At 69.2% G+C, this 54,386-nt stretch carries 60 protein-coding genes (2 of these 60 running past the window's edge); 13 read left to right on the top strand and 47 right to left on the bottom strand.

Going from position 1 to position 54,386, the window contains the following annotated elements; all coding sequences use genetic code 11:
• From rnr to purC, 9 genes are all read right to left on the bottom strand, one after another.
• Positions 1-1,446 carry the 5' portion of a ribonuclease R gene (gene rnr / locus BLT64_RS02065; RefSeq protein ID WP_011749128.1) on the bottom strand. The gene continues 819 nt to the left of window position 1, outside the view, so the window shows 1,446 of its 2,265 coding nt (coding positions 1-1,446); it begins with the start codon at positions 1,444-1,446; its stop codon lies beyond the left edge, outside the window.
• A gap of 44 nt (positions 1,447-1,490) precedes the next feature.
• Complete coding sequence (locus BLT64_RS02070) at positions 1,491-1,712, bottom strand: formate dehydrogenase subunit delta (protein WP_011749129.1); 222 nt, start codon at positions 1,710-1,712, stop codon at positions 1,491-1,493.
• Between the two features lie 6 nt (positions 1,713-1,718).
• Positions 1,719-2,540, bottom strand: coding sequence for a formate dehydrogenase accessory sulfurtransferase FdhD (gene fdhD, locus BLT64_RS02075; RefSeq protein WP_011749130.1), 822 nt, complete (start codon positions 2,538-2,540; stop codon positions 1,719-1,721).
• 4 nt (positions 2,541-2,544) lie between these two features.
• Positions 2,545-5,424: a formate dehydrogenase subunit alpha gene (fdhF, locus tag BLT64_RS02080; protein WP_011749131.1), complete on the bottom strand. Its 2,880-nt coding sequence runs from the start codon at positions 5,422-5,424 to the stop codon at positions 2,545-2,547.
• The gene (locus BLT64_RS02085; RefSeq protein WP_011749132.1) at positions 5,421-6,962 is read right to left on the bottom strand and encodes a formate dehydrogenase beta subunit; all 1,542 of its coding nucleotides are present in this window, start codon (positions 6,960-6,962) and stop codon (positions 5,421-5,423) included. The genes fdhF and BLT64_RS02085 overlap by 4 nt, the downstream gene beginning before the upstream one ends.
• Complete coding sequence (locus BLT64_RS02090; RefSeq protein ID WP_011749133.1) at positions 6,959-7,438, bottom strand: formate dehydrogenase subunit gamma; 480 nt, start codon at positions 7,436-7,438, stop codon at positions 6,959-6,961. Before BLT64_RS02090 ends, BLT64_RS02085 begins: the two co-directional genes overlap by 4 nt.
• 75 nt (positions 7,439-7,513) lie before the next feature.
• Positions 7,514-8,386 carry a LysR family transcriptional regulator gene (locus tag BLT64_RS02095; protein ID WP_011749134.1) on the bottom strand — a complete coding sequence of 291 codons (873 nt, stop codon included), beginning with the start codon at positions 8,384-8,386 and terminating at the stop codon, positions 7,514-7,516.
• 88 nt (positions 8,387-8,474) lie between these two features.
• Complete coding sequence (gene purS / locus BLT64_RS02100; protein WP_011749135.1) at positions 8,475-8,714, bottom strand: phosphoribosylformylglycinamidine synthase subunit PurS; 240 nt, start codon at positions 8,712-8,714, stop codon at positions 8,475-8,477.
• Positions 8,715-8,725: 11 nt separating this feature from the next.
• Positions 8,726-9,490: a phosphoribosylaminoimidazolesuccinocarboxamide synthase gene (purC, locus tag BLT64_RS02105; protein ID WP_011749136.1), complete on the bottom strand. Its 765-nt coding sequence runs from the start codon at positions 9,488-9,490 to the stop codon at positions 8,726-8,728.
• Between the two features lie 147 nt (positions 9,491-9,637).
• Here purC and BLT64_RS02110 point away from each other — a divergent pair, with 147 nt between their 5' ends.
• On the top strand, positions 9,638-9,952 hold the full coding sequence (locus BLT64_RS02110; RefSeq protein WP_011749137.1) for a DUF1476 domain-containing protein: 315 nt from the start codon (positions 9,638-9,640) through the stop codon (positions 9,950-9,952).
• 46 nt (positions 9,953-9,998) lie between these two features.
• Here the strand turns inward: BLT64_RS02110 and BLT64_RS02115 are convergent, their stop codons facing one another.
• Genes BLT64_RS02115 through BLT64_RS02125 form a run of 3 tightly spaced genes read right to left on the bottom strand, consistent with a single transcriptional unit; the run spans position 9,999 to position 12,277 of the window.
• A complete protein-coding gene (locus BLT64_RS02115) occupies positions 9,999-11,336 on the bottom strand; it encodes an MATE family efflux transporter (RefSeq protein ID WP_011749138.1) in 1,338 nt (445 codons plus the stop codon).
• Positions 11,329-11,832, bottom strand: coding sequence for a PaaI family thioesterase (locus BLT64_RS02120; protein ID WP_011749139.1), 504 nt, complete (start codon positions 11,830-11,832; stop codon positions 11,329-11,331). Before BLT64_RS02120 ends, BLT64_RS02115 begins: the two co-directional genes overlap by 8 nt.
• Before the next feature lies 1 nt (position 11,833).
• A complete protein-coding gene (locus BLT64_RS02125; RefSeq protein ID WP_049792374.1) occupies positions 11,834-12,277 on the bottom strand; it encodes a PaaI family thioesterase in 444 nt (147 codons plus the stop codon).
• Positions 12,278-12,414: 137 nt separating this feature from the next.
• On the opposite strand from BLT64_RS02125, the gene BLT64_RS02130 reads away from it, so the two are divergent.
• From BLT64_RS02130 to BLT64_RS02155, 6 genes are all read left to right on the top strand, one after another.
• Positions 12,415-12,831: a MerR family transcriptional regulator gene (locus BLT64_RS02130; protein ID WP_011749141.1), complete on the top strand. Its 417-nt coding sequence runs from the start codon at positions 12,415-12,417 to the stop codon at positions 12,829-12,831.
• Positions 12,832-12,922: 91 nt separating this feature from the next.
• Positions 12,923-13,312: a MerR family transcriptional regulator gene (locus BLT64_RS02135; protein ID WP_041530317.1), complete on the top strand. Its 390-nt coding sequence runs from the start codon at positions 12,923-12,925 to the stop codon at positions 13,310-13,312.
• Positions 13,313-13,336: 24 nt separating this feature from the next.
• Positions 13,337-15,115: an acyl-CoA dehydrogenase C-terminal domain-containing protein gene (locus BLT64_RS02140; RefSeq protein ID WP_011749143.1), complete on the top strand. Its 1,779-nt coding sequence runs from the start codon at positions 13,337-13,339 to the stop codon at positions 15,113-15,115.
• A 276-nt stretch (positions 15,116-15,391) separates the two neighbouring features.
• Positions 15,392-16,033, top strand: a complete 642-nt coding sequence (locus BLT64_RS02145) for a glutathione S-transferase family protein (protein ID WP_011749144.1) — start codon at positions 15,392-15,394, stop codon at positions 16,031-16,033.
• Positions 16,030-17,241, top strand: coding sequence for an acetyl-CoA C-acetyltransferase (locus BLT64_RS02150; protein WP_011749145.1), 1,212 nt, complete (start codon positions 16,030-16,032; stop codon positions 17,239-17,241). The genes BLT64_RS02145 and BLT64_RS02150 overlap by 4 nt, the downstream gene beginning before the upstream one ends.
• 11 nt (positions 17,242-17,252) lie before the next feature.
• Positions 17,253-19,436, top strand: a complete 2,184-nt coding sequence (locus tag BLT64_RS02155) for a 3-hydroxyacyl-CoA dehydrogenase NAD-binding domain-containing protein (RefSeq protein ID WP_011749146.1) — start codon at positions 17,253-17,255, stop codon at positions 19,434-19,436.
• A gap of 139 nt (positions 19,437-19,575) precedes the next feature.
• On the opposite strand, the gene BLT64_RS02160 is transcribed toward BLT64_RS02155, so the two are convergent.
• Positions 19,576-20,583, bottom strand: a complete 1,008-nt coding sequence (locus BLT64_RS02160) for an adenosine kinase (RefSeq protein WP_011749147.1) — start codon at positions 20,581-20,583, stop codon at positions 19,576-19,578.
• On the bottom strand, positions 20,580-21,248 hold the full coding sequence (gene nth / locus BLT64_RS02165) for an endonuclease III (RefSeq protein WP_011749148.1): 669 nt from the start codon (positions 21,246-21,248) through the stop codon (positions 20,580-20,582). Before nth ends, BLT64_RS02160 begins: the two co-directional genes overlap by 4 nt.
• A 100-nt stretch (positions 21,249-21,348) precedes the next feature.
• On the opposite strand from nth, the gene BLT64_RS02170 reads away from it, so the two are divergent.
• A complete protein-coding gene (locus BLT64_RS02170; RefSeq protein WP_011749149.1) occupies positions 21,349-21,945 on the top strand; it encodes a methylated-DNA--[protein]-cysteine S-methyltransferase in 597 nt (198 codons plus the stop codon).
• A gap of 161 nt (positions 21,946-22,106) precedes the next feature.
• On the top strand, positions 22,107-22,754 hold the full coding sequence (locus BLT64_RS02175; protein ID WP_011749150.1) for a YiaD family glycine zipper/OmpA-like lipoprotein: 648 nt from the start codon (positions 22,107-22,109) through the stop codon (positions 22,752-22,754).
• A gap of 169 nt (positions 22,755-22,923) precedes the next feature.
• Here BLT64_RS02175 and BLT64_RS02180 read toward each other — a convergent pair whose 3' ends face one another.
• From BLT64_RS02180 to BLT64_RS02200, 5 genes are all read right to left on the bottom strand, one after another.
• Positions 22,924-23,478 carry a F0F1 ATP synthase subunit B gene (locus BLT64_RS02180; RefSeq protein ID WP_011749151.1) on the bottom strand — a complete coding sequence of 185 codons (555 nt, stop codon included), beginning with the start codon at positions 23,476-23,478 and terminating at the stop codon, positions 22,924-22,926.
• Positions 23,475-24,122 carry a F0F1 ATP synthase subunit B' gene (locus tag BLT64_RS02185; protein ID WP_011749152.1) on the bottom strand — a complete coding sequence of 216 codons (648 nt, stop codon included), beginning with the start codon at positions 24,120-24,122 and terminating at the stop codon, positions 23,475-23,477. The genes BLT64_RS02180 and BLT64_RS02185 overlap by 4 nt, the downstream gene beginning before the upstream one ends.
• 79 nt (positions 24,123-24,201) lie before the next feature.
• Positions 24,202-24,435: a F0F1 ATP synthase subunit C gene (locus tag BLT64_RS02190; protein ID WP_010394077.1), complete on the bottom strand. Its 234-nt coding sequence runs from the start codon at positions 24,433-24,435 to the stop codon at positions 24,202-24,204.
• A 59-nt stretch (positions 24,436-24,494) separates the two neighbouring features.
• Complete coding sequence (locus tag BLT64_RS02195) at positions 24,495-25,241, bottom strand: F0F1 ATP synthase subunit A (RefSeq protein ID WP_011749153.1); 747 nt, start codon at positions 25,239-25,241, stop codon at positions 24,495-24,497.
• 2 nt (positions 25,242-25,243) lie between these two features.
• Positions 25,244-25,585 carry an AtpZ/AtpI family protein gene (locus tag BLT64_RS02200; RefSeq protein ID WP_011749154.1) on the bottom strand — a complete coding sequence of 114 codons (342 nt, stop codon included), beginning with the start codon at positions 25,583-25,585 and terminating at the stop codon, positions 25,244-25,246.
• 186 nt (positions 25,586-25,771) lie between these two features.
• Between BLT64_RS02200 and BLT64_RS02205 the strand changes: the two genes are divergently transcribed.
• Positions 25,772-26,128, top strand: coding sequence for an ArsR/SmtB family transcription factor (locus tag BLT64_RS02205; RefSeq protein WP_011749155.1), 357 nt, complete (start codon positions 25,772-25,774; stop codon positions 26,126-26,128).
• 65 nt (positions 26,129-26,193) lie between these two features.
• Here BLT64_RS02205 and BLT64_RS02210 read toward each other — a convergent pair whose 3' ends face one another.
• A complete protein-coding gene (locus BLT64_RS02210) occupies positions 26,194-27,795 on the bottom strand; it encodes a bifunctional metallophosphatase/5'-nucleotidase (RefSeq protein WP_011749156.1) in 1,602 nt (533 codons plus the stop codon).
• A gap of 133 nt (positions 27,796-27,928) precedes the next feature.
• Here BLT64_RS02210 and BLT64_RS02215 point away from each other — a divergent pair, with 133 nt between their 5' ends.
• Together BLT64_RS02215 and BLT64_RS02220 are read left to right on the top strand one after the other, a co-directional pair.
• Positions 27,929-28,261: a DUF952 domain-containing protein gene (locus tag BLT64_RS02215; protein ID WP_041530494.1), complete on the top strand. Its 333-nt coding sequence runs from the start codon at positions 27,929-27,931 to the stop codon at positions 28,259-28,261.
• The gene (locus tag BLT64_RS02220; protein ID WP_011749158.1) at positions 28,258-29,316 is read left to right on the top strand and encodes a quinone-dependent dihydroorotate dehydrogenase; all 1,059 of its coding nucleotides are present in this window, start codon (positions 28,258-28,260) and stop codon (positions 29,314-29,316) included. Before BLT64_RS02215 ends, BLT64_RS02220 begins: the two co-directional genes overlap by 4 nt.
• Here the strand turns inward: BLT64_RS02220 and cysE are convergent.
• The 26 genes from cysE to BLT64_RS02350 all read right to left on the bottom strand — a co-directional run bounded on the left by cysE (position 29,313) and on the right by BLT64_RS02350 (position 53,193).
• The gene (gene cysE, locus BLT64_RS02225; RefSeq protein WP_011749159.1) at positions 29,313-30,152 is read right to left on the bottom strand and encodes a serine O-acetyltransferase; all 840 of its coding nucleotides are present in this window, start codon (positions 30,150-30,152) and stop codon (positions 29,313-29,315) included. The two genes, BLT64_RS02220 and cysE, sit on opposite strands and share 4 nt — an antisense overlap.
• Before the next feature lie 64 nt (positions 30,153-30,216).
• Positions 30,217-30,939, bottom strand: a complete 723-nt coding sequence (locus BLT64_RS02230; protein ID WP_011749160.1) for a DUF2793 domain-containing protein — start codon at positions 30,937-30,939, stop codon at positions 30,217-30,219.
• The gene (locus tag BLT64_RS02235) at positions 30,932-34,822 is read right to left on the bottom strand and encodes a baseplate multidomain protein megatron (protein ID WP_011749161.1); all 3,891 of its coding nucleotides are present in this window, start codon (positions 34,820-34,822) and stop codon (positions 30,932-30,934) included. Before BLT64_RS02235 ends, BLT64_RS02230 begins: the two co-directional genes overlap by 8 nt.
• A gap of 18 nt (positions 34,823-34,840) precedes the next feature.
• Complete coding sequence (locus BLT64_RS02240; protein ID WP_011749162.1) at positions 34,841-35,266, bottom strand: NlpC/P60 family protein; 426 nt, start codon at positions 35,264-35,266, stop codon at positions 34,841-34,843.
• Entirely contained in the window at positions 35,263-36,081 is an 819-nt protein-coding gene (locus tag BLT64_RS02245; protein WP_011749163.1) for a phage/gene transfer agent baseplate hub protein, read from the bottom strand. Before BLT64_RS02245 ends, BLT64_RS02240 begins: the two co-directional genes overlap by 4 nt.
• A complete protein-coding gene (locus BLT64_RS02250) occupies positions 36,078-36,710 on the bottom strand; it encodes a DUF2460 domain-containing protein (protein WP_041530318.1) in 633 nt (210 codons plus the stop codon). The genes BLT64_RS02245 and BLT64_RS02250 overlap by 4 nt, the downstream gene beginning before the upstream one ends.
• 1 nt (position 36,711) lies before the next feature.
• Positions 36,712-37,383, bottom strand: a complete 672-nt coding sequence (locus BLT64_RS02255) for an RcGTA-type gene transfer agent tail tape measure protein (protein ID WP_011749165.1) — start codon at positions 37,381-37,383, stop codon at positions 36,712-36,714.
• Between the two features lie 24 nt (positions 37,384-37,407).
• On the bottom strand, positions 37,408-37,620 hold the full coding sequence (locus tag BLT64_RS02260; RefSeq protein ID WP_011749166.1) for a phage tail assembly chaperone: 213 nt from the start codon (positions 37,618-37,620) through the stop codon (positions 37,408-37,410).
• A complete protein-coding gene (locus tag BLT64_RS02265) occupies positions 37,617-37,934 on the bottom strand; it encodes a gene transfer agent family protein (RefSeq protein WP_011749167.1) in 318 nt (105 codons plus the stop codon). The genes BLT64_RS02260 and BLT64_RS02265 overlap by 4 nt, the downstream gene beginning before the upstream one ends.
• Position 37,935: 1 nt before the next feature.
• Positions 37,936-38,349: a phage major tail protein, TP901-1 family gene (locus tag BLT64_RS02270; protein ID WP_011749168.1), complete on the bottom strand. Its 414-nt coding sequence runs from the start codon at positions 38,347-38,349 to the stop codon at positions 37,936-37,938.
• Positions 38,350-38,361: 12 nt separating this feature from the next.
• Positions 38,362-38,781 carry a DUF3168 domain-containing protein gene (locus BLT64_RS02275; RefSeq protein WP_011749169.1) on the bottom strand — a complete coding sequence of 140 codons (420 nt, stop codon included), beginning with the start codon at positions 38,779-38,781 and terminating at the stop codon, positions 38,362-38,364.
• Positions 38,778-39,128 (bottom strand): head-tail adaptor protein, encoded by a 351-nt coding sequence (locus tag BLT64_RS02280; protein WP_011749170.1) that lies wholly within the window; start codon positions 39,126-39,128, stop codon positions 38,778-38,780. Before BLT64_RS02280 ends, BLT64_RS02275 begins: the two co-directional genes overlap by 4 nt.
• Positions 39,125-39,742 carry a head-tail connector protein gene (locus BLT64_RS02285; protein ID WP_011749171.1) on the bottom strand — a complete coding sequence of 206 codons (618 nt, stop codon included), beginning with the start codon at positions 39,740-39,742 and terminating at the stop codon, positions 39,125-39,127. Before BLT64_RS02285 ends, BLT64_RS02280 begins: the two co-directional genes overlap by 4 nt.
• 128 nt (positions 39,743-39,870) lie before the next feature.
• A complete protein-coding gene (locus BLT64_RS02290) occupies positions 39,871-41,037 on the bottom strand; it encodes a phage major capsid protein (protein WP_011749172.1) in 1,167 nt (388 codons plus the stop codon).
• Positions 41,038-41,060: 23 nt separating this feature from the next.
• Positions 41,061-41,618, bottom strand: coding sequence for an HK97 family phage prohead protease (locus BLT64_RS02295; protein WP_011749173.1), 558 nt, complete (start codon positions 41,616-41,618; stop codon positions 41,061-41,063).
• Entirely contained in the window at positions 41,599-41,832 is a 234-nt protein-coding gene (locus BLT64_RS02300) for a GTA head formation protein, RCAP_rcc01685 family (protein ID WP_011749174.1), read from the bottom strand. The genes BLT64_RS02295 and BLT64_RS02300 overlap by 20 nt, the downstream gene beginning before the upstream one ends.
• A gap of 1 nt (position 41,833) precedes the next feature.
• Positions 41,834-43,036, bottom strand: a complete 1,203-nt coding sequence (locus BLT64_RS02305) for a phage portal protein (protein WP_011749175.1) — start codon at positions 43,034-43,036, stop codon at positions 41,834-41,836.
• Between the two features lie 148 nt (positions 43,037-43,184).
• Complete coding sequence (locus tag BLT64_RS02310; protein ID WP_011749176.1) at positions 43,185-44,576, bottom strand: DNA-packaging protein; 1,392 nt, start codon at positions 44,574-44,576, stop codon at positions 43,185-43,187.
• Complete coding sequence (locus BLT64_RS02315; RefSeq protein WP_049792375.1) at positions 44,476-44,838, bottom strand: hypothetical protein; 363 nt, start codon at positions 44,836-44,838, stop codon at positions 44,476-44,478. The genes BLT64_RS02310 and BLT64_RS02315 overlap by 101 nt, the downstream gene beginning before the upstream one ends.
• A gap of 259 nt (positions 44,839-45,097) precedes the next feature.
• A complete protein-coding gene (mltG, locus tag BLT64_RS02320) occupies positions 45,098-46,276 on the bottom strand; it encodes an endolytic transglycosylase MltG (RefSeq protein WP_011749177.1) in 1,179 nt (392 codons plus the stop codon).
• Positions 46,273-47,535 (bottom strand): beta-ketoacyl-ACP synthase II, encoded by a 1,263-nt coding sequence (gene fabF / locus BLT64_RS02325; protein WP_011749178.1) that lies wholly within the window; start codon positions 47,533-47,535, stop codon positions 46,273-46,275. Before fabF ends, mltG begins: the two co-directional genes overlap by 4 nt.
• A 120-nt stretch (positions 47,536-47,655) precedes the next feature.
• The gene (locus BLT64_RS02330; protein WP_011749179.1) at positions 47,656-48,426 is read right to left on the bottom strand and encodes an enoyl-CoA hydratase-related protein; all 771 of its coding nucleotides are present in this window, start codon (positions 48,424-48,426) and stop codon (positions 47,656-47,658) included.
• A 9-nt stretch (positions 48,427-48,435) separates the two neighbouring features.
• Positions 48,436-49,563 (bottom strand): acyl-CoA dehydrogenase family protein, encoded by a 1,128-nt coding sequence (locus BLT64_RS02335; RefSeq protein WP_011749180.1) that lies wholly within the window; start codon positions 49,561-49,563, stop codon positions 48,436-48,438.
• The gene (locus BLT64_RS02340) at positions 49,560-50,741 is read right to left on the bottom strand and encodes an acetyl-CoA C-acyltransferase (RefSeq protein ID WP_011749181.1); all 1,182 of its coding nucleotides are present in this window, start codon (positions 50,739-50,741) and stop codon (positions 49,560-49,562) included. Before BLT64_RS02340 ends, BLT64_RS02335 begins: the two co-directional genes overlap by 4 nt.
• Positions 50,742-50,753: 12 nt before the next feature.
• On the bottom strand, positions 50,754-51,521 hold the full coding sequence (locus BLT64_RS02345) for an SDR family NAD(P)-dependent oxidoreductase (RefSeq protein WP_011749182.1): 768 nt from the start codon (positions 51,519-51,521) through the stop codon (positions 50,754-50,756).
• A 7-nt stretch (positions 51,522-51,528) separates the two neighbouring features.
• Positions 51,529-53,193 carry an acyl-CoA synthetase gene (locus BLT64_RS02350; RefSeq protein WP_041530319.1) on the bottom strand — a complete coding sequence of 555 codons (1,665 nt, stop codon included), beginning with the start codon at positions 53,191-53,193 and terminating at the stop codon, positions 51,529-51,531.
• A 129-nt stretch (positions 53,194-53,322) separates the two neighbouring features.
• Between BLT64_RS02350 and BLT64_RS02355 the strand changes: the two genes are divergently transcribed.
• On the top strand, positions 53,323-54,345 hold the full coding sequence (locus tag BLT64_RS02355; RefSeq protein WP_011749184.1) for an AraC family transcriptional regulator: 1,023 nt from the start codon (positions 53,323-53,325) through the stop codon (positions 54,343-54,345).
• On the opposite strand, the gene BLT64_RS02360 is transcribed toward BLT64_RS02355, so the two are convergent.
• Positions 54,302-54,386: the 3' portion of a hypothetical protein gene (locus BLT64_RS02360; RefSeq protein ID WP_011749185.1), read on the bottom strand. 899 nt of this gene lie beyond the right edge of the window; only the last 85 of its 984 coding nucleotides appear in the window; its start codon lies off the right edge, out of view; the stop codon is at positions 54,302-54,304. The genes BLT64_RS02355 and BLT64_RS02360 overlap by 44 nt on opposite strands.

Here is a 54,386-nt window from a genome sequence, read left to right on the forward strand (position 1 = left end):
CGTCGGTTCCTCGTGCACGCGATAGAGCAGCGGCCGGCGCAGTCGCTCCAGTTCCTCGGCGGCGGCGACATTGGCCAGCACCATGAATTCCTCGATCAGCCGGTGCGCGTCGTAGCGTTCGCGGAAATTGACCGATTTCACCCTTCCGTCGGCGGTCAGCACGATCCTGCGCTCGGGCAGGTCCAGTTCCAGCGGCTGGCGGCGCTGGCGCGCGGCCCTGAGCAGGCCGTAGGCGTGCCAGAGCGGCCGGATCGCCGGCTCGACCAGCGGTTCGGTCTGTTCGTCGGGATTGCCGTCCGCCGCCGCCTGCGCCTGTTCATAGGCCAGGCTCGCGGCCGAGCGGATCATCCCGCGATGAAAGCTGTGGCCGGTCTTGTCGCCCTGCGCGTCCAGCCGCATGCGCACGGCGATCACCGGCCGGTCCACGCCCTGGTGCAGTGAGCACAGGTCGCTCGACAGGATATCGGGCAGCATCGGCACCACCCGGTCGGGGAAATAGGTGGAATTGCCGCGATTGCGCGCCTCGCGATCCAGCGCCGATCCGGGGCGAACGTAATGCGCCACATCGGCGATGGCGACCCAGATCGTGGCGCCGCCGTCCTCGTGCATCTCTGCGGCGACGGCATCGTCGCGGTCGCGCGCATCCGAGGGATCGATGGTGACGAAGGGCAGGTGGCGCAGGTCCTCGCGCCCCTTCATCGTGGCGGGGCGGGCGGCATCGGCCTCGGCGATCACCTCGTCGGGGAAATCGTCGGGAATGCCGTGCTGGTGGATGGCGATCAGGCTGACGGCCCTGGGTGCCGAGGGATCGCCCAGCCGCTCGACGATCCGCGCCAGGGGCAGGCCCAGGCGACCGCGCGGGCCGACCTGTTCGGCCTCGACCAGCTCGCCGCTTTTCGCGCCATGGACATCGCCGGGGCGCACCTGCCATTCCTTGTCCTGGCCCTTGTCGATGGGCAGGATGCGGCCCCCCGCCTCGGCCCCGCCGGTCGCGGCGCGAAAGATGCCGACGATGCGGTGCTGCACCGTGCCGATGCGGCGGATCAGCCGGGCCTGATAGTCGTGATCCTCGCCCCGGGTCTCGATCAGCCGGGCCAGGATGCGCTCGCCCGGCGCGACGGCCGGGTCGGATTTCAGCGCCGCGTAAAGGATGCGCGGCATCGGCCCCTCGCCCTGCCATTCCAAAGGCTTGGCAAAGATGTCGCCGTCTCGGTCGGGCGGCAGCAATTGCAGCACCGTGACCGGCGGCAGGCGCTCTGCGTCGTGGTAATGGCGGCGGCGGCGCTCCAGCAGCCCCTCGGCCTCCAGCTCCTTCAGAAGCCGCTTCAACTCGATCCGTTCGGCACCCTTGATGCCGAAGGCTTTCGCGATGTCGCGTTTCGCGGTGGCGTCCGGGTGGGCGGACACCCAGTCGAGAATCTCTTGCCGGGAGGGTAGCTGTGCCATGCCGCCACGCTAGCACGCCGCCCGACGGGGCGGCAGGGGCAAAATCAGGCGGCGGGCAGGCGGACGAACGCGGCAGCCTCGCGCACGATGGGATCGGCCTCGGCCCCGGCCCGGATCTGGTCCACGAAGTCCTGCCGCATTCGCGGCGACCAGGATTCGTTGATATGCGCGGCGACCGCCTCGGGCGCCGGCCGGTCGGGCTGGCTGGTAAAGAACTGCGCCATCTGCGTGGCCATGCGGATCAGTTTCGAATGGTCGTGGGACATGTCGCCTCAGCTTCCGGCAATGCGCCGGGGGTGGGTGTAAAGATCGAAGCCATCGCCCCGGGCACGGGCGATCACGGTGATGCCGGCACGCTCGGCCCATTCCAGCGCCAGCGCCGTGGGCGCGCTGGCGCCGATCAGGATCGGGGCGCCGATGCGCGCGGCCTTCTGCACCAGATCGACCGACAGGCGCGAGGACATGACGATGGCGCCCTGCCCCGCCACCAGCCCGGCCTGCGCCAGGGCACCGGCCAGCTTGTCCAGCGCATTGTGGCGGCCGACATCCTCGCGCGTGATGGCATGGTCGCCGTCCCAGAAGGCGGCGCCGTGGATCGCCGGGGTTTCGCGCCGCAGGACCTGGCCCTGGGTCAGCGCGGCCATGGCGCGGGCCACGTCCCCGGGCGGCATGGACCAGCCCAAGGCGACCGGCACGATCTGCGGCAGCGCCGCCTCGATGCTGTCCACCCCGCAAAGCCCGCAGCCCACAGGGCCGATCATGCTGCGCCGCCGCTCGGCCAGCCGGGCGGCAAGGCCGGGGCGCAACCATAGCCGCGCCTCGCGCGCGGGAAAGCCGCCGGCGGAAACCTCGGCTTCCTCGAAGCCCTCGACATCGCCGGGCGAGGCGATCAGCCCCTCGGTCAGCGCGAATCCCAGCGCAAAGTCGCGCAAATCATGCGGCGTCGCCATCAGCACCGCCTGGCTCATGCCGTCGATGACGATGGCCACCGGGCATTCCTGCGGCGCAGGGGGCGGCTCGACCGGGTGCCAGCCGCCCGGTCGTCCATCCCCGCCGCCGTCCCAGCGCAGCACGCCGGCCTTCACGTCGCGCATGCCGTCACTCGGCAGCGGTGGGCAGGATGCGGCGGGCGAGGTCGGAATGATGGCGATACTCCTCTTGCCAATCCGACGGGCCGTTCGAGGGACTGACCTGCACGGCCGTCACCTTGAACTCGGGGCAGTTGGTGGCCCAGTCGGAATTGTCCGTCGTCACCACATTGGCCTGAGTCGTCGGGTGATGGAAGGTGGTATAGACCACGCCCGGCGCCACCCGCTCGGTGATATGCGCCCTCAGCGTAGTGTCGCCCGAACGCGAGGCCAGCCGCACCCAGTCGCCCTCGCGCACGCCGCGATTCTCGGCATCCGAGGGGTGGATCTCCAGGATGTCCTCGGGGTGCCAGACCACGTTTTCCGTCCGCCGGGTCTGCGCGCCGACATTGTATTGCGACAGGATCCGCCCGGTGGTCAGCAACAGCGGGAAGCGTGCCCCGGTGCGCTCCTCGGTCGCGACATATTCGGTATGGACGAACTTGCCCCGGCCGCGCACGAAGCCGTCGATATGCATGAGCGGCGTGCCCAGCGGCGCCTTGTCGTTGCAGGGCCACTGCACCGAGCCCTCGCGCTCCAGAAGATCGTAGCTGACGCCCGAGAAACTGGGCGTGGTCAGCGCGATCTCGGCCATGATCTCGCGCGGGTGGACATAGGTCCAGGCGGCCCCCATGCGGTTCGCCAGCAACTGCGTGACTTCCCAGTCCTCGTAGCCGTTCTTGGGCGTCATGGCGCGGCGGACCATGTTGATGCGCCGCTCGGCATTGGTGAAGGTGCCGTTCTTTTCCAGGAAACTCGATCCCGGCAGGAAGACATGCGCATAGTTCGCGGTCTCGTTCAGGAACAGGTCCTGCACGATGACGATGTCCATCGCCGACAGCGCCGAGGTCACATGCCGCGTGTCGGGGTCGGATTGCACGATGTCCTCGCCCTGGCAGTAAAGCCCACGGAAGCGTCCGGCCAGCGCCTCGTCGAACATGTTGGGGATGCGCAGGCCCGGCTCGGGCGACAGCTCGACGCCCCAGATCCGTTCGTAGATCGCGCGCGTCTCGGGGTCCGAGACATGGCGATAGCCCGGATATTCATGCGGGAAGCTGCCCATGTCGCAGGAGCCCTGCACGTTGTTCTGGCCGCGCAGCGGGTTCACGCCGGTGCCGGGCCTGCCGATATTGCCGGTCATCATCGCCAGGTTGGCGATCGCCATCACCGTGGTCGAGCCCTGCGAATGCTCGGTCACGCCCAGCCCGTAATAGATGCTGGCACGCGGCGCGGCCGCATAGGCGCGGGCGGCCTTGCGGATCAGCTCGGCCGGTACGCGGGCCAGTTTCTCGACCTCCTCGGGCGCATGGCGAGGGTCCATCAGGAACTCGGCATAGGCCAGGAACTCGTCCCAGTCGCAGCGCTCGCGGATGAAGGCCTCGTCATAGAGCTTCTCGGCCACGATCACCTGCGCCATGGCCGTCAGCATGGCGACGTTGGTGCCGGGACGCAGGGGCAGGTGCAGCCCTTCGCCCATATGCGGGGACTTGAGCAGGTCGATCTCGCGCGGGTCGAGAACGATCAGCCCGGCACCCTCGCGCAGCCGCTTGCGCAGGCGCGAGGCAAAGACCGGGTGGCCGTCGGTCGGGTTGGCGCCGATGACCAGCGCCAGGTCGGTATCATCGACCGAATCGAAGTCATGCGTGCCGGCCGAGGTGCCGAAGGTGGTCTTGAGCCCGTAGCCGGTGGGCGAATGGCAGACCCGGGCGCAGGTGTCGGTGTTGTTGTTGTGAAAGACCGCGCGGGCGAGCTTCTGCACCAGATAGGTTTCCTCGTTGGTGCAGCGCGACGAGGTTATGACGCCGATGGAATCGCGCCCGAAATCCGCCTGCGCCTGCCGCAGCCGGGTGGCAGCGAAATCCAGCGCCTCGTCCCAGCTGACCACGCGCCAGGGATCGGTGATCCGCTCGCGCACCATCGGCTGGGTCTGCCGCTCGCGATGCGTGGCATAGCCCCAGGCGAAGCGGCCCTTGACGCAGCTGTGGCCGTGGTTCGCCTTGCCGTCCTTGCTGGGCACCATGCGCACCACCTCCTCGCCGCGCATATGCGCATCGAAGGAGCAGCCGACGCCGCAATAGGCGCAGGTCGTCTTGACGATATGCTCGGGTGTGCCGATCTGGATCACACTGTTCTCGATCAGCGTGGCGGTCGGACAGACCTGCACGCAGGCACCGCAGCTGACGCAATCCGACGACAGGAAATCGTCCGACGCCAGCCCGGCCGAGACGCGGCTGTCGAAGCCCCGCCCCTCGATGGTCAGCGCAAAGGTGCCCTGCACCTCCTCGCAGGCCCGCACGCAGCGCGAGCAGACGATGCATTTCGCCGGATCGAAGGTGAAATAGGGGTTCGACTGGTCCTTGGGCCGGTATTCCGGGTTCGGCCCCTCGGCGTCGCGGCGGGCGAAATGGTTCTTGCCCGGCTCATAGCGCACCTCGCGCAGCCCGACGGCGCCGGCCATGTCCTGCAATTCGCAATCGCCGTTGGCGGCGCAGGTCAGGCAATCCAGCGGGTGATCCGAGATGTAAAGCTCCATCACCCCCTTGCGGACCTGGGCGACCTCGTCGGTCTGGGTGTGGACCACCATGCCCTCGGCCACCGGCGTCGTGCAGGATGCCGGCAGGCCCCGCATGCCGTCGATCTGCACCACGCAAAGCCGGCAGGAGCCGAAGGCGCTGACATGGTCGGTGGCGCAGAGCTTGGGCACCGAGATCCCGGCCACGGCGGCGGCGCGCATGACGCTGGTGCCTGCAGGGACCGAGACCGGAATCCCGTCCACCAGCAGGTTCACGGTGACGTCGGACTTGACCGCCGGGGTGCCCATGTCGCGGTCGGGAATGATGAAATCCTTCATTCTGCGGCCTCCCGGCTCCTGATTATGGCGCGCGGCTCCCGCCGCCCGCTGAAATCGTCGGGGAAATGGGTCAGCGCCGACATGACCGGGAAGGGCGCAAAGCCCCCCAGCGCGCAAAGCGAGCCCCATTTCATCGTGTTGCAAAGGTCGGTGAGGATCGCGATCCCCGTTTCGTCGCCCTGGGCGATGCGGTCGATGGTCTCGACACCCCGGATCGAGCCGATGCGGCAGGGCGTGCATTTGCCGCAGCTTTCTACGGCGCAGAACTCCATGGCAAAGCGCGCGAGCTTCAGCATGTCGGCCGTGTCGTCGAAGACGGTGATGCCGGCATGGCCCAGCAGCCCCTCTTTCCCGGCCAGTTCCTCATAGCCGAAGGGCACGTCGAAATTCCAATGCGGGATGTAGGAGCCCAGGGGGCCCCCCACCTGCGCCGCCTTGACCGGCCGCCCCGAGGCGGTCCCGCCGCCGACCTCGTTGATGATCTGGCCCAGCGACATGCCGAATGCGGCCTCGAACAGCCCGCCGTATTTCACGTTGCCGGCGATCTGGATCGGGATCGTGCCCTTGGAGCGCCCGATGCCCAGTTTCGCGTATTCCGCCCCGCCATGGCTCAGGATCCAAGGCACCGAAGCCAGCGAGATCACGTTGTTGACCACCGTCGGCCGGCCCAGGAAACCCTCCAGCGCCGGGATCGGCGGCTTGGCGCGGACCACGCCGCGCTTGCCTTCCAGGCTGTTGAGCAGGCTCGTTTCCTCGCCGCAGACATAGGCGCCGGCGCCGACCCGCACCTCCATGTCATAGGCATGGGCCGAGCCCAGCACCGACTGGCCCAGGATGCCCGCCTGCCGCGCCTTGCCGATGGCGGCCTCCATCAGCCGGATCGCGTCGGGGTATTCGCTGCGGATATAGACATAGCCCTGCACCGCGCCCGTGGCGATGCCGGCGATGGCCATGCCCTCGATCAGGACCAGCGGATCGCCCTCCATCAGCATCCGGTCTGCGAAGCTGCCCGAATCGCCCTCGTCGGCATTGCAGACGATGTATTTCCGCGCGGCCTTGGCGCCGGCCACGGTCTTCCACTTGATCCCCGTCGGGAAACCGGCGCCGCCCCGTCCGCGCAGACCGGATTCGGTGACCTCCTCGACGATCCGCTCCGGCCCGATCTCGATGGCGCGGCTCAGCCCGACCAGCCCGCCATGCGCCTCGTATTCGGACACCGACAGCGGGTCGATCACGCCCACGCGGGCGAATGTCAGCCGGGTCTGCGCCTTCATCCACGGCAGTTCCTCGACCGGCCCCAGCGCCAGCGGATGCTCGCCGCCCGAACGGATCGCCTCGGCGACCGAGGCCGCGTCCTCGGGCGCCACCGGCCCATAGCCGTAGCGCACGCCGTCGCGCTCGACCTCGACCAACGGCTCCAGCCAGATCATGCCGCGCGTGCCGTTGCGGGTGATGGTGAACTCGCGCCCCAGCGCCTCGGCCACCTCGTCGGCACCCAAGGCCCTTGCGGCGGCATCCAGGGGAACCCAGACCCTCATGCGCCCGCCTCCGCCACCAGCTTCTGCACCTTGGCAAGGCTCGCCCGGCCGATCAGCCTTTCGCCCATCTGCGCCGAGGGCGCACAGGCGCACAGCCCCAGGCAGAACACCGGCTCCAGCGTCAGCCGCCCGTCCGGCGTGGTCTCGTGCCAGTCGATTCCCAGCGCGGCGCGCACCTCGTCGGCCAGCGCCTCGGCCCCCATCGACTGGCAGGCCTCGGCGCGGCACAGCCGCAGCACATGCCGGCCGTGGGGATGGTCGCGGAAATCGTGATAGAAGCTCACGACGCCATGCACCTCGGCACGCGTCATGCCCAGCGCCTCGGCCAGCACCGGCTGCGCCTCCTCGGGGACATAGCCCCATTCGGCCTGGAGATCGTGCAGGATGGGCAAAAGCGGCCCCTCGCGGCCCTTGTGGGCGGCGATGATTTCGTCAAGGCGCAAAAGGAAATCAGCGTCGGTCGCTGGTGAAGTCATGGCTAGGTGGTCCGGGCTCTGCTGTTTTGTCCAGACTAGAGCCCAGCGATAGACGAAACAATCGTGATATACCGTCTATTGATTGAAAGTATCAATCGAAGACACGATGCGGAGCAGCGCCTCGACCAGCGGCGGATGCGGCTCGCGCCGGGCGACGACCAGCCCGACCATATGCCCGTTCCCGGTCAGGTCGCGCGCCCGAACCCCTTCGGGCAGGGGCAGGCCGCGCGCCAGCGCCCGCGGCAGGATCGCGGCCCAGTCGCCGGTCGCGACATGCGACAGGATCGCCAGCATCGAGGTCGATTCAACCCGCGGCGCCGCATCCGCCCCGGCCTCGACCAGATGGCGGGTGACGATGCGGCGGTTCTGCATGTCGGGGGTCAGCAGGCATAGCGGCCGCGTAGCGGTCTCGGCCCAATCCGCCGGCCCGTCCATCTCGCTGCGGTCGATCAGGCAATAGGTCTCGCGGTAAAGCGGCAGGCTCTGCACCCGGCCCAGCGGCTCGCTGTCCAGATAGGTCACCCCGGCATCCAGCTCCAGCGCCTCGATCTGGTCGCGAATCTCGTCCGAACTGCGCGACAGGATCGAAACCCCGGCATTGGGATGGCGGCGCAGGAAAGGCCCCGTCAACTCGGCGATGCGCGGCATGGCGGTCGGGATCACGCCGATGCGCAACAGGCCCGAGACGCCCTTGCGGCTCGCCTGCATCTCGGCCTGCATGGCGCGGGCATCGGCGACGATGCGCCGCGCCCAGCCCAGCACGCGCTCGCCCTCGGGCGTCAGCCCCTGGAAACGCGAACCGCGCCGGACCAGCTGCACGCCCAGCTGCTCTTCCAGCGCCCGGATGGCCGAGGAAAGCGTCGGCTGGGTGATGCCCAGTGATTCGGCAGCGCGGCCGAAATGCTTCTCGCGCGCCAGGGCCATGAACATGGAGAGCTTGTCGATCACCGAACCGCCCTCCCCGCCCGGCCGGCTTTCTCCGTTTTCCAAATACTCCGCGGGGGTCCGGGGGCGCGAAGCCCCCGGTCCGAACGGATCAGACGATCTCGACCGCGTATTTCTCGATCACGGTATTGGCCAGCAGGCCCTCGCACATGCGCGCGACCTCGGCCTTCGCCGCATCGGCATCGGTTGCCGCCAGGTCCAGCTCGATCACCTTGCCCTGGCGCACGCCCGAGACGCCGGCAAAGCCGAGCCCGCCAAGCGCGTGCCGGATCGCCTCGCCCTGGGGATCCAGAACGCCGTCCTTCAGCATGATGGTGACACGGGCTTTCATCGGCGAGCCTTTCAGTTGATGAGCGTCGGTTTGGTCAGCGAGGTGGTGTTGGCGGGCATCAGGCCCAGCCGGCGCGCCACCTCGGTATAGGCGTCGGTCAGGTTGCCCAGGTCGCGGCGGAACACGTCCTTGTCAAGCTTCTGCCCGGTCTTCACGTCCCAGAGCCGGCAGCTGTCCGGGCTGATCTCGTCCGCGACCACCAGCCGCATGAAATCGCCGTCCCAGATGCGGCCGACCTCGATCTTGAAGTCGATCAGCTTGATGCCGACGCCGAAGAACACGCCCGACAGGAAGTCGTTCACCCGCAGCGCCAGCGACACGATGTCGTCCAGGTCCTGCTGCGCGGCCCAGCCGAAGGCGATGATGTATTCCTCGGAAACGAAGGGGTCGCCCAGCTCGTCGTTCTTGAAGCTGTATTCGACGATGGGGCGGGGCAGCGGCGTGCCCTCCTCCATGCCCAGGCGCTTCGAGATCGAGCCCGCGGCGAAATTACGCACGATCACTTCCAGCGGAATGATCTCGACCTGGCGCACCAGTTGCTCGCGCATGTTGATGCGGCGAATGAAGTGGTTCGGCACGCCGATATTGGTCAGCCCGGTCATGAAGAACTCGGACAGGCGGTTGTTCAGGACGCCCTTGCCCTCGATCGTGGCCTTCTTCTGCGCGTTGAAGGCGGTGGCGTCATCCTTGAAATACTGGATGAGCGTGCCGGGCTCGGTGCCTTCGTAAAGGATCTTCGCCTTGCCTTCGTAGATTTTCTTGCGCCTTGGTGCCATGCTGCGCGTCTCCCGTCCGCAAGGTGACAATCTTTATGCGGCTATAGGCCAGAAACGGGGTCATGGGCAATACGGGCTTGCGATGGCGCGCCCGCATGGGCATATCCTGCGCAATATCCACGGGATAATCCCAAGCCGGAGGCCGCCATGACCACATTTGACGACCGCGAGCGCGCGCATGAGGCGAAATTCGCCCATGATGCGGAACTGAACTTCAAGGCCGAGGCGCGGCGCAATCGCCTGCTGGGCGAATGGGCGGCCGGCCTGCTGGGCAAGACGGGCGACGATGCCCGCGCCTATGCGCTGACCGTGGTCACCTCGGATTTCGACGAGCCGGGCGACGAGGACGTGTTCCGCAAGCTGGCGGCCGACCTGGAAGGCAAGGCCGACGAGGAAACCATCCGCGCCAAGATGGTCGAGCTGCGCGCCACCGCGCGCGAACAGATCATCAGCGAGATCTGAGCTTTCGCAAGACGGCGACGCCCCGGAATCCGGGGCGTTTCGCATCTCAGGCCGCCGCAGCCTCGACCCGGTGATACAGCCGCCACATGGTCAGGCCGCGCAGCGCGTTCAGCCCCATCAGCGCGGCCCAAAGCCCGTGATTGCCAAAGACCGGCGGCAGCACCACCACCAGAACGGCATAGATCCCGACCGTGACCAGCATGGCATTGCGCATCTCGCGCGTGCGGGTGGCGCCGATGAAGATGCCGTCCAGCATCCACGAGGCGATGCCGACCAGCGGCGCGGCGACCAGCCAGGGCAGGAACTCCCGCGCCTCGGCCCGCACCTCGGGCGCGGTGGTCAGCAGGTCGATGATCGCCGGCCCGCCCAGCAGGAAGGCGGCCGATAGCAGCGCGGCCCCCGCGACACCCCAGGCCGAGCTGAGCGCGGCCGCACGCCGCAGCCGGTCGGGCCGGCGCGCGCCCACCGCCTGCCCGACCAGCGATTCGGCGGCAAAGGCAAAGCCGTCCAGCCCATAGGCGACGATGGACAGGAATTGCAGCAGCACCTGATTGGCGGCCAGCGTCACGTCGCCCTGCCCCGCAGCCATGAACATGAAGGTGGTGAACGAGCCTTGCAGCAGCACGGAACGGATCATGATGTCGCCGTTGACCCGCGCCAGTTCCTGGATCCGCTCGCGGGCCAGCAGCCCGGCGCGCTGAATCGCCGCATGCAGGGCATGGCGCGCGAACCACAACCCCAGAGCCAGGCCGGACCATTCCGCGATCAGCGTCGCCCCGGCGACGCCGCGCACGCCCCAGCCCAACCCCAGCACGAACCACAGGTCCAGGAGGATGTTCAGCCCGTTCATCAGCAGTTGCAGCACCAGCACCCGGCGCGTCCGCTCGATGGCGATCAGCCAGCCGGTGATAGCGTATAGCGAGATGGCCGCGGGCGCCCCCCAGATGCGCAGCGCCAGATATTGCCGGGCCAGCGCCTCGACCTCGGCCGAGGCCGGGGCCAGCCGGAAGGCCGCGGCGAAAAGCGACCCCTGCAGCAGGATGAAGACAAGCCCCGCCGCCAGCCCGATCCCCAGCGCCCGCAGCAGATGCGCACCGGATTCGCCCTCGTCCCCGGCGCCATGGGCCTGCGCCACCAGCCCCGAAGTGCCCATGCGCAGGAAGCCGAAGATCCAGTAGATCGAGGCCAGGATCACCGCGCCCAGCCCCACCGCGCCGATCGGCGCGGCCTCGCCCAACTGGCCGATGACGCCGGTATCGACCGCGCCCAGGATCGGGATCGTCGCGTTCGACAGCACCACCGGCAGCGCGATGGCCAGCACGCGCCGGTTCGAGATTTCGGCCTTCGCGCGTCTCCCGGACTGGCCGGGCAGCGCCTCAACCATCCTGCGGCATCAGGAAATGCCCGGTCGCCTGGGCGAAAAGCTTCTGGCGCTGGTCCTGCCATGCCTCGACATGCACGCTGGCATAGCGCCGCCCGGACCGGACCACCCGCGCGCGGGCATAGGCGTCGCGCGGCAGGCCCGAGCGCAGGTAATCCACGGTGAAGTCGATGGTCTTGGGCAGGCGCGGCAGGCTTTCGGGCACGGCGGCGTCGGGGGCGATGCGGCCCTGCTCCATGTCCTCCCAGATCGCAGTCCAGGTCAGCTCGACGATGGCGGTCACCTCCAGGAAAGCCGCCGTCACCCCGCCATGGATCGCCGGCAGCATCGGATTGCCGATCAGCTTCTCGTCGAAGGGCAGCACCGCGGTCAGCTCGTCGCCGCGGCGGTCGAAGCCGATGCCCAGCCAGCGGATATAGGGCACGCTGGAAACCAGCGCGTTCAGCGTGTTGTTGCGCCGCGTCTTGATGGCGTCCAGGGATTCGTTGCGTCTGGCCATGTCAGCGCTCGACCGTAAAGGCCCCGGTGGCCGAGGCCACGGGGCGGGATTCGTCGTCATCCATCGCCCAGGCGCGCACGAAGGCGACCGAGCGGGTGATGTGATAGCAATTCGCCCGGGCGCGGATGGTCTGGCCGGGCGTCGCCGCGCGCATGTAGTCGATGCGCAGGTCGATGGTCGCGGTCGAACGCGCGCCGGCCGGATGCGCCATCACCGCCGCGCCGCTGCATGTGTCCATCAAGGCCGAGATCACCCCGCCGTGGATCACCCCGCTGCGCGGATCGCCGACCAGGTCCTCGCGCCAGGGCAACGAGATCTCGGCCCCCTCGGGCGACAGCTGGTCCAGCCGCATGCCAAGCGCCCGGGCATGGGGGATCACCTCGATGAACTGGCGCGCGATGCGCCGGCGTTGTTCCAGCTCGTCCTCCGGCAACGGTTCGCTCATGCCCCTGGCCTCCTGCTTGGCGTGCAGGCGGAATGGTAGCAGTCCGAAACCGGCAGGCAAGCCCGCCCCGGCCAATGGTTGAGTTTGATGCGGCCCCGCGCTAGGCTGCGCCGCATCTGCAGCATAGAGTTCATCCGATGTCCGATAGCGAATACATTGGTTTCAAGGAAATGTGCGCGCGGTTCGACGTGACTCCGCGAACGCTGCGCTATTACGAATACATCGAGCTGCTCAGCCCCCGCAAGGAAGGCCGCTCGCGCTTCTACGGCCCGCGAGAGATCGCCCGGATGAAGCTGATCCTGCGCGGCCGCCGCTTCGGCTTCTCGCTGGAGGACATCCGGCAATGGCTGCTGATCTATGGCGAAAAGGGCACGCGCGAACAGTATCGGGTCTGGATCGAACTGGCCGACCGCCAGCTCGAGGTGCTGCGCCAGCAGCGCGACGAACTCGAAGCCTCGATGACCGAATTGCTGGCGCTGCGCAACGAAACGGTCTCGCTGCTCGACGGCATGGGGCCGACCGAGGATGCCGGCGAGGCCGGGAAAGCGGGCTGAGCCCGGCGCTGACGCCACGTTCCCCCTTACGCGAACGTCAACTCGCCCTATATTCCGGCTGGTGAATGAGCCAGACGGGAGGGGATCGGCCATGAGCGACGATCTGTTGACCATCCGCCAGATGTGCGACGCCTTCGAGGTCACGCCGCGCACGCTGCGTTTCTACGAGGCGCGCGAATTGCTGTTTCCGCAGCGGCGCGGCCAGCATCGGCTTTACGGGCGCTCGGACCGCGCCCGGCTGACCCTTATCCTGCGCGGCAAGCGTTTCGGCTTTTCGCTGGAGCAGATCCGCCAATTGCTGGAGCTTTACGATCCGGCCGAACGCAACATTACCCAGACCGAAGCCACGCTCGCCACCGCCCGCGACCGGCTTGCCGACATGGAGCGGCAGCACCGCGAACTGGGCGAGGCCATCGCCGAACTGCGCCAGCAGATCGCCGAGGGCGAAGCTTCGCTGCAAAACCTGAAATCCGACGCCTGAGGGCGAACTGTCCTGGGAGGACCGATGACCATTTATTCCGCCCCCATCCGCGACATGCAATTCGTGCTGCATGACGTGCTCGACATCTCGAACCAGGATCTTCCGGGCTATGGCGATCTTGACCGCGACTTCACGCAGGCCGTGCTGGAGGCGTCCGGCAAGCTCGCCTCCGAAGTGCTGGCGCCGCTGAATGCCGTCGGCGACCGCGAGGGCTGCAGGCTGGAAAACGGCGTGGTGCATACGCCCAAGGGCTTTCTCGAAGCCTTCGAGCAGATGCGCGAGGGCGGCTGGACCGCGCTCGACTGCGACCCGGAATACGGCGGCCAAGGCATGCCCTATGTGATCGGCCTTGCGGCGGGCGAGATGTTCTCGGCCTCGAACATGGCCTTCACCATGTATCAGGGCCTGACCCATGGCGCCTATTCCGCCATCCACGCCCACGGCACGGACCAGCAGAAGGCCACCTACCTGCCCAGGATGGTCAGCTGCGAATGGACCGGCACCATGAACCTGACCGAGCCGCATGCCGGCACCGACCTGGGCCTGCTGCGCACCAAGGCCGAGCCGCAGGAGGATGGCAGCTACCTGATCACCGGGCAGAAGATCTTCATCTCGGCCGGCGACCACGACATGGCGCAGAACGTGATCCACCTGGTGCTGGCCAAGGCGCCGGGCGGCGGCGAGGGCACCAGGGGCATCTCGCTTTTCATCGTGCCGAAGTTCCTGGTGAACGAGGACGGCTCCCCGGGCGAACGCAACGCACTCTCGGTCGGCAACCTCGAGGAAAAGATGGGCATTCACGGCAATGCCACCTGCGTGATGAACTATGACGGCGCGAAAGGCTGGCTCTTGGGCGAGCTGCACAAGGGCATGCGCGCCATGTTCACCATGATGAACGAAGCGCGGATCGGCGTCGGCCTGCAAGGCTATTCCGTGGCCGAGGCCGCCTATCAGAACGCGGTGGCCTATGCCCGCGACCGGCTGCAGGGCCGCGCGGTGACGGGCGATGCCAACCCCTCGGGCCCGGCCGATCCGCTGATCGTGCATCCCGACATCCGCCGCAACCTGATGGACCAGAAAAGCTTTCTGGAAGGCGCGCGCGCGCTGGCCTTCTGGGGGGCGCACCTGATCGACCGCGCCGTGCTGGCCGATGACAAGGAGGCCCACGACCTCGTCTCGCTGCTGACGCCGGTGATCAAGGGCTTCCTGACCGACAAGGGTTTCGAGACGGCGGTGCAGGCCCAGCAGGTCTTCGGCGGCCACGGCTATATCGAGGAACAGGGCATGTCGCAATTCGTCCGCGACGCCCGCATCACCATGATCTACGAAGGCGCGAACGGCGTGCAGGCGCTGGACCTCGTGGGCCGCAAGCTGGCGGCCGAGGGCGGCAAGCCGATCATGGCCTTCTTCGAGCTGATCAGGTCCGAGATCAAGGCGCACGAGGGCGACGAGGCGCTGAAGGCCGATTTCCTCGATCCGCTGAAGGCGGCCTCGAAGGACCTGCAATCGGCAGCGATGTTCTTCATGGAGCAGGGCATGAAGGACCCGAACGCAGCGCTGGCCGGCTCCTACGACTTCATGCACCTGTTCGGCCATGCGGCGCTGGGGCTGATGTGGACGCGCATGGCGGTCGCGGCCAGGGCCGCTCTGGCGGCCGGCACCGAGGACCCCGCCTTCCACGAGGCCAAGCTGGCGACCGGCCGCTATTACATGGCGCGGCAGCTGCCGATGACCGCGGCGCATCTGGCGCGCATCCGCTCGGGCGCCGAGCCGGTGATGGCGCTGGCGGCGGATCGGTTCTGAAACGGGAAAGGGAGGGTCTGGCGGCAAGGTCGCACGGGTATTTGGAAAACGGAAAAGACCGGAATGCGGCGCCCCGGAACACCGGGTCCGGCCGAGGTTCGGCAAGACCGGATGACCGGGGCGCTCTTTCCGTTTGCGGTCATCGGCTCCCCAGCCTGTACCGCGCGATCAGGGATAAAGGACGAAGGTTAAGAACTCCCTAACGATCTTTCCGTTTTAAAATACCCAAATGCAACGCCGACGACCGGCGCTGCCGGCGCAGAAAGGGAAAGCCACATGACAGCCCAGCTTCATTGCTTCGGAGAATCCGGCCATTCCTACAAGGTGGCGCTGATGATGCAGCTGACCGGCCATCCCTGGCAGCCGGTCTTCGTGGATTTCTTCGGCGGCGCCACCCGCGGCGCCGAGTATCGCCAGCTCAACGAGATGGGCGAGGCGCCGGTCTTCGTCGAGGACGGCCTGACCCTGACCCAGTCCGGCGTGATCCTGCTGCATCTGGCCGAACAGACCGGGCGCTTCATGGATGGCGACCAGGGCGAGATCCTGCGCTGGCTGTTCTGGGACAACCACAAGGGCTCGTCGCAATTCGGCGCGTTGCGTTTCCTGATGAACTTCCTGCCGCCCGAGAAACGCCCCGCCGAGGTCATCGCCTGGCTGCAGGGGCGGTGCAAGGCGGCGCTGAAGACGCTGGATGGGCACCTGGCGGCCCGCGGCTGGCTGGCGGGCGACCAGGCGACCATCGCCGACCTGTCCTGCTGCAGCTATCTCTATTACCCCGAGCCCTTCGGCTTCGACCGCGCCGAATGGCCCCATATCGATGCCTGGCTGAGCCGCATTCAGGCGCTGCCCGGCTGGAAACACCCCTATGACCTGATGCCCGGCAATCCCGCGGACCGGGCCGCGAAGGAGGACGCATGACCGAAGCCTATATCTATGACGCCGCCCGCACCCCGCGCGGCAAGGGCCGCCCCGACGGCAGCCTGCACGAAGTCACCTCGGTTGCGCTTTCGGCCCGGCTGCTGAACGCCGTCAAGGAGCGCAACGGGCTCACAGGCCATGCCGTCGAGGACGTGATCTGGGGCAATGTCACCCAGGTCAAGGAACAGGGCGGCTGCCTCGCCCGCTCGGCAGTGCTGGAATCCGACCTGGACGAAAGCATCCCCGGCCTCGCCATCAACCGCTTCTGCGCCAGCGGCATGGAGGCGGTGAACCTGGCCGCGAACCAGGTCAGGGGCGGCGCCGGCCAGGCCTATATCGCCGGCGGCGTCGAGATGATGGGCCGCGTCGCCATGGGCAGCGACGGCGCCGCCATCGCCGTGGACCCCAGCCTGACCTTCAAGACCTATTTCGTGCCGCAGGGCATCAGCGCCGACATCATCGCCACCGAATACGGCTTTTCGCGCGAGGATGCCGACAGCCTGGCCGTCGAGAGCCAGCGCCGCGCCGCCATCGCCTGGGATGAGGACCGCTTCGCCAGGTCCATCGTGCCGGTCAGGGACCAGAACGGCCTGACCATCCTCGACCGCGACGAATACATGCGCCCCGGCACCACGCTGGAGGATCTGGCCAAGCTGAAGGCCAGCTTCAAGGAGATGGGCGAGACCATGCCCGGCTTCGACAAGGTGGCGATGCTGAAATACCCGCATCTCGGCCGCATCGAGCACATCCACCATGCCGGCAACAGCTCGGGCATCGTGGACGGCGCCGCCGCCGTGCTGATCGGCAATGCGGAATTCGGCAAGGCTTACGGGCTGAAACCCCGCGCCCGCATCCGCGCCACCGCCAAGATCGGCACCGATCCGACCATCATGCTGACCGGTCCGGTGCCGGTGACCGAAAAGATCCTGAAGGACAGCGGCATGGCGATCTCCGACATCGACCTCTTCGAGGTGAACGAGGCCTTCGCCTCGGTCGTGTTGCGCTTCATGCAGGCCTTCCAGGTCGACCCCGGCGTGGTCAACGTCAATGGCGGCGCCATCGCGCTGGGTCACCCGCTGGGCGCGACCGGCGCCATCATCATCGGCACGCTGCTCGACGAGCTGGAGCGCCAGGACAAGACCGTGGGCCTCGCCACGCTCTGCATCGCGTCCGGCATGGGCGCGGCCACCATCATCGAGCGCGTCTGAGGGAGGGGAACATGACCGATTTCACCATGCAGAAAGACGCCGACGGCGTCGCGATCGTCACCTGGGACGTGCCGGGCAAGTCGATGAACGTGCTGTCGCTGGACGGCGCCGCCGAGTTGAACGCACTGATCGACGACGCCCTGGCCGACGAGGCCGTGAAGGGCATCGTCATCACCAGCGGCAAGAAGGATTTCGCCGCCGGCATGGACCTGAACGTCATCGCCGGCATGAGGCAGGGCGGCGCGCAGGCGGTCTTCGACGGCGTGATGACGCTGCATCATCTGCTGCGCAAGATCGAGCTGGCCGGGATGGACCCCAAGACCAAGAAGGGCGGCAAGCCCATCGCGGCCGCCCTGCCCGGCACCGCACTGGGAATCGGGCTGGAACTGCCGCTGGCCACGCATCGCATCTTTGCCGCCGAGAACCCCAAGGCCAAGATCGGCCTGCCCGAGATCATGGTCGGCATCTTTCCCGGCGCCGGCGGCACCACCCGCCTGGTGCGCAAGCTGGGCGCCATGGGCGCCGCCCCCTTCCTGCTGGAGGGCAAGCTCAGCGACCCGGCCAGGGCCAAGAGCGCCGGCCTGATCGACGAGGTGGTGGCCGATCCGGTCGCCGCGGCCCGCGAATGGGTGTTGAAGGCCGCCGATGCCGACCTGGTCAAGCCTTGGGACGCCAAGGGCTACAAGATGCCGGGCGGCGAGCCCTATCACCCGGCCGGCTTCATGACCTTCGTCGGCGCCAGCGCCATGGTGCATGGCAAGACGCTGGGCGTCTATCCGGCGGCGAAGGCGCTGCTGAGCGCCGTCTATGAAGGTGCCATGGTGCCCTTCGACACGGCGCTGAAGATCGAAGCGCGCTGGTTCACCCATGTGCTGATGAACCCCTCCTCGACCGCGATGATCCGCAGCCTCTTCATCAACAAGGAGGCGCTGGAGAAGGGCGCGAACCGTCCCGAGGCTCCCGATCAGAGCGTGAGGAAGGTCGGCATCCTCGGCGCCGGCATGATGGGCGCCGGCATCGCGTATGTCTCGGCCATGGCCGGGATCAAGGTGGTGCTGATCGATTCGACGCAAGAAGCGGCCGAGCGCGGCAAGTCCTACTCCACCGGCCTGCTGGACAAGGCGATCAGTCGCCGCAAATCCACCGAGGAGAAGAAGGCCGAGGTGCTTTCCCGCATCACCGCGACGACCGATTACGCCGCACTGGCCGGCTGCGACCTGATCGTGGAAGCCGTGTTCGAGGATCCGAAGGTCAAGGCCGAGGTCACGAAACGGGCCGAGGCGGTGATCCCGCAGGACGCGATCTTCGCCACCAACACCTCGACCCTGCCGATCAGCGAACTGGCCAAGGCCAGCGCCCGCCCCGACCAGTTCATCGGCATCCACTTCTTCAGCCCCGTGGACAAGATGCTGTTGGTCGAAATCATCAAGGGCCGCGAGACCGGCCCGCGCGCGGTGGCCAAGGCGCTCGACTTCGTGCGCCAGATCCGCAAGACGCCCATCGTGGTCAACGACGCACGCTTCTTCTACGCCAACCGCTGCATCATCCCCTATATCAACGAAGGCATCCGCATGGTGGCCGAAGGGGTCAGCCCCACGCTGATCGAAAACGCCGCCAAGATGATGGGCATGCCGCTGGGACCGCTGCAACTGGTGGACGAGACCTCGATCGACCTCGGCGTCAAGATCGCCAAGGCCACCAAGGCGGCGATGGGCGACGCCTACCCGGACGGCGCAGTGGATGCGGTGATCTTCAAGCTTGCCGACCAGGGCCGGCTCGGCCGCAAGACCAAGGCCGGCTTCTACGACTATGACGATGCCGGCAAGCGCCAGGGCTTCTGGTCCGGCCTCGCATCCGAATGGCCCGAGGCCGACACCCAGCCCGACCTGACCGAGATCCAGCACCGGCTGATGTTCGCGCAATCGCTGGAAGCGGTCCGGGCGCTGGAAGAAGGCGTGCTCGAGGACATCCGCGAAGGCGATGTCGGCGCCATCCTCGGCTGGGGCTTCGCGCCCTGGTCCGGCGGCCCCTTCGGCTGGCTCGACATGCTGGGCGCCCCCCGCGCCGCCGGAATCGCCGACAGCCTGGCGGAAAAATTCGGCCCCCGCTTCGCCGCGCCGCAACTCCTCAGGGACATGGCTGCGAAAGGCGAAAGCTTCTACGGCCGCTTCGGCGCCGGCAAACAGGCCGCCTGAAAACGACCAGGGGGCAAGGCCACTCCGCCCTGCCCCTCACCGTTTCCCAAATACTCAAGAAAGACGAAGCGCCGAGGGCCCGTCCCTTCGGCGCTTCTCTGTTCCCCAAATACTCAAGGGACCGCGCGCCAGGGCGCGATCAGACCAGCCCCTCGGCCCGGAACGCCGCGCGCAGGTCGCTCTCGGGCCGGGCGCCGACATGGCTGATCACCTCGGCTGCCGCGATGCAGCCCATGCGCCCCGCCGCCGCCAGATCGGCGCCGATGGCCAGCCCATAGATCAGCCCGGCAGCGAACTGGTCGCCCGCCCCGGTCGCGTCCACCGGCACCACGCGATGCACCGGCGCCGTCACCCGCTCGTCCCCGCGGATCAGGATCGCATCCTCGCCCGAGCGGGTGCAGATCACCGTACCGCAATCGGCGCTGGCCAGCCGCAGGGCCTCTTCCAGATCCTCGACCTGATAAAGCGACTGCCATTCATGGATATTGCCGATGACGTAATCCATCGGCCCGGCCACCAGCCGCCGGAAATCCGCCCGGTGGCGGTCGACGCAGAACGGGTCGGACAGCGCGATCCCCGCCTGGCCGCCCGCCTTGTGACAGGCATCGGCCGCCTTGAGGAACGCCGCCTTGCCGGCATCCTTGTCGAACAGATAACCCTCCAGGAACAGCCAGTCCGCACCGCTGAAGGTCGCGGGGTTCACGTCCTCGGCCCCCAGCTCGGCCGAAATGCCCAGATAGGTGTTCATCGACCGCTCGCCATCCGGGGTCACGAAGATGATCGAACGCGAGGTCGGCAGCACCTCGCCCGCCACCGGCGGATTGACGAAGACCGTTCCCTGCTGCTCGGTCTGCTCGGCATAGCTCAGCCCCAGCGGATCGCCCGCCACGCGGCCGATGAAGGCGGTGCGCAGCCCCAGCATCCCCAGCCCCGCCAGCGTGTTCGCCACCGAACCGCCCGGCACCAGCCGCGCCTTGGCCGCATCCGCATCGGCCGATTGCGCCGCCATCAGGAATTCCGAGCGTTCGCGGTCGATCAGCTGCATGATCCCCTTTTCGATGCGCAGCCGGTCCAGGCTCGCATCCGAGGTCGGCGCGATCACGTCCATGACGGCATTGCCGATCCCGATCACATAGGGGGTGGTCATTCGGTCTTCTCCTCATAAGGGCAGAGATCTTCGATGGGGCAGATCCGGCAGCGCGGCCGCCGGGCCTGGCAGATATAGCGGCCGTGCAGGATCAGCCAGTGATGGGCGTTCTGCTGGAACGGCACCGGGACGTTGTCCTCGATGGCGCGCTCGACCTCCTCGACGTCGCGGCCCGGAGCGATGCGGGTGCGGTTGCCGACGCGAAAGATATGCGTGTCCACCGCCTGCGCCGGAAAGTCGAACACGCTGTTCAGCACCACATTCGCGGTCTTGCGCCCGACACCGGGCAGGGTCATCAGCGCGGCGCGCGATTGCGGCACCTCGCCGCCATATTCCTCGACCAGCCGGCGCGACAGCGCGATGACGTTCTTTGCCTTCTGGCGGTACAGCCCGATGGTCTTGATCTGCTCGGTCAGCGCCTCGACGCCCAGCTCCAGCATCTCTTGCGGCGTGCTCACGCGCTGGAACAGCGATTTCGTCGCCTTGTTCACGCCGACATCGGTCGCCTGCGCCGACAGCGCCACCGCCACCAGCAGGGTAAAGGCGTTGGTGTATTCCAGCTCGGTCACCGGATGCGGATTGGCTTCGCGGAAACGCGAAAAGATCGCGACCTGGGTCGCATAGGGCAAGGCGGGCGGAAGACGGGAAAAGGTGCTGCGTGCCATGGGCTCCAGATGCCCTGCCCCGCTGCCATGCGCAAGCTTTCGTGCATGGATTTGGCCGGCCGCTGCGCTACTCTGCCACGGCAACAGTCGCGAGGCCGGGATGACACAGACGTTCTTTACCTTTGCCCAGCCCCAACCCGGGCTGCGGGTCTCGATCACCACGCAGCCGGCGCAGGATCTGGGCGCGGTGCTTTGTCGCGGCAGGTTTGCCACGCCGCTCGGCACGGTGGTCGCCATGGGTGCGGGCGGGGCGCTCTGGGGCCTGGGCTTCGCCGGCGCGATGTCCGAGGACCAGGTCGAGGCCGATCTGGCCGCGCGCTGGCCCCGCGCCCGCCTGGTCGAGGCGTCCGAGGCGCTGGCCCCCTCCATCCAGGCATTGCTGGCCGGTGAGGGCGTCATCACGGTTCACCTGACCGGCACCGAGTTCCAGTTGCAGGTCTGGCGTGCCCTGGTCACGGTGCCGCCGGGCCAGGTCATCAGCTATGCCACGCTGGCCGAACGCATCGGGCGCCCGAACGCCCTGCGCGCGGTGGGCACCGCGGTCGGGCAGAACCCGGTCTCGTGGGCGATCCCCTGCCATCGCGTAACCCGCACCGGCGGACGCATCGGCGGCTATCATTGGGGCGAGGCCGTGAAGCGCGCCTTGCTGGTGCGCGAAGGCGCCAGCATCGCGCCCCGCACCATCGCCGCTTTGTGAGCCGCCCCGGGGCGATTTCCCGTCTATTCCTGTGGAGTTGGCCCGGAACCCATGCCAATGTGACCGCGTTTGGGCATCAGCCGCCGGCCCCGGAAGCAAGCAGGCCGGCCGCGTCGCAAGGACAGGCGGCGTAGGATCGCCCTGAAAAGAAAGGTAAAAGAATGAAGACCCGTATTTCGCTGCTTCTCGCCTCTGCCGGCTTGATCGCCATCAGCGCCTGCACGCCGGCCGATCCCTACGGCCAGCCCCAGCAGACCAGCCGCACCCAGCAGGGCGCCATCGCCGGCGCGGTCGTCGGCGGCCTGATCGGCGCAGGCGAAAGCCGCTCGAATGCCGTCAAGGGCGCGATCATCGGCGCGACGGCGGGCGCCGTCGGCGGCTCGATCCTCGACCAGCAGCAGCGTTCGTTGCAGCAGTCGCTGAACAACCCCAACATCCAGATCGTGAACCACGGCACCCATCTGTCGGTCGTCATGCCGGAATCCACGCTGTTCGCCACCGATTCGGCCGCCGTGGGCGCTCAGGGGCAAAACGACCTCTACACCATCGCGCGCAACCTCACCCAGTATCCCAACAGCCGCATCCAGATCGTCGGCCATACCGACAGCACCGGCTCGGCCGCCTATAACCAGGACCTGTCCGAACGCCGCGCGCGCTCGGTCGCCGGCATCCTGACCGCCGGCGGCGTGGCGCAATCGCGCGTCACCACCCTGGGCCGCGGCGCCACCCAGCCGGTCGCCTCGAACGACACGGCCGCGGGCCGCGCCCAGAACCGCCGCGTGGAAATCCTGATTACCCCGACCCGCTGATCGCGGCAGGACATGCAGGACGCGGGGGCCGGCAGCCGAAAGGTTGCCGGCCCTTTCCGTTTCCGCCTTGGTCGGACGAATAAGGAAAACCCCCGAAGCGTCTCCGCCCCGGGGGTCCAGTCACTGTCCCATGAGGATGCTCACGGCACCCTTCTCATTCAAGCCCGCGTCAGTTCAGCCGCTGGGCCACTTCGTCGATGGCCTTGTCGATACCGGCGCTGCGCTCGGCCGGGCTGGCCTGCTTGCCCAGGATCTCGGTCGCGGCGGCGATCGCGGTCTGGATGGCGCGGTCGCGCACCGCGCGCACCGCCTCGGCCTCGGCACCGGCGATCTGCTCCTCGGCGGCCTTCAGGCGCCGCTCGATCGACAGTTGCAGCGCCTTCTTGGCCTTCTCGGCTTCCGCGACCGCCTCGCGCTTGGCATTGGCGACGATGTCGTCGGCCTGCGACTTCACCTCGCGCTGGCGGCGCTCATAGCTCGCATAGATCTCCTGCGCTTCCTCGCGCAGGCGGCGGGCCTCGGCCAGATCGTTGCGGATGCCCTCGGCCCGCTTGTCCAGCAGGCCGCCGACGATCTGCGGCACGCGGAAATAGACCAGGATGCCGACGAACAGCAGGAAGGCCAGCGTGACGATGAAGTCGGTATTGCGCAGCGAGAAGAACGGACCTGAAGCCGCGAGCGCCGGGCTCGCCACCAGGGCAAAGAGAACGCTCAGACGTTTCATTGCAGCGCCCCCTTCAGTCGCTGATCGACCGCCGCATCGACCAGGGATTGGTCGAGCTTGCCGCCGAAATTCTCGACCAGCGCGGCGGTCACATCGCGGGCGACGCTGCGCGCATCCTCGACGGCCGAGGCGCGGATCTCGCCGATGCGCGTCTCGGATTCGGCCGCACGGGCGGCGATTTCCGCATCGGCATGGGCGATGGCGGCGTCGAGCTCCTTCTGGATCTCGGCCTTGTTGGCTGCCACGATCTTGCCGGCTTCGGCGCGGGCGTCGGCCAGCGCCTTGTCATAGGCGGCCTCGGCTTCCTTGGCCTTCTGCTTGAATTCCTCGGCAGCCATCAGGTCGCCGGTGATGGCGCCCTGGCGATCCGAGATGACGCCGCCGATGCGCGGCAGCGCGATCCGCGACAGAACCCAGTAGATCACCGCCAGGATGACCAGCAGCCAGAAGATCTGGTTGCCGAAGGTGGTGAAATCCAGCTGCGGCATGCCGGGGGCGCTTGCCCCATGGGCTGCATCCGCCGCGCCGGCCACGGCATGGGCCGCATCGGCGCCATGACCCGCCGCTTCGGCGGATTCGGTGATGATCACCGTTTCAGATTCTTCGACCACGACGGGCGCGGTCTGTTGCAACAGGCTGAACATATCCTACCCCATGCCGGTCGTTTCACAATCGGGTGGGCGCCCGGACAGCCCCCACCCAACCGCAAGGATGGCAAAAGGATCAGACTGCGAACAGCAGCAGCAGCGCGACCAGGAACGAGAAGATGCCCAGGGCTTCCGCGAAGGCCATGCCGATGAACAGCGTGGCGGTCTGCGAGGCAGCGGCCGACGGGTTGCGCAGGGCGCCCGCCAGGTAGTTGCCGGCGACGTTGCCCACACCCATGGCGGCGCCCGCCATGCCGACGCAAGCCAGACCGGCGCCGAGATACTGTCCCAGTTGACCCAGATTTTCCATGTTCATGCTCCTTGAGGCTTTTGGAAAGGGTTTTCGTTTTCAGACCTTGCGAACCGGGCTCAGTGCGCCGGATGCAGCGCGTCCTTCAGATAGACGCAGGTCAGGATGGTGAAGACATAGGCCTGGATGAGGCACACCAGCACCTCCAGCCCATACATGGCAGTGATGGCGACGACCGAGACCGGCGCGATGGCGGCAACGGCGGCGAAGGCGGCAAAGACCTTGATCACCGCGTGGCCGGCCATGATGTTGCCCGCAAGTCGGATGGAGTGGCTGACCGGACGCACGAAATACGAGATCAGCTCAATCACCGCCAGGACCGGGCGCAGCGCCAGGGGCGCCGAACTGACCCAGAACAGGCCCAGGAAATGCGCGCCGTTCTTGACGAAGCCCAGCACGGTGACGCCGGCAAAGACCAGCACCGCCAGCACGGCCGTCACGGCGATATGCGAGGTCGGCGAAAAGCTTTTCGGCAGCAGGCCAAGGAAGTTCGCGAACAGGATGAAGCAGAACAGCGTCATCACGTAGGGAAAGTATTTCAGCCCGTCCTTGCCGGTCACGTCCTCGACCATCTTGTGGACCATGCCGTAAAGAAGTTCAGCGATGGACTGGACCCGGTTCGGCACGATGGCCCGGCCGCGGGTGCCAAAGACCAGAAGCGCGGTGATCGCCAGCGCGGCCAGCGCCATCCACAGCGTCGCGTTGGTCGGCGTGTACCAGTTCACCGGCCCTTCGCCAAACAGCGGCTTGATGACGAACTGGTCCATCGGATGGAAAACCAGACCACCTGCTTCTTCTTCTGCCATCGTCATTCACCCTTGTCGTCGCCGGGACGCCCCGGTGCCTTGCCTATCTCATTCGCGGTCCGCATCATGGTCCTGATGCCGGCCGCCAGGCCCAGCAGCACAAAGACCACCATGAAGACCGGCCGCAGGCCGGTCAGATAATCCAGCCCGAACCCGATCCCGAAACCGAGGGCCAGTCCCGCCACCAGTTCGGTCACCATGCGCCAGGCCATGTTGGCCTGACTGAAATGCTCTTCCCCGCGCGAAGGCGGCTTCTCGCCCGCCTTTTCGCCCAACCGGGCCTCCAGCGCACGCAGCCGCTCCGCATCCCGGGCCCGCGTAGCGTCATGGTCGTCCTCGGCCACGGCTCACACCCCCGTTATCGGTTGGCGCGGTGATAGGGACTCGCGCCACCCGAGTCAAGCAAGGGGAACGAAATTGCAATCCATTGAAAAACAATGATTCCCTGAAAGCCGCGTCCCGTTGGAAACCCGGCCTTGCGGTCCGGCGGGCATCCGTCCCATATTCAACCGGCAAGTTAAGCAAAGCCGATGCCCGCACAGCAACCCAGCCTGGACGCCATTTTCTCCGCCCTCGCCGATCCGACGCGGCGAGCGATCCTTGGCATGCTGCTCGAGGACGACATGGCGGTGACGGATGTGGCAGCACCGTTCGAGATGAGCCTGGCGGCGATCTCCAAGCACCTCGCCGTGCTGGCGGCCGCCGGGCTGATCCGGCAAGAGCGGCGCGGCCGCATCATCTGGTGCAAGCTGGAGCCGGACGGGCTGCGCAACGCTTCGGTCTGGATGCAGGGCTTCGGCCAGTTCGAGCCGGTGGATCTGGACGATTTCGAACGCTTCCTGCGCGAAGCCCTGCCGCTGGCGGATGGCGACGACGCCCAGCCGTGAATTCGCGCAACGCGGCGCCGAAACGCGAAAAGGGCCGGGCATGTGCCCGGCCCCTTGCGTTCCTGTCATTTCACGGTGATGCGGCCATCCAGCTTCGGCGTGAAATCCGGCCCCTGCCTGGCCAGATGTTCGGCCAGCACATCCGCCAGGTCCGGGCCGAAATCATAGGCGTTCATCGCATGCTCGGCAAAGACCTTGTAGCCGTCCCCGCCGGCGCGCATGTAGTTCTGCGACACCACGCCATAGACCGCCTCGCGGTCGATCGGCACCCATTCCGAACCGTCGCGCACCTGCACGTCGCTGATCCGGCTGCCGGCGGGCGCCGAGGGGTCCAGCGTGTATTTCAGCCCGGCGACCTGGGCAAAGCGCCCGGCGCCCTCCTCGATCTGGCTTGCACCGTTTTCCAGCGCCTCGACCACATCCGCGCCCTTCAGCTGGAACGTCGACAGCGTGTTCTGGAAGGGCAGCACCGACAGCACGTCGCCCATCGTCACCACTCCCGCCGGGATCGAGGCGCGCAAGCCCCCGCCGTTCTGGATCGCGATGGTGATGCCCTGGTCCTTGACGCGCGCCAGCATGGCGTCGGCCACCAGGCTGCCCATCTCGCATTCCTGTGCCCGGCACGTTTCCCGGCTGCCGTCGATGGGCGCCGCGATCTCGGCCACGCGCTTCTGCTTGAGCTGCTCGATGGGCGCGGCCATCTCCTTGACCCGCGCGGCCAGCTTCTCGTCCGGCACGACCGAGCCGTCCAGCAGGATCGGCTGCCCCTCGGCCTTGACCAGCTTGCCCTCGTCGTCCCAGGTCAGCACCAGATGGCCCAGGTATTTGCCATAGGCATAGGCGGTCGCCACCGGCACTTCGGCGCCATCCGCGCCCTTGACCATGGTCGGATAGGGTCCGGCAGCGCCCTCGACCTGGCCCAGCAGCGTGTGGCTGTGGCCGCCGATGACCGCGTCGATCCCGGCGACCTCGGCCGCGAATTCCTGGTCGCGCTTGAAACCGGAATGGGTCAGGGCGATGATCTTGTCCACGCCCTGGTCGGTCAGTTCCTGGACATCGGCCTTCAGGCTGTCCATGTCGTCCATGAAGATGACCTTGTCGCCGGGCGCGGCGGTCTCGGGCGTGTCCATCGCCAGGGCCGAGACGATCCCCACCTTCTCGCCGCCGACATCCAGCACCAGCACGTCGCCGACCTTATCCTTCAGTTCGGGCGATTGCGACAGGTCCAGGTTGCCCGAGACGACAGGAAACGTGACGCCCTCGACCAGGATTTGCAGCCCCTGCGGCCCGTCGTCGAACTCGTGGTTGCCCACCGCCATGGCGTCGAAGCCGATGGCGTTCATGAACTCGACCGTGTCCTTGCCCTTGTAGGTCGTATAGAACAGGCTGCCCTGGTATTGGTCGCCCGCATCCAGCACGATGACGTTCTGGCCGTCGGCCTTCAGCCCGTCGCGCAACTCGCGGATCTTCGTCGCCAGACGCGCCACGCCGCCGAAGCATTCGCCCTTCGCCTCGGTCTCGGCGTCGCAGGTGCTGTCAAAGGCGTTGATCGGCTCGATCCGGCTGTGGAAATCGTTGATATGCAGCACATGCAGCGTGTAGTCCGCCTGCGCCGCGCCCGAAGACAGCGCGACGATTGCCGCCGAAACCATGAGCCAGCGTTTCATCTCGATCCCCCTCACCCTCGAATGTCTGGATGAGGCGCAGATTGCGGGATGCCGGCCGCGGCGTCAATTGACGAAGCCGTAGGATGGCGCGATGCCGCTTGACGGACCGCATCCCGCAACGCATGAACCCGCCATGCTGGTTTACAAGATCTTCCGCGCCGCCGAGTTCCAGGCGTTCCAACGGCAAGGCCGCAGCGCCGGGGCGCCGGTGGACCTGGCGGACGGCTATGTCCACCTCTCGACAGCCGCGCAGCTGCCCGGCACGCTCGCGCGCCATTTCGCGGCCGAGGACGGGCTGCACCTGTTGGCGCTGGACGGCGACGCCCTGCCCGAGCTGCGCTGGGAACCCTCGCGCGGCGGCGATCTCTTTCCGCATCTCTACCGCGAATTGCGCATGGACGACGTGCTCTGGAGCCGCGCCCTGCCCCTCGGCCCCGGCGGCCACGACATCGGAGACATCGCATGACCCCCATCGAGCGGCTGGGCCTTGCCGCATTGCATCGCCTCGACCCCGAGCGCGCGCATGATCTCTCGATCCTCGCCCTGCGGCATGGCCTCGTGCCCCTGCCCGGCCGGCCCGTCACCTCCGACCGGCTGCGCATCCGCATCTCGGGGCTCGACCTGCCGAACCCTGTCGGCCTTGCCGCCGGCTACGACAAGAACGCCCGCGCCCTGCCCGCATTGATGCGCGCCGGCTTCGGCTTCGTCGAGATCGGCGCCGCCACCCCGCGCCCGCAGCCGGGCAACCCAAGGCCGCGCCTGTTCCGCCTGACCCCGGACCGCGCCATCATCAACCGCTTCGGCTTCAACAACGAGGGCGCGCAGGCCATCGCCGACCGCCTCGCGCAGCGTCCCGCCGGCATCCCGGTCGGGCTGAACATCGGCGCGAACAAGGACAGCGCCGACCGCAGCGCCGATTTCGCGCAGGTCGTGCGCATCGCCGGCGCCCATGCCGATTTCCTGACCGTCAACGTCTCCTCGCCGAATACCGAGAAGCTGCGCGACCTTCAGGGACCCGAGGCATTGTCGGCCCTTCTGCAAGGCGTGCTGGCCGCGCGCGACGCGCTGCCGAACCGCCCGCCCGTGTTCATCAAGATCGCCCCCGACCTCGACGACACCGCACTCGCCGACATCGCCGCCGTGGCGCTGGCCGCCCCGGTCGATGCGATCATCGCCACCAACACCACGCTGTCCCGCGACGGCCTCGCCTCGCCGCACGCCAACGAGGCCGGCGGCCTTTCCGGCGCGCCGCTTTTCGACCGCGCCACCCGCATCCTCGCCCGGCTCTACCGCGAGACCGGGGGGCGTGTGCCGCTGATCGGCGTCGGCGGCATCGGCTCGGCCGAGCAGGCCTGGCAAAAGCTGCGCGCCGGCGCCTCGGCCGTCCAGATCTACTCCGCGCTGGTCTACCAGGGCTTCTCGCTCGCCGCGCAGATCGCCCGCGACCTCGACGAACGGCTCGCGCGCGAAAACGTCACGCTGGCGGAGCTGACCGGCAGCGGCAACGCGGACTGGCTCTAGAACAGGTCCTCGTGACCCAGAAGCTGGTTCATGGTGTTCGAGGGATCCGAGCAGCCGGCATCGCCCACGATCCGCGCCGGCACCCCGGCCACGGTCTTGCAGGGCGGCACCTCGGCCAGCACGACCGAGCCGGCGGCGATGCGCGAATGGTGCCCCACGCGGATATTGCCCAGCACCTTGGCGCCGGCGCCGATCATCACGCCGTTGCCGATCTTGGGATGGCGGTCGCCATCCTCCTTGCCGGTGCCGCCCAGCGTCACCGAATGCAGCATCGACACGTCGTTGCCCACCACCGCCGTCTCGCCGATGACGATGGAATGGGCATGGTCGATCATCACGCCCGTGCCGATCTTCGCCGCCGGATGGATGTCCACGCCGAACACTTCCGAGCAGCGCATCTGCACGAAATAGGCCATGTCGCGGCGGCCCTGCTGCCACAGCCAATGCCCGATGCGATAGGCTTGCAGCGCCTGGTAGCCCTTGAAGAACAGGATCGGCTGCATCAGCCGATGCGTCGCCGGATCGCGCTCATAGACCGCCAGCAGGTCGGCCTGCGCCGCCGCCGACAGTTCCGGCGCGCGGGCAAAGGCGTCGTCGGCGATCTCGCGCAGGATCTGCTCGCTCATCTCGCGCGAGGCCAGCTTCAGCGAAAAGCGATAGGCCAAGGCCGCCTCGAAGGTGGCATGATGCAGCAGCCCGGCATGGATCAGCGCGCCCAGCAGCGGCTCGTCGCGCACGGCGACCCGCGCCTCGCGCTGGATGCGCCCCCAGACCGAATCGCGCGGGGCGTCCCGAGCGTCGGAAAGCGGCTCGATCATGTCTTTCTGCAGGTTCATTCAGGCGCGCCCGTCAGTTTCATCCACCGAGTCTAGCGGAAACCGGCGGGCGCGAAAAGTCCGCTCAATCCGGCAGCCGCAATTCCCACCAATGCAGCACCACCCGCACCTTGCCGCCGGCGAACTGCCCGCCCACTGCCGTCAGCCGCAGCGGCGTCGGCTCCCAGAACGCCATGGGCGGCGACAGCACGCCCCGCGCCCAGGATCCCTGGGCCTTGCCCAGCCCCTGCCCAAAGCGCGCAAGGCTGCCGGCATCGCCCACCGTGCCCAGCGACCACGACGCGGCGCTGCCGGTGATCGCCTCCTGCACCCGCGCCGCAGCCCCGATGACCAGCGCGCCGGGCGGAATGGCCATCGCCGTCTCGAACCAGGCGCCCGCGCCCAGCGTCACATCCTCCAAGAGCTGCCGCGCCAGCAACCCCGATCCGTGCTGGCCCAATGTCACCGCACCCGGCACCCATCCCGCGCCGCCATGGATCGCCACCACCCCCTGGTCGGCAACGACGGCACGCCGGCCGAAACCCGGCTGGACAAAGATCCAGCCGCCATTCGCCCCGATGGCGATCTTGCCGCCCTGCCCCTCCCAGGCGTTGACCGCGCCCTGCGGCACGCCCCAGCACAGCCCGTCCACCACCGTCTCGGGCGGGGTGATGCGGGTCAGGCTTTGCAGGACCAGATCGACCTGCCCGTCCAGGCGCATCAGCGCCTCGTTCACCGTGACATGCTTCTGCGCCTGCGCCGGCATCAGCAGCGGCAGGGCGCAATTCGCGGTCGTGTTCTCAGGCATCGATCATCCTCCTTGCAAACGGTCCCGGCCCGAACGTGTCGGAAAGCTGGGCGACCTCGACGGCAAACCCTCCGCCGGCGATGGCCTGGGACCACACACCCTCGGGCACCGCCCAGCGCGGCTCCGCGACCACGGCCTCGGCCAGCACCTGCCCGTCCCGGACCAGCCGGGCCGCGTAACGCTCCTGCGCCTCGCCCAGCGGCACGTCCGGCCCGTCCCAGCCGTCGCCCTGCACCCGCGTGCGCCTGATCCATGTGACGACCCGGCCGCTGACCGCGATATGACAGGGCGACAACGGCCGCAGCCCGGCACCGCGGAACGCCGCGGCGACATGGCGATGGCTGGCATCGTCCGGGCTGCGCGTGGCCGGCCCGATGCGCCAATGCCGCAACTGGTTGCGGGCCGAAGGCGCCAGCTCCACCTGCTGCGCCGCCCCGTCCAGCACCACCACCACGCTGCCCGCCGGCCAGACCGCCGGCATGAAGGCATCCGTCCCCGCCTGCCCGCGCAGCCGCAGCGAGATCTCCCACAGCCCGGCCGAGACCAGCCGCGCCTCGGCGAATTGCAGCAGCTCCCAGCCCTCGGCCGAACCGTCGCCGATCGCCAGCAGGTTCGCCCCGGCCATCAGCGCCTCGACCCCGGCCGAGCGCAGGTTGCCGCCCTTGACCCGCAGCCGCAGCGGCGGGCCGCGATCCCAGACCCCCGGCCGCGCCGCCGCAAGCGGGCCTTCCGTGCGCCCCATGGCCGAGGGCTCGGCCAGCGTCGTGTTCAGCGCGTATCCCCCCGCCTCCTCGGTCGAGGCCCAGACCGCCGCCGCCCCCGGCCACGGCGTCGCCGTCACCGCCAGATGCGGCGCATGCGCCACCTCGTCGCCGCGCAAAAGCGGCAGGTCCAGGAAAACCGGCCAGACCGGGATCGGCGGCACGAAGGGCCGCAACGCCGCCTCGCCCTCGACCACGCGGGCCGGGCGATAGACCCCCGGCTCGACCCGCACCGCATCCACGGTGATCGCGCCTGCCCGCTCGGTGCGGTCGATGCGCCAGCGCCTTGCCTCGACACCCGGCTCGACCAGCCGCACCACGTCCCCCGGCCCCAGATGCCCCAACGAGGGCGGCAGGGCAAAGCGCACCGCATCCCGCGCCACCGCCGCTTCCGACAGCCAGCGTTCCGCCAGCGCCCGGCCCTCGCCGCGGGTCAGCGCCATCGCCAGCTCGCTGTCCGAAACCGCCAGGAACTCCGCCCCCGGCATCGCCGTCTCGGCCGTGCGCGCCGCGTAGTCGCCGCCCGCCTCGACATGGGTCAGCCGGATGCGCCCGACCATCTCGGCATCGGCGGCGCGCGAGACCTCGACCGCATCGACCTCCTCGGCCAGCGCCATGTCACCGGGCCCCAGTTCCGCATCGACGCGCGCGCCGCGCATGACGAAGCGCAGAACGCCGTCGCGCTCGACCGCGTCGAACCCATGCGCCAGCATCAAGGGTTGCAGGGCCGCCCGCCCCGTCTCGGCCCCCGACAGCACATAGCCGCGCACCAGCCCGCGCAGTCCCTCGGCGTCAAAGGCGCGCACCCCCGCCTCGCGGCAGATCTCGGCCACCACATCGGCCAGCGGCACGGCGCCCGCCCGGCCGTTCAGCCAATGCCCGCGCTCCCATGCCGGGCCGTCCGACCACAGGTCGGTGCGCGCCGGGAAGGCCGGATAGGGCCGCGCGTCCCAGCACCAGACATGCGCGCGGCCCATGTCGATCATCCGCCCCGCCCCGGTCCTGCCGAATGCCGCGCGCGCCGGATTGTTCGCCGGGTCCGACCAGAACCCGGTCATCGCCCGCACATAGGCCGCCTGGATCCCATCGTCCCGCCGCCCGTCCGAGAAATAGGGCAGCATCGATTCCGAACTCATCGCATCCAGGAACTTGTTCGGCTGGTTCGTGCCCTTGTCCAGCGCCGCGCAGCCCATCTCGGTGAACCAGACGGGTTTCGAGCGCGGCACCCAGGCCGTCGGAAGCGCCTGCCGCACCCCGCCGATGCGGTCGTGATGCGCATTCCGCCACCAGCCCCGGATGTCCTTGTAACGCCAGACCCAATGCTCGTGATGCGCGCCGTCGCGGATCTCGGTGCGGCGCTGCGCCTGCCGGTCGGCCTCGCTGGCATAATACCAGTCGTAGCCCTCGCCCCCCGCGACATTGGCGCGCAGATAGGCCGGATCGTCGATGCGCCCCCAATGGGCGTCCAGATGCTCCTCGCCCTCGCGCCAGTCCGACAGCGGCATGTAGTTGTCGATGCCGATCAGGTCGATGTTCTCATCCGCCCACAGCGGGTCCAGATGGAAATGCACATCGCCGTTGCCGGGGTGATGGCCGAAATATTCCGACCAGTCCGCGGCATAGCCGATCCTGACCCCCTCGCCCAGGATGGCGCGCACATCCGCCGCCAGCCGCCGCAGCTGCGCGACCGCCGGGAAGGAATGGCCGGCCGCCATGATCGTCGTCAGCCCGACCATCTCGGACCCGATCAGGAAGGCGTCGATCCCGCCCGCTGCGGCGCAAAGATGCGCGTAATGCAGGATGAACCGGCGATAGGACCACTCGTCCGGCCCGTCATAGCGGATCGTCAGGCCATCGCGCGAGAAATCCGCCGCCTCGGCGGTGCCGAAGAACCGCGCCACCTCGGCCTCGGCCGCAGCGGTGCCCGACGGGCTGCCCGCCTGCCCCGGGGCGATGCTGGTGGTGATCCGTCCGCGCCAGGGCATGACCGGCTGGTCCGCCGCCCCGCTCCAGGGATCGGGCCGGCCGTTGCCCGCCAGTTGCTCCATCAGGATGAAGGGATAGAACACCGCCTTGCGCCCGCTCCCGGCGATGGCCCGCAGCGCCTCGATCACCGAGCCGTCCGCCGGCGTGCCGCCATAGATCGGCCGCCCGTCCACCCGCGCCACCTCGGCCGCGCCGTTGCGCCCGATGCCGCCCGCGCGCCAGGCCATCCCCTGCCCGTCGCGCGACAGGTCCTCGACCTTGGGCCGCACCGCGCATTCGCCGACCCGCAGGTCGTCGCCGAACCAGGACACCACCAGCGAGACCGAGCCGACATTCGGCAATTCCCGCCCCAGGATCCGCATCGAGGCCAGGAAATCGGTCGGCGCCAGCGCCGTGTTGCGATTGGCCACCTGCATCTCGCCCAGGCCCAGGTCATAGCTGACCGCCGTGGTCGCCAGCGAATACTCTCCGGTGCCGGGGATCATCGCCACCGCCTGCACCTCGCGCGACAGCCCCCGGCCGTCCCTGGCCGCCCGCGTCACCTCGAAGGACAGCTGCGGCACCCGGTTGCCCCATCTCTCCAGCGCCAGGTCCTCGAACACGACATAGGCGATGCCGCGATAGGCGGGGGCCGCATCGCCCTCCTGCGCGGCGATGGCCGGGTCGGGCAGCTGCGCCTCGTCGCCCGGATAGACCCGCATGTCCAGATCGTCGGCCGAGATCTCCTCGCCATCCGCCCAGATCCGGCCCACGCCCAGGATCGGCCCCTCGCACAGCGCCAGCGCAAAGCTCAGCCGATAGCCGATCTCGGTCACGCGCGGCCCCGAGCCCTTGCCGCCGCCATGGCTGCGCCGAGTCTCGACCAGCGGGCCGGCCCAGATCGCATGGCCCGGCACCCGCATCTGCCCCCAAAGCCGCGGGATCGGCGTGCCCTCGCCTGCGGTCTGGATGCGCATCCGGTCCACGCGCCCGGTCTCGACCGCCTTCGAGCCGCCGCCCAGCAGGCGCTGGTCGATGACGCGCCCCAGCGTCGCGCCCACGGCCCGGCCGATGACGGCGCCCGAAAGCCCCAGAACCGTGCCGCCAAAGCCCGCACCCAGCGATGCGCCCACCGCCGCCAGCAGAATCGTCGCCATTGCGCCCTCACCTTTCCCTCAAGCCGCCGGAAACCGGAACCGCCCCGCGATCCGCGCCCGCCAGGGCGTCGACAGCGGGCTTTCGACCACGCCATGCCGGTCATAGGCATGGACAAAGCTCGCCCGCTCGCCGGTTTCCGCCAATATTCCCATATGCTTGGCGATCGCGCCGGCCCGCATGCGAAAGACCAGCACATCGCCCGGCCGCTCGTCCGGCGCGGGCAGCAGCTGCCGCTCCGCACCGCCCAGCAGCAGCTCGGCCCCGCCGACCTCGCCCCAGTCCGGCGTATAGGCCGGCATCCCCTCGGGCTCGGCGCCGCAAAGCTCGCGCCAGATGCCGCGCACCAGCCCCAGGCAATCCGTCCCCGCCCCCCGGACCGAGCCCTGATGCACATAGGGCGTGCCGATCCAGGCCCGCGCCGCCTGAACGACGACCGCGCTCATCGATTCACCTTGGGCGCGATCAGCCAGTCCTCGGGCGGCAAATGTGGAAAGCCGCGAAAGTTCAGGTAGTTCAGGAACTTCATCCGGCAGGTCTCGGCCCGCTTGTCGCATCCGGCCAGCAGCCGCACCCGGTCGCCCGGGGCGGGCCGGATGCCCAGCGCGGTCCAAAGCCCGACCTCGCGCCGGCCGCCGGGCAGGGCGGCATCCGCCTTGACCATGCCCGACAGCCCCTCGGCCGCGCCCGACAGCACCACAAGCTGCCCATGCTCGAACCACCCTGCGTCATGCCCGGCCACGCCCGACAGCTCCAGCCGATCCCCCTCTTCCAGGACGACCACGCCCTCGGCCGAATAGCCGGCGCGCGTCAGGTCGAACCGGCACAGCCCGTCCCCCAGCACGGCCGCGCAGCGCGGGTGATAGACCCGCCCCTGCGCCCGGTTCAAAGGCTCGGACAGCCCGCGCAGCTCGGCCCGGAAGGCCGCGCCGCTGCGCACCACCTCGCCCAGATGACCGCGAAAGATCAGCCGCCGGTTCGCGGCATCGGACCAGTCCACCTCCCACAGCCGCACATCGGCCGCGTCCCAGCGCCCGGCCATCAGGTCGCGCTCGGTGATCGCCGCGTCCGACAGCGCGCCCACCGCCTCGCTGTTGTCCACCGACAGGCCCAGGCCCTGCACCACCGCCCGCGCGCTCAGCCCGCTGTCGGGGCGGAACGCGATGCCCTCAAAGGACAGCGCCCGGTCGTGATCGGTAAACCCCAGCACCAGCCCGTCGCACCGCCGGACCGCCCAGGCCCGCGCGATCGTCCCGCTCATAGCCGCACCTCCACCACCGGGACCTGCGGCAGGTCGCCCGCCTGGAACGAGGCGACCGAGACCGCGATCCGATCCGTGTCGAAGCGCACCGGCACGTCGAACTCGAACCCCGCCGTGACCACGGCCCCCGCCTCGGGCGGCGCGGCAAAGCGCAAGACCCCCGTCGCCATGTCCACCGCGAAATCCACCCCCGCGCGCAATTCGACATGTCCCGCGCCGGCCAGCACCGTGCCCTCGACCGGCTTCGCCACCGGCCGCCAATAGCGCGCCGGCCCCGAGGCATAGGCCTTGCGCAGCGCGAAATCCCGCCGCACCCCGTCGCCCATGCCGATCTCCTGATCCTGGAAACTCACCGCCGCGCCTGGCGCGCAGGATTTGAAATCCGCCCAGTCCTTCCAGCGAAAGCCGTGCATCTGCCCGGCCCGCGCCTCGAAAAAGGCGACCAGCGCCGCCACGTCGTCCAGCGAGCGCAGCCCCAGCCCGGCGTCGTAGCGCCGCCGCGAATGCGCCCAGGGGGTGCGCCGCTCCTCGTGGCCGTTGGTCAGCGCGACGATCTCGGTGCGCCGCTCTGGCCCCCCGACCGAGCCGAAGGACAGGTTCGCCGGGAACCTGATCTCATGAAACGCCATCTCACCCATTCCTTTCCCCGCGCGCCAGCAGCCGGCCCATCTGCGCGGCGATCTGGCTCTGGCTGCGCTGGAACCCCGCCACATCCGGGGTCGAGACGTTGAAGGTCACGTTCACCGGCCGGCCGCCGCCGGCCGCCGCCACGCCCAGCCGCCCGTCGGCACCCCGGCGCAGCGGCATGATCGCCTCGGCCCCGGCCTCGCCCATCAGCCCGGTCGCGCCGCGCATCGGGAAATAGGTGGGCTGGCTCACCACGCCGCCCCGGGCAAAGGGCATCACCCGCCCCTGCGCGAAACCGGCGCCCTGGCCAAAGGGCAGCACGGCCGAGACCATGCCGTTCACCCCCTGCGCGATGGCCCCGGCCAGCGCCTGCTCGACCGGCTTCATCGCCACGGCGAATGCGCTGTCGGCCATGCTGCGCGCGATGCCCTTCAGCGCGTCCGACAGCTTCATGCCGTCGAAGACCAGCCCCGAGAACGCCCGGCGCAGCCCGCTGCCGATGCCCTGGGTCAGCGTGCCGACCTCGCGGTTGGTATGGATCATCGAGCCGCGCAGCCGCGCCAGCTCGGCATCGAACTCGGCCGCCAGCCGCGCGCTCTGCTCCAACCCCTTGCCCAGCGCGGCCGGCCCGTCCTGATCCCCCTCCAGCCGGTCGAATCCGTCCTTGTTCGCCACGACGGCGCCTCCTTCTTCAGATGTTCATGCGGCGGGCCGGTCGGGATAGCGCGCGACCAGCTCGGCCAGCCTTTCGCGCGTCATCGCCGCCGCACCCCGCGCCTCGACCCCCAGCATCAAGGCCAGTTCGGCCGGGGTCAGCGCCCAGAACTCGGCCGGCCGCAGCCCCAGCCCGCCCAGCCGCACCGGCCCCAGGCCGGCACGCATCAGCCCCGGCCAGTCCAGCCCGCGGCTCATGTCCCCTCGATGCGAAAGGCCCGCGCCAGCAGCGCCGCCGCCGCATGGGCCGCGGCCACCGGCCCGCCGCGCAGCTCCGCCGCGGCCAGTTCCGCCATGCCGCCCGGCCAGCCGCCCGCCCGCAGGCCGGCGACCAGCACCGCCATCACGTCGCGGCTGGAAAACCGCCCGCCCTCGAACCGTTCGACCAGCGCGATCATGCTTTCAGCGCCCAGTTCGGCCTCCAGCCCGGCCAGAGCGCCCAGCGTCAGCTTGGCCACATACGCCCGGCCATCGAGGAAAATCTCGACCTCGCCCGCCAGCGGATTGGCCATCTCAGAACGCGACGAAGCTGATCGCCCCGGCGCTTGCCATGGAAATCTCATAGGTCGCCTCGCCATTATAGCTGCCCGCATATTCCAGCGCGGTGATCTGGAACGGCCCCTCGACGGTGCCGAAACCCGGGATCACCACCTGGAAGCGCGGCACCTCGCCGTCAAAGAACACCTGCCGCGCGCGTTCGTCCGTGGTCCCGTCCCGGAACACGCCCGAGCCCGAGATGCTGGCCGACCTGACCCCCGCACCCGCCAGCAATTCGCGCCAGCGCCCCTCGCTTTCCAGGCTCGTCACGTCCACCGTCTCGGCGTTGAAGCCCAGCCGGGTCGCCCGCAGCCCCGCCACGGTCTCGAAATGGCCGTCGCCGGTCATGTCCATCTTGATCAGCAGGTCGCGTCCGTTCTGCACCGCCATCACCGTCTCTCCTCAACCCAGGTCGATGCGCGCGCGAAAGGTCAGGTCGACCCGCCGCCCCGCGCCGTTTTCCGCCCGCCGCGCCCGGGCGCGCAGGAACCACAGCCCCGCCAGCCGGCCCCGGTCCAGCGCCATCTCGGCGTTCTCCAGCGCCTCGCTGACCGCGACCGCCGCCGCCTTGACCGCGCCGAAGCCGCCCGCCGCCTCGGCACCCGACAGGACCGAGACGACAAAGTCGTGCACCGCGCCCGGCGCCGTCATGTCGCCCGCGTCGCGCACCTCCTCGGGGCCCAGCGAGACATGGATCCCCGCCGGCGGCGCCACCGGCATGGCGTCATGGATCGCGTCGCCCACCATGGCCGCCAGCGCCCCGTCCTCGCGCAGCGCGCGATAGACCGCCGCCTGCAGCGCGGCCGTTCCACGATAGCTCATGCCGGGGCCTCCTCTTTCGCCACGCAGACCAGCCAGCGCCCGCCGGCATCGCTTTCGGCCACCGCCTCGATGCGAAAGCGGCGGGCATGCGCGCCCTCGCCCAGCCGCAGCCGCTGCTCGGGGCGCGGGCGGCGCGGGTCGCCGGCAGGCGCAGCCCTGACGGTGATCCGCCAGGTGACGACGCTCTGCGCGCCCACCTCGGCCAGCCGCTCGGCCCCCGCACCCGACCGCATCTCGGCCCAGATCCGCCCGACCTCCTGCCAGGTCAGCCGGAACCCGCCCATCCCGTCGGGCTCGCGAAGCGGGGATTCCACGACCAGCGGCACCGTCGGCCGCGGACCGCTCATGCGCGGCCGCGCGGGTCGCCGCGCCCTCCCAGCACCCGGACCGACCGCCAGCGCTCGATCAGCGCGCTGACGCCGAAGGGCAGCGCCCCCGCCGACCCCTCGAAGCTGCGATCCTCGTGATAGCGCGCCGCCAGCAGCAGCACCGCCTGCGCCAGATCGGCCGGCACCTGCGGCCACGCCGCCCCGAACCCGGCGCGAAAGGTAATCGCGGCAAAGCCGCCCAGGGGCACCGCCGGCAGGAACGTGCCCGCCGGCTCCAGCACCGGCCGCTGCATGTCCGGCACCAGCCGGTAGCCCGCCGGATCGACGACCGTTACCGCGCCGGCCGCATCCGCGATCTCGACCCGCTCGACCGCCTCGACCGGCGCCAGCGGCAGGGGTTGCCCCTCGGGGTCGCGCCATGCCGCCAGCCGCAGCCGGAACTGCCGGGCCAGCAGCACCTTGCCGGTGCGCGCCTCGATGGTGGCGATGGCGGCGCGCAGGAACCCCGCCAGCGCCGCGGTCTCGGCCGCGTCCTCGGCCATCCCGAACCCCGTTCCCAGCCGCAGATGGTCGCGCAACCCGGCGACGGGCAGCGCCTCGGTCGCGGGCGCCGTCACTTCCACAAGCATCATCTTCGTCTCTCCCACTCGCAGGGGTGCCGCATTCTCTGGACGAAAGGGGCCGCACCGCCTTGCCCTGGCGCGCGCGGACATGCCGGCAGGGCGCTGACCCGCGGCGCGGCCCCCGCTTCGGCCCTGGATCAGCCAAAGACCATCAGCTTGACGGCGCGCGCATCGGTGACGCCGCCGCCGACGCGCTTGCTGGCATAGAACAGCACATGCGGCTTGGCCGAGAACGGGTCGCGCAGCACCCGCAGATCCGGCCGCTCGACGATGGTATAGGCCGAGCGGAAATCGCCGAAGGCGATGGAATGCGAGCCCTGCGCGATGTCCGGCATGTCCTCGCAGACCAGCACCGGATAGCCCAGCAGCTGCGCCGGCTGCCCCATGGCCAGGCTGTCCGCCCACAGGAAGCGGCCGTCCGCATCGCGCATCTTGCGCACCGCCGCGGCGGTCTTGGAATTCATCACGAAGCTCGCATTGGCGCGGTATTGCGCGCCCAGCGCATAGACCAGGTCGATCAGCGCATTGGCCGGATTGGTCGCGGCGAAATCGCCGGTCCCGCCCGACGGGATGGTGCCGATCTGCACATTGGTCGCGCTGCCGTTCGGCGCCTTCGCATGGGTCAGGATGCCGCGCGGCTTGTTCACCCCGTCGCCGCTGATAAAGGCCGTGGCCTCGGCGCGGGCGAATTTCTCGGCGATCCGCCCGGCCAGCCAGGTCTCGACGTCGAAGGCCGCGTCGTCCAGCAGGCGCTGGCTGGCCTTGGGCATGGCCGAAAGCTCGTGCACCGGGATCACCACCCGCTGCACGCTGGGCGTGCCGGTCTCGGCCTGGGCCGCGGCCTCGCTGGCCCAGCCATGGGCGATGTCGCCCATGTCGACCAGCACCTCGTAGCTCGCCGATTCCACCGCCACCACATTGGCCACGCGCCGCAGCGAGGCGGTGACGTTCAGCGCCTCCTGCACCTGCATCGCCACCGTCGGCGCCGCCAGGAACCCCCCGTCCGAGGTCGAGGTCATCGCCTTGCCCTCCAGCGGCAGCCCGCGCAGCGCGCCGTCGTCGCCGTGGCGGATATAGGCGTCAAAGGCCTTCTGATGCGGCGCGCCCTGATCGGCCTCGACCGACAGGGGCGCGCGGGGGCGGGAAATCGTCTTGCGGTCCAGCATGGTCATGCGTTCTTCCTGTGCTTCCAATCGGTTCTGAATCTCGCTGCGGAATGCCTTCAACTCCTGGACAAAGCCCAGCATCTCGGCCCCCAGGTCGCCGGGCACGTCCGCCCCGGCCGCGGCTTTCACCTCGGTCATGATCCCCTCCGTTTCGGTGAAACTCACTTGGCGCGCAGCGCCAGCGTCGCGGCCCGAAAGGCCGCCGCCATCTCGTGGCCGGCATCGGATTTCGTGCCGACCCTGGCCTCGGCCAGCATCGGGAACGTCACCAGCGACACCTCCCACAGCTCGACCTCGGACAAGAGCCGCCGGCCCTTGCCGTCGCGCTCGGCCGCGATGGTGCGATAGCCGATGGACAGCCCGTCGATGGCGCCGGCGGCGACCAGCGCCGCCGCCTCGCGGGCCTGGGCGATCTCGGGCAGCAGCCGCCCCCTGACCCACAGCCCCTTGCCGTCCTCGCGGATTTCCTCCCAGACGCCGATGGGCCGGGCGGGATCGTGCTGCCACAGCATCCGCACCCGGTCGCCCCGCGCCGCCAGCCGCTTCAGGCTGGCGGCATAGGCGCCCCGGACCACGACGTCGCCGCCCTGGTCGGACATTCCGAACAGGCTGGCATAGCCCTCGATCCGCGTGCCCTCGGCCACCAGCGACCCGCCGGCGGCATATTTCAGCTCCAGCCCGTAATCCTTCAAACTCACCTCAGCCTCCTTTCGGCGCATATTCCAGGATCGACTGCACCGCCTGGGTCAGGATCACGGCGACGACGCCATAGACCGTCATCCACAGCCGCCGCTCCAGCCGCTCGATCAGCGCCTCGATGCGCTCCAGCCGGCGCTCCACCTGGCCGAATTGCAGCGCCATGATCCGCTCCTGCGTCTCAAGGCGCTGGTCGTGCCAGTCGAAGGGCTCCTTGACGAAACGCGAGCCCTCCATCTCACCCCTCCCCCTCCGGCAAGGGCGGCAGCCCCAGCACCGCCCGCTTTTCGGCATCGGTCAGAAAGCTTGCCTCGCCCACGCGCTTCCATTGCTGGTCGCGCTCCTCGGCCAGGGCCGGCACCTGGTCGGGATCGGCGCGCAGGTCGATCTCGGCCCCCAGATGCTCGGAAAGCCACCAGGCCAGGGCCCCGGCCACGCGCGACACCAGCGGCAGCACCGTCAGCCGGTAAAAGGCCCGATGCGCCTCGGCATAATTGGCATAGGTCGCCTCGCCCGGAATGCCGATCAGCATCGGCGGCACGCCGAAGGCCTGCGCGATCTCGCGCGCCGCCGCCAGCTTGGTCTGGTGAAACTCCATGTCCGAGGGCGAGAACCCCATCGGCTTCCAGTCTAGCCCGCCTTCCAGCAGCATCGGCCGCCCGGCATTCCGGGCGCCCTGGTGATGCATCTCCATCTCGGTCACCAGCCGGTCGTATTGGTCCGGCGACAGGCCGCCCTGCCCGTCGGCGCCCCTGTAGACGATGGCGCCGCTGGGCCGCGCCGCATTGTCCAAAAGCGCCTTGGACCAGCTCGACGCGCTGTTATGCACGTCCACCGCCACCGCCGCCGCCTGCATCGGCGACAGCCCGTGATGGTCGTCCAGCGGATGGAAACTGCGGATATGGCAGATCGGATCGGGACTGCCGGCCATGTCGAAGCGGACCTTGCGCCCGCCCACGCCGTATTCATAGGCGACGGGCCAGCCGTCCGGCCCCGGCACCACCGCCATCCGGTCGGCGCGCAGGACATGCAGCTCAGCCGGCAGCCCGCGGGCATCCGCGCCCACCGCCTCCAGATAGCCGTCGCCGCTCAGCAGGATCTGGCCGAACAGCGCCTCGAACAGCTCGGCCCGGCCCTGCCCCGGATTGGGCCGGCGCAGCAGGTCCAGCACCGGATGCACGTCATAGCGCCGCTCGCGATCCTGGCAGATCAGCGGCACGGCGGCGGCGGCCTCGGCGATCAGCCGCACGGCGCGGAACCCGACCGGATTGCCGACGAAACCCAGGCGCGTCAGGCTGACCGTATCGCGCGGCGACCAGACCACGCGCCCCGAACCCGCCGCCAGAGCCACCAGCTTGCCGGCGGCGCTGGCCTTCTGCTCGACCTCGGCGACAGGCGGCCTCGCGGGCGCGGCCCGGCGCCCGAACCAGGGAAATGCCATCGGTTCCTCCTGAAATCCCAATGAAAAAGGGCCGCAAGCGCGACCCTTCCCAAGCCCCGAAAGGCCCTTTTTCCGTTTCGAAATACCCTGGGGGGAGCGTCTGCCGCCCCCCGTCCTGGGGGGCGGCAGACGCGGGGGGCAAAGCCCCCTAAAGCCCCCGCACCGCCGGGCGCAGGTGATGCGCGGCCGGCTCGATCACCAGCTCGTGGATCGCCCAGACCAGCGCATCCAGCCGGTCGGGCGAGCCCTTGCCGTCATAGCCCGCCACCGTCATGCGGCACATCTGCTCCTCCAGCGGCCCCAGCCCGCGCAGGTGATGCACCCGCCCCTGCTCGTAAAGCGCCGCCACCGGCTCGGCCCGCAGCCCCTTGCCGCGTCCGGCCCGCAGGGCGCGGAACGGCACCAGCGGATCGACCTGCCGGATCACGCTCTCGACCAGGTCGCCGCCCTGGTTGACCTCGGCCACCAGCCGCTCGGCGCCGTGCCGCCCCATCGCCGCGATCGCCGCCCGCGCCCAGTCCAGCGGCCCGCCCCGGACCGAGGCATCCTCCAGCACATAGGCCCGCCACTGCGTCACCGGCCCCTCGCTGACCACGCCCGCGACCACGATCCCGCATTCGTCCGCAGCCGCGCCGCCCGTCACCGCCGGATCGACCGCGACGACGATGCGCGACAGCGCCGGCGCCGCCTCGACGCGGCAGCGCTCCAGCAGGCCCGCGCTCCACAGCGCCCCCTCGACATCCTCCAGCAGCAAGCCCTCCAGCTCCTGCCGGCCCAGCCGCGTGCCGCCATAGCGCGCCTGCACCTCGGCCAGAAAGCTCTCCGCCAGATAGGCGCGGTTGGCATCGGTCGGCGCATGGGTGGTCACGGTCGAGGACTGGCGCAACAGCCGCTTCAGCACCGCCACGTTCTTCGGCGTGGTGGTGACGACCTGCTGCGGATGCTCTCCCAGCCGCAGCGCGAATTGCAGCATGTCCCAGCATTCCTCGGCCTTCTTCCACTTGGCCAGCTCGTCGACCCAGGCCGCGTCGAATTGCGGCCCGCGCAGCGCCTCGGGCTCATGGGCCGAGTAAAGCTGCGCCACCGCCCCGTTCGGCCAGACCAGCCGCCGCCGCCCCGCCTCCCAGACCGGCCGCCGATCCGGCGGCGACGAGGCGAGGATGCCCGATTCGCCAAAGACCATCACGTCGCGCGCCTGGTCCAGCGTCTCGCTGACCAGCGCCACCCGCCGCGCCCGGCCCGGCGCCTCGGGGGTCGCGCCCTCGACCTGGGCGCGCACCCATTCGGCGCCGGCGCGGGTCTTGCCCGCACCGCGCCCGCCCATGATCACCCAGCTCTTCCAGTCGCCCTCGGGCGGCAGCTGATGCGGCAGCGCCCAGAACTCGAAGAGCCAGGGCAGGCTCGCCAGCGCATTCTCGCCCAGCGCCCCCAGGAACGCGTCAACCTCCTCCTGCGCGGCGCAGGCAAGCCAGGCGGCGCCCGATCTCGTCTCGTGCCGCGTCAAGGTCGAGTGCGCCTGCACCGACCCGCCCGGCAGCATCCTTGCGAAGCTTGTCAACCTTGCTCCTTTCCTCCAGCACCATCTGGGTCGCGGCCCGCAGCTCGCGCACCAGCTTGCCGGATTCCTTCAACTCGCCGGTCTCGCCGGCCTCGATCCTTTCGCGCAGCCGGTTCAGTTCCGCCGCATAGGACCGGAACAGCCCGTCCGCGATCTCCAGCACGTTTGTATCCGGCGCCGCGCCGGCGCCGGGCACGAAAGGCCCTTCCGGCGCCGTCGGCCCCGGATCGAAACTCTTGGTCATTCTTGATCGCCCTGCCCTCGTGTGCCTGTCCGCACGAGCGAGACATGAAAAAAGCGGCCTCGGGGTCGCCCCCGGCCGCTTGCCCATCTCTCCCAGCATGGGTGATTTCTACTTCAGGGCGTGCGCCGAGTCAACGCAAAACCCATGGTTGAGGCGCTCGCACCAGAAATTCCCATTGTAGAACAACGACCTAACCCGCGCAACACCCAACCGCACGCCGCGCGCAACGGGGGCGGCTTCGCCCCCGCGCCCGGCTTGGTCAGTCGCCCTGCACCGGCGACAGCGGCTCTCCGCGCTGGCGCTCGATCTCGCGCCAGCGGGCGACGTTGCGGTTGTGCTCCTCCAGCGTGCGGGCAAAGGCGTGCCCGCCCGAGCCGTCGGCGACGAAAAAGACGTAATCCGTATCCTCCGGGTCCATCGCCGCCGCGATGGCGGCCCGGCCCGGATTGGCGATCGGCGTCGGCGGCAGCCCGTCGATCTGATAGGTGTTGTAGGGCGTGCGCCGCCGCAGTTCCGAGGCGCGGATGCCGCGGTCCAGCACCCCCTTGCCCTCGGTGACGCCATAGATCACCGTCGGGTCGGTCTCCAGCCGCATGCCGCGCCGCATCCGGTTGACGAATACGCTGGCCACCATCCGGCGCTCGTTCGGAACGCCCGTCTCCTTCTCGATGATCGAGGCCATGACCAGCGCCTCCTCGGGCGTCGCATAGGGCAGGTCGGGCTCGCGCGCCTCCCAGGCCGCGGCCAGGATCGCCGCCTGCCGCCGCTCCATCTCGGCCAGTAGCGCGGCGCGGTCGGCGCCCTTCTCGACGTCATAGGTGTCGGGCGCCAGGCTCCCCTCCCCCGGCAGCTTCGAGACCTCGCCGTCCAGGAACCCGGCCTGCTTCAGCCCCTCGGCCACCTGCCAGCTGGTCACGCCCTCGGCGACCAGGATGCGCAGCCGCGCATCCGGCTTCGCCTCCGCGGCGGTAATGACCTCGGGCGCGGGCTCGCTGGCGGGATTGTATTTCGCCTGTTCGGCGAACATCCCGGTCTCGGCATCCATGTCGCGCAGGATCACCGAGTTTTCCCGCACGCCGATGCGGAACAGGACCTCGGTGCCGCAGGTGCTGGGGCCGCCGGCGGTGATGACCTTGACCACGTCCTCCATGCTGGATTGCGGCGCCATCAGGTAAGAGCCGAATTTCAGATCGCGCGACTTGCCCTGGTAATCCGCCCCGGCCCGGAACACATAGGCGTTCGAGACGACGCCCTGCTCGGCAAGCTGCTGGCTCACCGCGTTCAGGCTGGCGCCGGGGGCGACGCGCACGCAGGCGGCCACGGCGCTGGGGCCGGGCCGGGTGTATTCGTGCTTGCCCCAGGCGATGGCCGCCGCGACCGCGATCAGGATCACGATCAGCAGCGTCAGGAAATTCGACGCGATGTGGCGCCAGATCATTCCTTGACCCGTCCCATCACCAGGCTGGCATTGGTGCCGCCAAAGCCGAAGCTGTTGGACAGCACATGATCCACCTTGCGCCGCACCGCGGCATTGGCGGCCAGGTCGATGGCCGTCTCGCGCGCCTGGTTGTCCAGGTTGATGGTCGGCGGGCAGATCTGGTCGCGGATGGCAAGGATGCAGAAGATCGCCTCGACCGCGCCCGCCGCGCCCAGCAGATGCCCGATGCTCGATTTGGTCGAGGACATCACCACATTGCCCGCCGCATCGCCCAGCAGCCGCTCGACCGCGCCCAGCTCGATCACGTCGGCCATGGTCGAGGTGCCGTGCGCGTTGATATAGTCCAGGTCGCCCGGCGACAGGTTGGCGCGCTTCAGCGCATTGGTCATGCTGCGGAAACCGCCGTCGCCGTCCTCGCTGGGCGCGGTGATGTGATAGGCGTCGCCCGACAGGCCATAGCCCAGGATCTCGGCATAGATCCTGGCGCCGCGCGCCTTGGCGTGCTCGTATTCCTCCAGCACCACGACGCCCGCGCCCTCGCCCATGACGAAGCCGTCGCGATCCTCGTCCCAGGGGCGGCTCGCCGCCTTGGGGTCGTCCTCGCGCTTGGTCGACAGCGCCTTGCAGGCGTTGAAGCCGGCGATGCCGATCTCGCAGATCGGGCTTTCGGTGCCGCCGGCGACCATGACATCCGCGTCGCCCAGCGCGATCAGCCGCGCCGCGTCGCCGATGGCATGCGCCCCGGTCGAGCAGGCCGTGACCACCGCATGGTTCGGCCCCTTGAAGCCGAAGCGGATCGAGACCTGGCCCGAGACCAGGTTGATCAGCGCCCCCGGAATGAAGAACGGGCTGACCCGCTTAGGCCCGCGTTCCTTGATCAGCACCGCCGTCTCGGCGATCGAGCGCAGCCCGCCGATGCCCGAGCCGATCATGACCCCGGTGCGCTCGCGCTCGTCCTCGTTCGCCGGCTCCCAGCCGGAATCCTTCACCGCCTGCTCGGCGGCGGCCATGCCGTAAAGGATGAAGTCGTCGACCTTGCGCCGGTCCTTGGGCTCCATCCAGTCGTCGGGGTTGAACGTCCCTTCCGAGCCGTCGCCCAAGGGGATCTCGCAGGCATATTTCGTCGCCACGTCCTTGGTGTCGAACCGGGTGATCGGTCCGGCGCCGGATTCTCCGGCCAGAAGCCTCGACCAGGTCTCCTCGACCCCCGAGGCCAGCGGCGTGACCATCCCCAGTCCGGTGACGACAACTCTGCGCATGCACGGGCTCCCTTCGCAACGCTCAATCGGGCAGGTTCTACACGCCACCCGCCCGCCGCGCAACGCAAAGCGCCGCCCGGCCGGCGGGCTGCCGCCCCCGCCGGGGCGGGCGGGTCCGGCTCAGTCGCGGTGAAACTCCGGCTTGCGCTTTTCCAGAAAGGCCCGCATGCCCTCGCGCTGGCCTTCGGTGCCGAACAGCCGGTGGAACAGCCGCCGCTCCCAGGCGACGCCCTCGGCCAGCGACAGCTCCTCGGCCCGCATCACCGCCTCGCGCGCCAGCCGCGTCGCCGGCCGCGAATAGCCGGCGATCTGCCGCGCCGCCGCCATCGCCTCGGCCACGACCTGATCGTCGGGCACCACCCGCGCCACCAGCCCGGCGCGCAACGCCTCGGCCGCGTCCATCATCCGGCCGGTCAGGTGCAGGTCCATCGACAGCGCCCGCCCGATCAGCTTGGTCATGCGCTGCGTGCCGCCCATGCCGGCGATCACGCCCAGCTTGACCTCGGGCTGGCCGAATTTCGCGCCCTCGCCGGCAATGGCGAAATCGCACATCATCACCAGCTCGCAGCCGCCGCCCAGCGCATAGCCGTTCACCGCCGCGATCTTGGGCGTGCGCGTCGCCGCGAAACGGTCCCAGATGGCAAAGAAATCCGCCTCGACCATCTCCTCGGCGCTCTTCTCGGCCATTTCCGAAATATCCGCCCCCGCCGCGAAAGCCCGGTCCGAGCCGGTGACGACGATGGCGCCGACGCCCCTGTCGGCATCCAGCGCCTCGGCCGCCGCCGTCAGTTCCTCGGCCAGCGCCGAGTTCAGCGCGTTCAGCGCCTCGGGCCGGTTCAGCCGGATCAGCGCCACGCGGCCCTCCCGCGTGATCTCGATCAGTTCAGCCATGCTCCCCCCTCACAGGTTGCGGGCGATGACGAGGCGCTGCACCTCGCTCGTCCCCTCGTAGATCTGGCAGACGCGCACGTCGCGATAGATGCGCTCGACCGGGTAATCGGCCAGGTAGCCATAGCCGCCATGCAGCTGGATCGCCGCCGAACAGACCCTTTCCGCCATTTCCGAGGCGAAAAGCTTGGCCATGCTGGCTTCGGTCAGGCAGGGCTTGCCCGCCTCGCGCAGCATGGCGGCGCGCAGAACCATCAGCCGCGCCGCGTCGATCTGCGTCGCCATGTCCGCCAGCCTGAAGGCCACCGCCTGATGCTCGATGATCGGTCGGCCGAAGGTGATGCGTTCCCGCGCATAGGCCAGCGCCGCCTCATAGGCGCCGCGCGCCATGCCGACCGCCTGCGCGGCGATGCCGATGCGCCCGCCCTCCAGGTTCGACAGCGCGATCCGGTAGCCCTCGCCCTCGGCGCCCAGCCGGTTCTCGACCGGCACCCGCATGCCGGTGAATGCCAGCGCGCAGGTGTCCGAGCTGTGCTGCCCCAGCTTGTGCTCGACCGAGACCACCTCGTAGCCCGGCGTATCCGTCGGCACGATGAAGGCGGATATCCCCTTCTTGCCCGCCGCCGCATCCGTCACCGCAAAGACGATCACCACCTTGCCGTTCTTGCCCGAGGAGATGAACTGCTTGGCCCCGTCGATGACGTAATGGTCGCCCTCGCGCCGCGCCTTGGTGCGCAGGTTCGACGCGTCCGAGCCGGCATGCGGCTCGGTCAGCGCGAAACCCCCGATCCACTCGCCGCTCGCCATCTTCGGCAGGAAGCGCGCCTTCTGCTCGTCGGTGCCAAAGCGCAGGATCGGCACGCAGCCGACCGAGCTGTGCACCGACATGATGGTCGAGCACGCCCCGTCCGCCGCCGCGATCTCTTCCAGCGCCAGCGCATAGGCGACCGCGCCGGTCTCGGACCCGCCATGCTCCTCGGGCACCAGCATGCCCAGGAAACCCAGCTCGCCCATCTCGGTCAGCTCGGCGCGCGGAAAGGCGTGCTCGCGGTCGCGTTGCGCCGCCCCCGGCGCCAGCCGTTCCCGCGCAAAGTCGCGGGCGGCGTCGCGGATCTGTTCCTGTTCCTCGGTCAGCATCATTGCATCCTCTCGATGGCCACCGCCGTCGCCTCGCCCCCGCCGATGCACAGCGACGCGATGCCGCGCCGGCCCCCATGCGTCTCCAGCGCCGCCAGCAGCGTCACCAGCACCCGCGCGCCCGAGGCGCCGATGGGATGGCCCAGCGCGCAGGCGCCGCCATGCACGTTCACCGCATCATGCGACAGGCCAAGGTCGCGCATCGCCGCCATGGCGACCACCGCGAAAGCCTCGTTGACCTCGAACAGGTCGTAATCGCCGATCGCCGTCCCCGTCCGCTCCAGCAACCGCCGGACCGAGCCGATGGGCGCGGTCGGAAACAGGCCCGGCTTGTCGGCAAAGGTCGCGTGCCCAAGGATCCGCGCCCGCGGCACCAGCCCGCGCCGCTCGGCCTCCGACGCCCGCATCAGCACCAGCGCCGCCGCCCCGTCCGAGATCGAGGAGCTGTTCGCCGCCGTCACCGTGCCATCCTTGCGAAAGGCCGGCCTCAAGGTCGGGATCTTGTCCGGCCGCGCCTTGCCCGGCTGCTCGTCGGTATCCACGACCGTCTCGCCGCCGCGCCCCCTGACCGTCACCGGCGCGATCTCGCCCGTGAAATGCCCCGCGGCGATGGCCTTCTGCGCCCGGGTCAGCGAGGAAATCGCGAACTCGTCCTGCGCCTCGCGCGTGAACTGATAGGCTTCGGCGCAATCCTCGGCGAATGTGCCCATCAGCCGGCCCTTGTCATAGGCGTCCTCCAGCCCGTCCAGGAACATGTGGTCCATCACCTGCCCATGCCCCATGCGATAGCCCGACCGCGCCTTCGGCAGCAGATAGGGCGCGTTCGACATGCTCTCCATGCCGCCCGCCACCACCACATCGGCGGAACCGGCCAGGATCAGGTCATGGCCCAGCATCGCCGCCTTCATGCCCGATCCGCACATCTTGTTGACGGTCGTGGCGCCGGCGCCCAAGGGCAGGCCCGCGCCCAGCGCCGCCTGCCGCGCCGGGGCCTGGCCCTGGCCGGCGGGCAGCACGCAGCCCATGATGATCTCGTCCACCGCCTGCGGGTCCAGCCCGCCCAGCGCCGCCTTGATCGCGGTCGCGCCCAGCGCGGCGGCCTCGACCCCGGCGAAATCGCCCTGGAAGCCGCCCATCGGCGTGCGGGCCGAGCCCACGATGACAATCGGATCGGTGCTCATGATGGATCTCCCCTATTTCGGTGCCATGCGCAGCGCGCCGTCCAGCCGGACGACCTCGCCGTTCAGCATCTGGTTTTCGACGATATGGCGCACCAGCGCCGCATATTCCGCCGGATTGCCCAGCCGCGGCGGAAACGGCACGTTGGCGCCCAGGCTGTCCTGCACCTCCTGCGGCAGCCCGGCCATCATCGGCGTGGCAAAGATGCCCGGCGCGATGGTCACCACCCTTATGCCGTGCCGCGCCAGTTCCCGCGCCGCCGGCAGGGTCAGCGCCGCGACGCCGCCCTTCGAGGCCGCATAGGCCGCCTGCCCGATCTGTCCGTCATAGGCCGCGATCGAGGCGGTGTTGACGATCACCCCGCGCTCGCCGCCCTCGCCCGGCGCGTTCTTCGCCATGGCATCGGCGGCCAGCCGCAGCATGTTGAAGGTGCCGATCAGGTTGATCTGGACGGCGCGGGCGAAACTCTCCAGCCCGTGCGGCCCCTCGCGCCCGACGATCTTCTCGCCCGGAGCCACGCCGGCGCAATTCACCGCCACGTCGATCCGGCCGAACGCCTCCAGCGCCGCGGCCACCGCCGCCTCGCCCTCCGGGCCGCTGGTCACGTCGGTCCTGACGAAACGCGCCGCCTCGCCCAGTTCCGCAGCCATCGCCGCGCCGGCCTCGGCATTCACGTCCAGCAGCACCGCCCGCGCGCCCGCGCCGACCGCCATGCGCGCCACCGCCGCGCCAAGGCCGGAACCGGCGCCTGTGATCACAAAAACCCTGCTCTCGATCTGCATGATGTCCTTACTCCCGGGCCAGTTTTTCGACTTCCGCCTTGCGCAGGACAAAGCGCTGGATCTTGCCGCTCGGCGTCTTGGGCAGGTCGGCGACGAAATCGATCATCCGGGGATAGGCATGGGCCGACAAGCGTTTCTTGACATGCTGCGCCAGTTCCTCGCGCAGCGCCTCGGTCCCCTCGACCCCCTTGGCCAGCACGACGAAGGCTTTCACGATCTCGGTCCGCTCGGGATCCGGCACGCCGACCACCGCCGCCTCGACCACCGCAGGATGCTCGATCAGCGCGCTTTCCACGTCGAAGGGCCCGATGCGATAGCCCGAGGACGTGATCACGTCGTCCGACCGCCCGATAAAGCTGATCGACCCGTCCGGCTCGAACTCCACGCTGTCGCCGGTGCGGTAATAGCCCCCCGCCAGCGCCGGCGTCGCCTGGTTCAGATAGCCGGAAAACCACATCAGCGGCGAACGCTTCATGTCGATGGCCAGCACGCCCGGCTGGTTCGGTCCCAGTTCGTTGCCGTCATCGTCCAGCACCACGATGCGATAGCCCGGCATCGCCAGCCCGGCCGAGCCCGGACGCACCGGATGCTCCAGCCCGTGATGGTTGTTCACGCACATGCCCATCTCGGTCTGGCCGTAATGGTCGTGGATCGGCACCGCCAGATGCTCGCCGAACCAGCGGATGATCTCGGGGTTCAGGGGCTCGCCGGCGGAACTGACCACCCGCAGCCGCCCCTTGACCGCCCCGGCCGCCTCCGGCCCCGCCGCGATCAGCAGCCGGTATGCGGTAGGCGAGCCGGCAAGGCTCGTCACCCCCATGCGCTCGATGATGCGATAGGTCGTCTCGGCGGTAAAGCCGCCTTCGTAGAGGATCGTCGGCTGGCCCAGCAGCAGGGGCCCGGTCAGCGCATAGTAAAGCCCGTAAGCCCAGCCCGGATCGGCGATGTTCCAGAACACGTCCGTCTCGCGCAGGTCGATGGCGTCGCGCATATAGGCGCCGAATGCCAAGAGCGCCCGCAACGGCACCGGCACCCCCTTGGGCAGCCCTGTGGTGCCCGAGGTGGACATCATCATGAACAGATCCTCGCCGCGCCGCATCACCGGCTCGAACTGGTCCGAGGCCATGGCCAGCGCCTCGCGGAAATCGACATCGCCCGGCGCCAGCGGCCCGTCGCCGCGCAGGGTGGCGACCAGCGGGCAGTCCTCGACCTCGTCCAGCTTGGGCCGCTGCGCGGCATTCGTCACCACCAGCTTGGCGCCGCTGGTCTTCAGCCGGTGCTCGATGGCCTTGGGACCAAAGGCGGTGAACAGCGGCTGATAGACCGCGCCCAGCCGCCAGGCGCCCAGCACCGTCGCGACCAGCTCGACCGTGCGCGGCAACAGCCCCGCCACCACGTCGCCCGGCCGGATGCCCTTGTCGCGCATCAGGTTCGCCGCCCGCGCCGACAGCGCGCGCAGATCCTCGAATGTGTATTCCACCAGCGCCTCGTCCGCCGACAGGCAGCGCAGCGCCACCCGGTCCGCGCCGCAATGGCGGTCGCAGCATTCGACGCAGGCGTTCAGCCCGGTCTCCAGGTCGCCGCGCAGCCCGGCGATGGCGTCCTCGATGCGGAATTGCGCCACGGCCTGCTCATAGCCGGGCCGCGACCGGGACAGGGTCGTCGCAGACATGTCTCTCCTCCTCAAACTCTCCCGCATCCCGCGGGCTCCACGAGTTCGGCGGCAGCTTAGCGCCGACCGCATTGCAAACAATGACATTCGCGGCCAGAATATCTGATCGGTTTTGCAATAACGGGCGCCATGGAACGCCGCACCATCTCCCCCGGCTTCGTCGAGGACGCGCTGGACTGCCTTCACCGCCGCGGCATCGACCCGGCGCCGCTCCTGGCCCATGCCGGCATCGCGGCCCTGGGCGAGCCGGTCTCGAACCTGCAATACGGCAAGCTCTGGCTCGCCATCGCCGACCTGATCCGCGACGAGTTCTTCGACGAGGCCGCCCGCCCCATGCGCCCCGGCAGCTTCCAGCTGCTCTGCCACGCGGTCCTGCATGCCGGCACGCTGGAGCGCGCCCTGCGCCGGGCGCTGCTGTTCCTGTCCGTCACCCTGGACGACCCGACCGGAGAGCTGCGCCTGCGCGACGGCCAGGCCGAGATCGTGCTCGCCGACGCCGGCCCGCCGCGCCGCGCCTTCGCCTATCGCACCTACTGGCTGGTCCTGCTGGGGGTGATGTGCTGGCTGATCGGCCGCCGCATCCCGCTGATGCAGGTCGATTTCGCCTGCCCCGCACCGGAAAACCGCCGCGACTACCACCAGTTCTTCGGCGCCCCGGTGCATTTCGACCAGCCGGCCAGCCGCCTGACCTTTGCCGCCAGCTACCTGTCCCTGCCGACCATCCGCAGCGAAAAGGCGCTTCAGGGCTTCCTGCGCGGCGCGCCCGCCAACATTCTTCTGCGCTATCGCCACGACCAGGGGCTGTCGGCGCGCATCCGCGCCCGGCTGCGCGCCGCCCCGCCCGAGGACTGGCCCGATTTCGACCGCCTCGCCGCCGACCTGCGCCTGTCGCCCGCCACGCTGCGCCGCCGCCTGCGGGCCGAGGGCCAGGGCTTCGCCGCCATCCGCGCCGAGATCCGGTTGATGCGCGCCCGCCAGCTTCTGCGCGACACCGACCTCAGCGTGGCCGAGATCGCCGCCCGCCTCGGCTATGGCGAACCCAGCGCCTTCCACCGCGCCTTCCTCAAGATCGCCGGCACCACGCCCGCCGCGTTTCGCCGCGCGGCGCTCAGCCCGCCGCCATCCACAGCCGGAACCGCCGCCCGCCGGTGATCTCGCGCGCCAGCCCCAGCGCCTTCATCCGCGACAGCATC

The sequence above is a fragment of the Paracoccus denitrificans genome, assembly GCF_900100045.1.
Taxonomy (GTDB): domain Bacteria; phylum Pseudomonadota; class Alphaproteobacteria; order Rhodobacterales; family Rhodobacteraceae; genus Paracoccus; species Paracoccus denitrificans.

Coding starts and splice junctions, on each gene's coding strand:
- BLT64_RS02335 (WP_011749180.1), bottom strand. CDS start 49,563: ATGATGCTGACCGAGGAACAGGAACAGATCCGCGACGCCGCCCGCGAC.
- BLT64_RS02085 (WP_011749132.1), bottom strand. CDS start 6,962: ATGAGGGTCTGGGTTCCCCTGGATGCCGCCGCAAGGGCCTTGGGTGCC.
- BLT64_RS02160 (WP_011749147.1), bottom strand. CDS start 20,583: ATGACCACCCCCTATGTGATCGGGATCGGCAATGCCGTCATGGACGTG.
- BLT64_RS02245 (WP_011749163.1), bottom strand. CDS start 36,081: ATGAGCGGGACGATCGCGCGGGCCTGGGCGGTCCGGCGGTGCGACGGG.
- BLT64_RS02230 (WP_011749160.1), bottom strand. CDS start 30,939: ATGCCTGAGAACACGACCGCGAATTGCGCCCTGCCGCTGCTGATGCCG.
- BLT64_RS02260 (WP_011749166.1), bottom strand. CDS start 37,620: ATGAGCCGCGGGCTGGACTGGCCGGGGCTGATGCGTGCCGGCCTGGGG.
- BLT64_RS02135 (WP_041530317.1), top strand. CDS start 12,923: ATGAGCGACGATCTGTTGACCATCCGCCAGATGTGCGACGCCTTCGAG.
- BLT64_RS02190 (WP_010394077.1), bottom strand. CDS start 24,435: ATGGAAAATCTGGGTCAACTGGGACAGTATCTCGGCGCCGGTCTGGCT.
- BLT64_RS02330 (WP_011749179.1), bottom strand. CDS start 48,426: ATGGCTGAACTGATCGAGATCACGCGGGAGGGCCGCGTGGCGCTGATC.
- BLT64_RS02215 (WP_041530494.1), top strand. CDS start 27,929: ATGCTGGTTTACAAGATCTTCCGCGCCGCCGAGTTCCAGGCGTTCCAA.
- BLT64_RS02145 (WP_011749144.1), top strand. CDS start 15,392: ATGACAGCCCAGCTTCATTGCTTCGGAGAATCCGGCCATTCCTACAAG.
- fabF (WP_011749178.1), bottom strand. CDS start 47,535: ATGCGCAGAGTTGTCGTCACCGGACTGGGGATGGTCACGCCGCTGGCC.
- BLT64_RS02175 (WP_011749150.1), top strand. CDS start 22,107: ATGAAGACCCGTATTTCGCTGCTTCTCGCCTCTGCCGGCTTGATCGCC.
- BLT64_RS02340 (WP_011749181.1), bottom strand. CDS start 50,741: ATGAGCACCGATCCGATTGTCATCGTGGGCTCGGCCCGCACGCCGATG.
- nth (WP_011749148.1), bottom strand. CDS start 21,248: ATGGCACGCAGCACCTTTTCCCGTCTTCCGCCCGCCTTGCCCTATGCG.
- BLT64_RS02170 (WP_011749149.1), top strand. CDS start 21,349: ATGACACAGACGTTCTTTACCTTTGCCCAGCCCCAACCCGGGCTGCGG.
- BLT64_RS02155 (WP_011749146.1), top strand. CDS start 17,253: ATGACCGATTTCACCATGCAGAAAGACGCCGACGGCGTCGCGATCGTC.
- BLT64_RS02120 (WP_011749139.1), bottom strand. CDS start 11,832: ATGGCCAGACGCAACGAATCCCTGGACGCCATCAAGACGCGGCGCAAC.
- BLT64_RS02290 (WP_011749172.1), bottom strand. CDS start 41,037: ATGACCGAGGTGAAAGCCGCGGCCGGGGCGGACGTGCCCGGCGACCTG.
- purC (WP_011749136.1), bottom strand. CDS start 9,490: ATGGCACCAAGGCGCAAGAAAATCTACGAAGGCAAGGCGAAGATCCTT.
- BLT64_RS02305 (WP_011749175.1), bottom strand. CDS start 43,036: ATGGCATTTCCCTGGTTCGGGCGCCGGGCCGCGCCCGCGAGGCCGCCT.
- BLT64_RS02355 (WP_011749184.1), top strand. CDS start 53,323: ATGGAACGCCGCACCATCTCCCCCGGCTTCGTCGAGGACGCGCTGGAC.
- BLT64_RS02115 (WP_011749138.1), bottom strand. CDS start 11,336: ATGGTTGAGGCGCTGCCCGGCCAGTCCGGGAGACGCGCGAAGGCCGAA.
- BLT64_RS02070 (WP_011749129.1), bottom strand. CDS start 1,712: ATGTCCCACGACCATTCGAAACTGATCCGCATGGCCACGCAGATGGCG.
- BLT64_RS02185 (WP_011749152.1), bottom strand. CDS start 24,122: ATGTTCAGCCTGTTGCAACAGACCGCGCCCGTCGTGGTCGAAGAATCT.
- BLT64_RS02250 (WP_041530318.1), bottom strand. CDS start 36,710: ATGGCGTTTCATGAGATCAGGTTCCCGGCGAACCTGTCCTTCGGCTCG.
- BLT64_RS02150 (WP_011749145.1), top strand. CDS start 16,030: ATGACCGAAGCCTATATCTATGACGCCGCCCGCACCCCGCGCGGCAAG.
- BLT64_RS02270 (WP_011749168.1), bottom strand. CDS start 38,349: ATGGCGGTGCAGAACGGACGCGACCTGCTGATCAAGATGGACATGACC.
- purS (WP_011749135.1), bottom strand. CDS start 8,714: ATGAAAGCCCGTGTCACCATCATGCTGAAGGACGGCGTTCTGGATCCC.
- BLT64_RS02110 (WP_011749137.1), top strand. CDS start 9,638: ATGACCACATTTGACGACCGCGAGCGCGCGCATGAGGCGAAATTCGCC.
- fdhF (WP_011749131.1), bottom strand. CDS start 5,424: ATGAAGGATTTCATCATTCCCGACCGCGACATGGGCACCCCGGCGGTC.
- BLT64_RS02285 (WP_011749171.1), bottom strand. CDS start 39,742: ATGATGCTTGTGGAAGTGACGGCGCCCGCGACCGAGGCGCTGCCCGTC.
- mltG (WP_011749177.1), bottom strand. CDS start 46,276: ATGATCTGGCGCCACATCGCGTCGAATTTCCTGACGCTGCTGATCGTG.
- BLT64_RS02195 (WP_011749153.1), bottom strand. CDS start 25,241: ATGGCAGAAGAAGAAGCAGGTGGTCTGGTTTTCCATCCGATGGACCAG.
- BLT64_RS02140 (WP_011749143.1), top strand. CDS start 13,337: ATGACCATTTATTCCGCCCCCATCCGCGACATGCAATTCGTGCTGCAT.
- cysE (WP_011749159.1), bottom strand. CDS start 30,152: ATGAACCTGCAGAAAGACATGATCGAGCCGCTTTCCGACGCTCGGGAC.
- BLT64_RS02210 (WP_011749156.1), bottom strand. CDS start 27,795: ATGAAACGCTGGCTCATGGTTTCGGCGGCAATCGTCGCGCTGTCTTCG.
- BLT64_RS02310 (WP_011749176.1), bottom strand. CDS start 44,576: ATGCTGCCGGGCGGGTCGGTGCAGGCGCACTCGACCTTGACGCGGCAC.
- fdhD (WP_011749130.1), bottom strand. CDS start 2,540: ATGCGCGACGTGAAGGCCGGCGTGCTGCGCTGGGACGGCGGCGGGGAT.
- BLT64_RS02205 (WP_011749155.1), top strand. CDS start 25,772: ATGCCCGCACAGCAACCCAGCCTGGACGCCATTTTCTCCGCCCTCGCC.
- BLT64_RS02350 (WP_041530319.1), bottom strand. CDS start 53,193: ATGTCTGCGACGACCCTGTCCCGGTCGCGGCCCGGCTATGAGCAGGCC.
- BLT64_RS02090 (WP_011749133.1), bottom strand. CDS start 7,438: ATGACTTCACCAGCGACCGACGCTGATTTCCTTTTGCGCCTTGACGAA.
- BLT64_RS02275 (WP_011749169.1), bottom strand. CDS start 38,781: ATGAGCTATCGTGGAACGGCCGCGCTGCAGGCGGCGGTCTATCGCGCG.
- BLT64_RS02235 (WP_011749161.1), bottom strand. CDS start 34,822: ATGGCGACGATTCTGCTGGCGGCGGTGGGCGCATCGCTGGGTGCGGGC.
- BLT64_RS02240 (WP_011749162.1), bottom strand. CDS start 35,266: ATGAGCGCGGTCGTCGTTCAGGCGGCGCGGGCCTGGATCGGCACGCCC.
- BLT64_RS02180 (WP_011749151.1), bottom strand. CDS start 23,478: ATGAAACGTCTGAGCGTTCTCTTTGCCCTGGTGGCGAGCCCGGCGCTC.
- BLT64_RS02220 (WP_011749158.1), top strand. CDS start 28,258: ATGACCCCCATCGAGCGGCTGGGCCTTGCCGCATTGCATCGCCTCGAC.
- BLT64_RS02315 (WP_049792375.1), bottom strand. CDS start 44,838: ATGACCAAGAGTTTCGATCCGGGGCCGACGGCGCCGGAAGGGCCTTTC.
- BLT64_RS02280 (WP_011749170.1), bottom strand. CDS start 39,128: ATGAGCGGTCCGCGGCCGACGGTGCCGCTGGTCGTGGAATCCCCGCTT.
- BLT64_RS02345 (WP_011749182.1), bottom strand. CDS start 51,521: ATGCAGATCGAGAGCAGGGTTTTTGTGATCACAGGCGCCGGTTCCGGC.
- BLT64_RS02265 (WP_011749167.1), bottom strand. CDS start 37,934: ATGGCCAATCCGCTGGCGGGCGAGGTCGAGATTTTCCTCGATGGCCGG.
- BLT64_RS02130 (WP_011749141.1), top strand. CDS start 12,415: ATGTCCGATAGCGAATACATTGGTTTCAAGGAAATGTGCGCGCGGTTC.
- BLT64_RS02300 (WP_011749174.1), bottom strand. CDS start 41,832: ATGGAGGGCTCGCGTTTCGTCAAGGAGCCCTTCGACTGGCACGACCAG.
- BLT64_RS02295 (WP_011749173.1), bottom strand. CDS start 41,618: ATGCGCCGAAAGGAGGCTGAGGTGAGTTTGAAGGATTACGGGCTGGAG.
- BLT64_RS02125 (WP_049792374.1), bottom strand. CDS start 12,277: ATGAGCGAACCGTTGCCGGAGGACGAGCTGGAACAACGCCGGCGCATC.